Annotated in this window: 57 protein-coding genes and 2 pseudogenes (1 of these 59 only partly in view); 26 read left to right on the forward strand and 33 right to left on the reverse strand. The window is 59.1% G+C overall.

The features are described 5' to 3' along the window. Positions 1 to 89: pseudogene (locus PH552_RS04880) on the forward strand (nuclear transport factor 2-like protein); its annotated part reaches 294 nt to the left of the window's first position; the annotation flags it as partial. 21 nt (positions 90 to 110) lie between these two features. On the opposite strand, the gene PH552_RS04885 reads toward PH552_RS04880, so the two are convergent. Beyond that, entirely contained in the window at positions 111 to 1,049 is a 939-nt protein-coding gene (locus PH552_RS04885) for a LysR family transcriptional regulator (protein ID WP_285165610.1), read from the reverse strand. A gap of 97 nt (positions 1,050 to 1,146) precedes the next feature. On the opposite strand from PH552_RS04885, the gene PH552_RS04890 reads away from it, so the two are divergent. Next, the gene (locus tag PH552_RS04890) at positions 1,147 to 2,157 is read left to right on the forward strand and encodes a zinc-dependent alcohol dehydrogenase family protein (RefSeq protein WP_113249016.1); all 1,011 of its coding nucleotides are present in this window, start codon (positions 1,147 to 1,149) and stop codon (positions 2,155 to 2,157) included. 197 nt (positions 2,158 to 2,354) lie between these two features. Here the strand turns inward: PH552_RS04890 and PH552_RS04895 are convergent, their stop codons facing one another. The 7 genes from PH552_RS04895 to PH552_RS04925 all read right to left on the reverse strand — a co-directional run bounded on the left by PH552_RS04895 (position 2,355) and on the right by PH552_RS04925 (position 8,346). Continuing rightward, positions 2,355 to 3,881, reverse strand: a complete 1,527-nt coding sequence (locus PH552_RS04895) for a SulP family inorganic anion transporter (protein ID WP_285165611.1) — start codon at positions 3,879 to 3,881, stop codon at positions 2,355 to 2,357. A 4-nt stretch (positions 3,882 to 3,885) separates the two neighbouring features. Next, complete coding sequence (locus tag PH552_RS04900; RefSeq protein ID WP_112345532.1) at positions 3,886 to 4,575, reverse strand: carbonic anhydrase; 690 nt, start codon at positions 4,573 to 4,575, stop codon at positions 3,886 to 3,888. A gap of 406 nt (positions 4,576 to 4,981) precedes the next feature. After that, the gene (locus PH552_RS04905) at positions 4,982 to 5,533 is read right to left on the reverse strand and encodes a CGNR zinc finger domain-containing protein (protein WP_113249018.1); all 552 of its coding nucleotides are present in this window, start codon (positions 5,531 to 5,533) and stop codon (positions 4,982 to 4,984) included. An 80-nt stretch (positions 5,534 to 5,613) separates the two neighbouring features. Continuing rightward, positions 5,614 to 5,940 (reverse strand): antibiotic biosynthesis monooxygenase family protein, encoded by a 327-nt coding sequence (locus PH552_RS04910; protein WP_285165613.1) that lies wholly within the window; start codon positions 5,938 to 5,940, stop codon positions 5,614 to 5,616. Between the two features lie 51 nt (positions 5,941 to 5,991). Continuing rightward, positions 5,992 to 6,138, reverse strand: a complete 147-nt coding sequence (locus PH552_RS04915; RefSeq protein WP_483315467.1) for an alpha/beta fold hydrolase — start codon at positions 6,136 to 6,138, stop codon at positions 5,992 to 5,994. Between the two features lie 628 nt (positions 6,139 to 6,766). Beyond that, complete coding sequence (locus PH552_RS04920) at positions 6,767 to 7,267, reverse strand: GFA family protein (protein WP_113249020.1); 501 nt, start codon at positions 7,265 to 7,267, stop codon at positions 6,767 to 6,769. Between the two features lie 293 nt (positions 7,268 to 7,560). Beyond that, positions 7,561 to 8,346: a DUF899 domain-containing protein gene (locus PH552_RS04925; RefSeq protein WP_285165614.1), complete on the reverse strand. Its 786-nt coding sequence runs from the start codon at positions 8,344 to 8,346 to the stop codon at positions 7,561 to 7,563. Between the two features lie 274 nt (positions 8,347 to 8,620). On the opposite strand from PH552_RS04925, the gene PH552_RS04930 reads away from it, so the two are divergent. From PH552_RS04930 to PH552_RS04980, 11 genes are all read left to right on the forward strand, one after another. Beyond that, positions 8,621 to 9,001 carry a MarR family winged helix-turn-helix transcriptional regulator gene (locus PH552_RS04930; RefSeq protein ID WP_285165615.1) on the forward strand — a complete coding sequence of 127 codons (381 nt, stop codon included), beginning with the start codon at positions 8,621 to 8,623 and terminating at the stop codon, positions 8,999 to 9,001. Beyond that, a complete protein-coding gene (locus tag PH552_RS04935) occupies positions 8,982 to 10,313 on the forward strand; it encodes an alpha-amylase family glycosyl hydrolase (RefSeq protein WP_285165616.1) in 1,332 nt (443 codons plus the stop codon). The genes PH552_RS04930 and PH552_RS04935 overlap by 20 nt, the downstream gene beginning before the upstream one ends. A gap of 328 nt (positions 10,314 to 10,641) precedes the next feature. After that, positions 10,642 to 11,505, forward strand: a complete 864-nt coding sequence (locus PH552_RS04940; protein WP_285165617.1) for a DMT family transporter — start codon at positions 10,642 to 10,644, stop codon at positions 11,503 to 11,505. A gap of 349 nt (positions 11,506 to 11,854) precedes the next feature. Beyond that, complete coding sequence (locus PH552_RS04945) at positions 11,855 to 12,655, forward strand: class I SAM-dependent methyltransferase (RefSeq protein WP_285165618.1); 801 nt, start codon at positions 11,855 to 11,857, stop codon at positions 12,653 to 12,655. 94 nt (positions 12,656 to 12,749) lie between these two features. Next, a complete protein-coding gene (locus PH552_RS04950) occupies positions 12,750 to 13,781 on the forward strand; it encodes a prephenate dehydratase domain-containing protein (protein WP_285165619.1) in 1,032 nt (343 codons plus the stop codon). Next, positions 13,778 to 15,205, forward strand: a complete 1,428-nt coding sequence (locus PH552_RS04955) for an FAD-binding oxidoreductase (RefSeq protein ID WP_285165620.1) — start codon at positions 13,778 to 13,780, stop codon at positions 15,203 to 15,205. The genes PH552_RS04950 and PH552_RS04955 overlap by 4 nt, the downstream gene beginning before the upstream one ends. Before the next feature lie 35 nt (positions 15,206 to 15,240). Further along, positions 15,241 to 16,461 carry an alpha-hydroxy acid oxidase gene (locus PH552_RS04960; protein ID WP_113249027.1) on the forward strand — a complete coding sequence of 407 codons (1,221 nt, stop codon included), beginning with the start codon at positions 15,241 to 15,243 and terminating at the stop codon, positions 16,459 to 16,461. A 37-nt stretch (positions 16,462 to 16,498) separates the two neighbouring features. Next, on the forward strand, positions 16,499 to 17,479 hold the full coding sequence (locus PH552_RS04965; RefSeq protein ID WP_285165622.1) for an ABC transporter substrate-binding protein: 981 nt from the start codon (positions 16,499 to 16,501) through the stop codon (positions 17,477 to 17,479). After that, entirely contained in the window at positions 17,476 to 18,408 is a 933-nt protein-coding gene (locus PH552_RS04970) for an ABC transporter permease (protein WP_285165623.1), read from the forward strand. The genes PH552_RS04965 and PH552_RS04970 overlap by 4 nt, the downstream gene beginning before the upstream one ends. After that, a complete protein-coding gene (locus PH552_RS04975) occupies positions 18,408 to 19,205 on the forward strand; it encodes an ABC transporter ATP-binding protein (protein WP_285165733.1) in 798 nt (265 codons plus the stop codon). Before PH552_RS04970 ends, PH552_RS04975 begins: the two co-directional genes overlap by 1 nt. A 55-nt stretch (positions 19,206 to 19,260) precedes the next feature. Next, positions 19,261 to 19,812, forward strand: coding sequence for a MarR family winged helix-turn-helix transcriptional regulator (locus PH552_RS04980; RefSeq protein WP_112345518.1), 552 nt, complete (start codon positions 19,261 to 19,263; stop codon positions 19,810 to 19,812). Positions 19,813 to 20,286: 474 nt separating this feature from the next. Here PH552_RS04980 and PH552_RS04985 read toward each other — a convergent pair whose 3' ends face one another. Next, positions 20,287 to 20,640, reverse strand: coding sequence for an SDR family NAD(P)-dependent oxidoreductase (locus PH552_RS04985; RefSeq protein ID WP_285165625.1), 354 nt, complete (start codon positions 20,638 to 20,640; stop codon positions 20,287 to 20,289). Between the two features lie 43 nt (positions 20,641 to 20,683). Between PH552_RS04985 and PH552_RS04990 the strand changes: the two genes are divergently transcribed. Both PH552_RS04990 and PH552_RS04995 read left to right on the forward strand, forming a co-directional pair. Beyond that, entirely contained in the window at positions 20,684 to 21,097 is a 414-nt protein-coding gene (locus PH552_RS04990) for a hypothetical protein (protein WP_285165626.1), read from the forward strand. 77 nt (positions 21,098 to 21,174) lie between these two features. Then, positions 21,175 to 22,965 carry an ABC transporter ATP-binding protein gene (locus tag PH552_RS04995; RefSeq protein ID WP_285165627.1) on the forward strand — a complete coding sequence of 597 codons (1,791 nt, stop codon included), beginning with the start codon at positions 21,175 to 21,177 and terminating at the stop codon, positions 22,963 to 22,965. Positions 22,966 to 23,147: 182 nt separating this feature from the next. Here the strand turns inward: PH552_RS04995 and PH552_RS05000 are convergent, their stop codons facing one another. After that, positions 23,148 to 24,059, reverse strand: a complete 912-nt coding sequence (locus PH552_RS05000) for a helix-turn-helix domain-containing protein (RefSeq protein WP_285165628.1) — start codon at positions 24,057 to 24,059, stop codon at positions 23,148 to 23,150. Between the two features lie 743 nt (positions 24,060 to 24,802). On the opposite strand from PH552_RS05000, the gene PH552_RS05005 reads away from it, so the two are divergent. Further along, the gene (locus PH552_RS05005) at positions 24,803 to 25,420 is read left to right on the forward strand and encodes a response regulator transcription factor (RefSeq protein WP_285165629.1); all 618 of its coding nucleotides are present in this window, start codon (positions 24,803 to 24,805) and stop codon (positions 25,418 to 25,420) included. A gap of 78 nt (positions 25,421 to 25,498) precedes the next feature. Here PH552_RS05005 and PH552_RS05010 read toward each other — a convergent pair whose 3' ends face one another. From PH552_RS05010 to PH552_RS05030, 5 genes are all read right to left on the reverse strand, one after another. Then, on the reverse strand, positions 25,499 to 26,176 hold the full coding sequence (locus PH552_RS05010; protein WP_285165630.1) for a helix-turn-helix domain-containing protein: 678 nt from the start codon (positions 26,174 to 26,176) through the stop codon (positions 25,499 to 25,501). Positions 26,177 to 26,518: 342 nt separating this feature from the next. Next, a complete protein-coding gene (locus PH552_RS05015) occupies positions 26,519 to 27,586 on the reverse strand; it encodes an MBL fold metallo-hydrolase (protein ID WP_285165631.1) in 1,068 nt (355 codons plus the stop codon). Between the two features lie 172 nt (positions 27,587 to 27,758). Then, positions 27,759 to 27,998, reverse strand: a complete 240-nt coding sequence (locus PH552_RS05020) for a DUF2188 domain-containing protein (RefSeq protein WP_285165632.1) — start codon at positions 27,996 to 27,998, stop codon at positions 27,759 to 27,761. Positions 27,999 to 28,289: 291 nt separating this feature from the next. After that, complete coding sequence (locus PH552_RS05025; RefSeq protein ID WP_285165633.1) at positions 28,290 to 29,504, reverse strand: MFS transporter; 1,215 nt, start codon at positions 29,502 to 29,504, stop codon at positions 28,290 to 28,292. Continuing rightward, entirely contained in the window at positions 29,501 to 29,671 is a 171-nt protein-coding gene (locus PH552_RS05030) for a hypothetical protein (protein ID WP_285165634.1), read from the reverse strand. Before PH552_RS05030 ends, PH552_RS05025 begins: the two co-directional genes overlap by 4 nt. A gap of 213 nt (positions 29,672 to 29,884) precedes the next feature. Between PH552_RS05030 and PH552_RS05035 the strand changes: the two genes are divergently transcribed. Next, complete coding sequence (locus tag PH552_RS05035) at positions 29,885 to 31,348, forward strand: cyclic nucleotide-binding domain-containing protein (protein WP_285165635.1); 1,464 nt, start codon at positions 29,885 to 29,887, stop codon at positions 31,346 to 31,348. Positions 31,349 to 31,651: 303 nt separating this feature from the next. Here PH552_RS05035 and PH552_RS05040 read toward each other — a convergent pair whose 3' ends face one another. The 11 genes from PH552_RS05040 to PH552_RS05090 form a co-directional block, all read right to left on the reverse strand. After that, on the reverse strand, positions 31,652 to 32,332 hold the full coding sequence (locus PH552_RS05040) for a YoaK family protein (protein WP_145644757.1): 681 nt from the start codon (positions 32,330 to 32,332) through the stop codon (positions 31,652 to 31,654). 110 nt (positions 32,333 to 32,442) lie between these two features. Beyond that, the gene (locus PH552_RS05045; RefSeq protein ID WP_285165636.1) at positions 32,443 to 33,423 is read right to left on the reverse strand and encodes an alpha/beta fold hydrolase; all 981 of its coding nucleotides are present in this window, start codon (positions 33,421 to 33,423) and stop codon (positions 32,443 to 32,445) included. Between the two features lie 129 nt (positions 33,424 to 33,552). After that, positions 33,553 to 34,953 (reverse strand): alginate export family protein, encoded by a 1,401-nt coding sequence (locus PH552_RS05050; protein WP_285165637.1) that lies wholly within the window; start codon positions 34,951 to 34,953, stop codon positions 33,553 to 33,555. 55 nt (positions 34,954 to 35,008) lie between these two features. Next, complete coding sequence (locus PH552_RS05055; protein ID WP_285165638.1) at positions 35,009 to 35,908, reverse strand: glyoxalase; 900 nt, start codon at positions 35,906 to 35,908, stop codon at positions 35,009 to 35,011. A gap of 10 nt (positions 35,909 to 35,918) precedes the next feature. Next, entirely contained in the window at positions 35,919 to 36,374 is a 456-nt protein-coding gene (locus tag PH552_RS05060; protein WP_112345895.1) for a DoxX family protein, read from the reverse strand. Positions 36,375 to 36,535: 161 nt separating this feature from the next. Continuing rightward, positions 36,536 to 38,518: an amidohydrolase gene (locus PH552_RS05065; RefSeq protein WP_285165640.1), complete on the reverse strand. Its 1,983-nt coding sequence runs from the start codon at positions 38,516 to 38,518 to the stop codon at positions 36,536 to 36,538. Further along, positions 38,518 to 38,805 (reverse strand): XapX domain-containing protein, encoded by a 288-nt coding sequence (locus PH552_RS05070; RefSeq protein ID WP_113251568.1) that lies wholly within the window; start codon positions 38,803 to 38,805, stop codon positions 38,518 to 38,520. The genes PH552_RS05065 and PH552_RS05070 overlap by 1 nt, the downstream gene beginning before the upstream one ends. A 32-nt stretch (positions 38,806 to 38,837) precedes the next feature. Continuing rightward, positions 38,838 to 39,545, reverse strand: a complete 708-nt coding sequence (locus tag PH552_RS05075; RefSeq protein ID WP_245430518.1) for an alpha/beta fold hydrolase — start codon at positions 39,543 to 39,545, stop codon at positions 38,838 to 38,840. A gap of 124 nt (positions 39,546 to 39,669) precedes the next feature. Continuing rightward, positions 39,670 to 40,326, reverse strand: a complete 657-nt coding sequence (locus PH552_RS05080) for a hydrolase (RefSeq protein WP_113251567.1) — start codon at positions 40,324 to 40,326, stop codon at positions 39,670 to 39,672. A gap of 239 nt (positions 40,327 to 40,565) precedes the next feature. Then, the gene (locus PH552_RS05085; protein ID WP_113251566.1) at positions 40,566 to 41,465 is read right to left on the reverse strand and encodes a helix-turn-helix domain-containing protein; all 900 of its coding nucleotides are present in this window, start codon (positions 41,463 to 41,465) and stop codon (positions 40,566 to 40,568) included. A 93-nt stretch (positions 41,466 to 41,558) separates the two neighbouring features. Next, positions 41,559 to 42,284, reverse strand: a complete 726-nt coding sequence (locus PH552_RS05090) for an AraC family transcriptional regulator (RefSeq protein ID WP_162737071.1) — start codon at positions 42,282 to 42,284, stop codon at positions 41,559 to 41,561. 389 nt (positions 42,285 to 42,673) lie between these two features. Between PH552_RS05090 and PH552_RS05095 the strand changes: the two are divergent. Further along, positions 42,674 to 43,021: pseudogene (locus PH552_RS05095) on the forward strand (MBL fold metallo-hydrolase); the annotation flags it as partial. 368 nt (positions 43,022 to 43,389) lie between these two features. On the opposite strand, the gene PH552_RS05100 reads toward PH552_RS05095, so the two are convergent. The 3 genes from PH552_RS05100 to PH552_RS05110 are packed head-to-tail and all read right to left on the reverse strand — an operon-like array spanning position 43,390 to position 44,249. Further along, the gene (locus PH552_RS05100; protein WP_285165642.1) at positions 43,390 to 43,644 is read right to left on the reverse strand and encodes a toxin-antitoxin system HicB family antitoxin; all 255 of its coding nucleotides are present in this window, start codon (positions 43,642 to 43,644) and stop codon (positions 43,390 to 43,392) included. Continuing rightward, on the reverse strand, positions 43,641 to 44,021 hold the full coding sequence (locus tag PH552_RS05105; RefSeq protein ID WP_350223709.1) for a PIN domain-containing protein: 381 nt from the start codon (positions 44,019 to 44,021) through the stop codon (positions 43,641 to 43,643). The genes PH552_RS05100 and PH552_RS05105 overlap by 4 nt, the downstream gene beginning before the upstream one ends. Before the next feature lie 15 nt (positions 44,022 to 44,036). Further along, the gene (locus tag PH552_RS05110) at positions 44,037 to 44,249 is read right to left on the reverse strand and encodes a helix-turn-helix domain-containing protein (protein ID WP_113251561.1); all 213 of its coding nucleotides are present in this window, start codon (positions 44,247 to 44,249) and stop codon (positions 44,037 to 44,039) included. A gap of 233 nt (positions 44,250 to 44,482) precedes the next feature. Between PH552_RS05110 and PH552_RS05115 the strand changes: the two genes are divergently transcribed. The 7 genes from PH552_RS05115 to PH552_RS05145 all read left to right on the forward strand — a co-directional run bounded on the left by PH552_RS05115 (position 44,483) and on the right by PH552_RS05145 (position 51,133). After that, positions 44,483 to 44,929, forward strand: coding sequence for a hypothetical protein (locus PH552_RS05115; protein WP_285165643.1), 447 nt, complete (start codon positions 44,483 to 44,485; stop codon positions 44,927 to 44,929). Between the two features lie 64 nt (positions 44,930 to 44,993). After that, the gene (locus tag PH552_RS05120; protein WP_285165645.1) at positions 44,994 to 45,653 is read left to right on the forward strand and encodes a nucleotidyltransferase domain-containing protein; all 660 of its coding nucleotides are present in this window, start codon (positions 44,994 to 44,996) and stop codon (positions 45,651 to 45,653) included. A 35-nt stretch (positions 45,654 to 45,688) separates the two neighbouring features. Next, positions 45,689 to 45,931: a DUF4160 domain-containing protein gene (locus PH552_RS05125; RefSeq protein ID WP_285165647.1), complete on the forward strand. Its 243-nt coding sequence runs from the start codon at positions 45,689 to 45,691 to the stop codon at positions 45,929 to 45,931. Between the two features lie 15 nt (positions 45,932 to 45,946). Further along, the gene (locus PH552_RS05130; RefSeq protein WP_285165649.1) at positions 45,947 to 46,426 is read left to right on the forward strand and encodes a helix-turn-helix domain-containing protein; all 480 of its coding nucleotides are present in this window, start codon (positions 45,947 to 45,949) and stop codon (positions 46,424 to 46,426) included. Between the two features lie 348 nt (positions 46,427 to 46,774). Continuing rightward, the gene (locus PH552_RS05135; protein ID WP_285165650.1) at positions 46,775 to 49,630 is read left to right on the forward strand and encodes a xanthine dehydrogenase family protein molybdopterin-binding subunit; all 2,856 of its coding nucleotides are present in this window, start codon (positions 46,775 to 46,777) and stop codon (positions 49,628 to 49,630) included. Then, positions 49,627 to 50,151 (forward strand): (2Fe-2S)-binding protein, encoded by a 525-nt coding sequence (locus PH552_RS05140; protein WP_112343438.1) that lies wholly within the window; start codon positions 49,627 to 49,629, stop codon positions 50,149 to 50,151. The genes PH552_RS05135 and PH552_RS05140 overlap by 4 nt, the downstream gene beginning before the upstream one ends. Next, entirely contained in the window at positions 50,144 to 51,133 is a 990-nt protein-coding gene (locus tag PH552_RS05145) for a hypothetical protein (protein ID WP_112343439.1), read from the forward strand. The genes PH552_RS05140 and PH552_RS05145 overlap by 8 nt, the downstream gene beginning before the upstream one ends. A gap of 162 nt (positions 51,134 to 51,295) precedes the next feature. Here PH552_RS05145 and PH552_RS05150 read toward each other — a convergent pair whose 3' ends face one another. Continuing rightward, positions 51,296 to 51,694, reverse strand: a complete 399-nt coding sequence (locus PH552_RS05150) for a nuclear transport factor 2-like protein (protein WP_285165651.1) — start codon at positions 51,692 to 51,694, stop codon at positions 51,296 to 51,298. Between the two features lie 24 nt (positions 51,695 to 51,718). Then, positions 51,719 to 52,471: an SDR family NAD(P)-dependent oxidoreductase gene (locus PH552_RS05155; protein WP_112343440.1), complete on the reverse strand. Its 753-nt coding sequence runs from the start codon at positions 52,469 to 52,471 to the stop codon at positions 51,719 to 51,721. Positions 52,472 to 52,579: 108 nt separating this feature from the next. On the opposite strand from PH552_RS05155, the gene PH552_RS05160 reads away from it, so the two are divergent. Continuing rightward, on the forward strand, positions 52,580 to 53,479 hold the full coding sequence (locus PH552_RS05160) for a LysR substrate-binding domain-containing protein (RefSeq protein WP_210209432.1): 900 nt from the start codon (positions 52,580 to 52,582) through the stop codon (positions 53,477 to 53,479). 174 nt (positions 53,480 to 53,653) lie between these two features. Here the strand turns inward: PH552_RS05160 and PH552_RS05165 are convergent, their stop codons facing one another. Beyond that, positions 53,654 to 54,766: an FAD binding domain-containing protein gene (locus PH552_RS05165; RefSeq protein WP_285165652.1), complete on the reverse strand. Its 1,113-nt coding sequence runs from the start codon at positions 54,764 to 54,766 to the stop codon at positions 53,654 to 53,656. After that, a complete protein-coding gene (locus tag PH552_RS05170) occupies positions 54,763 to 55,983 on the reverse strand; it encodes an MFS transporter (protein ID WP_285165653.1) in 1,221 nt (406 codons plus the stop codon). Before PH552_RS05170 ends, PH552_RS05165 begins: the two co-directional genes overlap by 4 nt. Between the last annotated feature and the right edge of the window lie 186 nt (positions 55,984 to 56,169).

Genomic DNA, 56,169 nt, shown 5'->3' on the forward strand with positions numbered 1-56,169 from the left:
TATCGTTATGTCCGCTAGTCATCGATGAGACGGAATTGACCTTGGCACCGCCAGCGGACTACCAAGACGCGGAGCATCCTTCCGATTGAGGAAAGACATTCAGACTGGACTTATTCAGGTTGTGGGTTCGACCATGGCGCCCGACTGAGCCGCGTTGCGATCCAGTCTGCAAATGCACGCGTTTTCGTGGGCAGACCGGCTTTCGAAGGTGTCATGACATAGATTCCGCCCTCGTCGGGAAGCGACCATTCGGGCAGGATTCGAACGAGGCGCCCGTCGGCGAGTTCCCGCCCCACCAGCCAGTCAGTGGCGTAAACTATCCCGAGGCCTGCAATTCCAGCCTGGACAAGGGTTTCGGCATCATCCGAGGCCATTGGGCCGGAAACTGGCACAACACGCTCACCGCGCTCGGCATTGTCGAACTCCCAGACATGCGGGTTCGCTTTACCCGTGAAGCGTAGGCACGCGTGGTGTACGAGCTCGTCGGGGGTCCGGGGCTCTCCCCTTTCTCTGAGGTAGCCGGGAGCGGCGCATAGAAGACGACGACGGTCTGCGACCTTGCGTACGATCAGCCGCGAATCCGCAAGGCTTCCGAGACGAATAGCCAGATCATAGCCTTCGCCGATCAGGTCCACGTAGGAATTCGAAAAACTGGCCTCAATGGAGACAAGGGGATGCTCGCGCAGAAAAAGCGGTAATAGCGGCGCGATCCATTGGCGGCCGAATGCGGAGGGCAGAGCCAGCTTGATGGAACCGCGTGGCTCGCCTTCAGCAAGAGCGGCCGTCTCGAGCTCCGCTGTCTTGAGACTATCGAGAAGTGGCCTGATGCGCTCAAGATATGCCCGGCCTGCTTCGGTCAATACAACCTTGCGGGTGCTACGCTCTGCCAGGCGGACACCAAGCCGTACCTCGAGAGACTGAACACGCCTTGAGACAGCCGTCGGATTTCGCCGCAGTCTCTGGCCAGCCGCAATAAACGACCCGCATTCCGCGAGCGCTACGAAGGCGGATATGTCTCCAAGATCGGGATTGCTTATCCATTCCTGCATAATACGCAGTTCTAAACCGCCACATAAGGCAATTCAAGGCGGAGGAACGCAGTATTAGATTTCAGCTGGAGCAAGATTTCGGCTGAAGGGAGCCATCATGCATCAGATCGAACTCACCGGACCCGGACTCGATAACTTCCAGCATCGCCAGAGACAGGAGCCATCCTCGCCGTCCAGAGGGCAGGCGCTGGTCCGCATGCGGGCGGCAAGCCTGAATTTCATTGATCTTGCTGTTGCGCAGGGCAGCTATCCCGGCATCAATTATCCGCTGGTTCCCATCGCCGATGGCGCCGGGGAGATTATCGCGATCGGGCCGGAGGTGACCAACCTGTCCGTCGATGACCGAGTGGCGCTTCACCCCAAGATTCTCTGGCACGCTGGTCGTGCGAATGCCCTGCAGGCGCGCACCATGCGCGGAGTGGATCAGCCCGGCTCGCTGTCCGAGTTCGCGACGGTGGACGCGGCAACGCTTGTCCGGGCAGCCGATCACCTGACATGGGAAGCGATCGCGACCTTGCCCATCAGCGCTACCACATCCTGGAACGCGCTAGCGACAGCCGAGATCGGACCGGGCTCGACTATCGCACTGCTTGGCACCGGTGGCGTCTCCATCTTTGCGCTGCAGCTCGCCAAGGCGCGCGGCGGGCGGGTCATCATAACCTCGTCGTCGGATGAAAAGCTGGATCGCGCGCGCGCGCTCGGCGCCGACGAGACCGTGAACTATCGAAGCAATCCCGAATGGGACAAGGAAGTACTCGACCTCACCGGGGGCGTAGGAGCTGACCTTGTGCTCGACACGGTGGGCAGCTCGACCTTTGCGCGGTCCCTGGCCGCAGTTCGCCAGGGGGGCGTGGTCTACACAGTGGGTTTCGTGACGGGTTCGAAGCTCGAGCTCGATCTCATGCCGTTGATCGTCAAGGCAATCCGCGTCGTGGGAAACAACACCGGGTCCGTGGCCAATCTCTCGGATGCGGCAGCCGCAATCGCCGCCCATCGAATCGAACCGGTGATCGACCGGGTCTTCGGGATCGCGGAGCTCTCCGATGCCTACGCGGCCCTTGCCGCCGGCGGCCACGTGGGTAAGCTTGCAATCCGCTTGGATTGGTAGGCGGACCCAGAGGGTCCGGCGAACCTTGGATGTATCGTGATGGTTTTATTCCCTGTGACCGGGATTGCACACCAAGAACCTTTCCCGGAAAATGCGCGGTAGTTTTCCGTCCGGAATTGCGAGAAGACAAAGGGATAGAGCGGCTCAGAGGTTCCGTGAAAAATTGAGCCGCTCTAGCGGTTGGAGCGTGGCTGAGGTTAGGCTACCTCCTCCGAAAGCCGTTCAAAAATCGGCTTCAGCCGAGGATGGCGCCCGGCCGGTGGATGCTGGATTTCGATCAGGCGTCCCGATTTCTTCTGGCGTTTCACCCACTCGCGCAGGGTTTCGGCACTCGTATGGTCAAGATAATGCAGGCGAGTGCCCGCAATCCTGATCTTGCGTCCCTCGGGAAGCGCTTCCAGCATATTGAGCAATGTGGGAACGTCTCTGCAGGTCGCCACGCCGGCGAGATCGAGATGAATGGTTTCCTCATCCTCCAACCTGTCGATCGCAAGCTTGCGACGAAGATATGGAAAGATCTCCAGTATGGACAGAGCCAGGCCAAGCGCCACGCCGACGAGCAGGTCCTGGAGCACCACCATCGCCACCGTCGCGGTCCAGATCCCCACGGGAACCCAACCGTGGTGCTCGAAGAGATGGCGGACGTGATGAAGGCTGATCAACCGCCATCCCGTCACCAGCAGAACGGCGGCAAGCGCCGTCAGTGGCACCATTGCGAGCAGCTGCGGCAGAAACGCCACGAGCCCAAGAATCCAGACGCCGTGCAGAATGGCCGATGCCCGGGTGCGCGCGCCTGCCTGAATGTTGGCGGAGGATCTGACGATGACGCCCGTGATCGGCAACGCACCAAGCAGGCCGCAAAGTCCGTTGCCGATGCCTTGCGCGAACAGCTCCTTGTTGAAGCGGGTCCGTACACCATCATGCATGCGATCGACGGCCGCGGATGACAGCAGCGTTTCCGCACTGGCGATCACCGCGATGACCAGCGTCGCCACGATGATACCGGGCTCGATCATCCTGGCAAAACTCTCGAGCGTCGGCAGCGAAATGCTTTCGATGAGAGAGGACGGCACCTCCACCCGGGCGATCGGCAGCTGCATCCCGGCCGTCAATATCGTGCCAACCGCAACCCCCACCAGGGCGCCGGGTACCAGCGTCAATGGCTTCGGCCTGAACTTCTCCCATGCGATCATGGCCAGCAGAGAGATCAATCCCACGAGGAGAGCAACCGATTCCCGGGTCAATCCCGCACCCCATACGCGACCGAGGGTCTGCTCCATGGCGGTGACGTTCTCGATGCCTCCGGCAGCAGGTCTCGCCCCCATCAGCACATGGACTTGTCCGAGAATGATAAGGATGCCGATCCCGGCGAGCATGCCGTGGACCACCGCAGGCGAAATGGCGCGAAACCATGATCCAATCTTCAGGAATCCGGCAAGGACCTGCAGCAATCCCGCTACCATGAGAACCGGCCCTAGCATGGCAACGCCATATTGCTCGACGAAGCCGAAGACGATCACGGCCAGACCGGCCGCCGGCCCTGACACCTGAAGTGGAGATCCAGCCAAAAGGCCGACGACGATACCGCCGACAATACCTGAAATGAGGCCCATCGCCACCGGAACTCCTGACGCCACCGCAATCCCGAGGCAAAGTGGTATGGCGACCAGGAATACGACGAGCGACGACGCGAAGTCGCGCGAAAGAGCAGAGCTTGACATCATCGGCCTACTCCGCGGCTTGAGGGATCACATGCGGACGACCGCGCCCGGTGACAGCGACAGGCAAGGGCCTGTCCTCGAGGATTTCCGTGAAGCGAGCCGCCCCACCGTCATAAACAAGCACCTCTCCTGTCTCGATATCGAAGAACCAGCCATGCAAAGTAATGTCACTGGTCGCCAACTTGGCGGCGACGGAAGGATGGGTGCGCAGATGGTCCAGCTGGACGACGACATTTTCCATGGCGATGGCGCGAACCCTTTGGCGCTCGGGCAGATCGGCGGGATAGGCTTCGCAAACAATCGAATGGGCCGCATGACTGTGTTTCAGCCAGGCAGCGACATTCGGCATCGGCTTCAGAAGATCGGGATGGCAGAGCCCTTTCATCGCACCGCAATCGGAATGCCCGCAAACGATGATGTCACGAACGCCGAGCGCCACGACGGCATATTCGATCGCCGACGATACACCGCCATTCGCCGTGGAAAACGGCGGAACGATGTTTCCGGCATTGCGGCAGACGAAGAGTTCGCCAGGGCCTGATTGCGTGATCGTTTCGGGCATCACCCTGCTGTCGGCGCAGGAAATCATCAGCGCGTGCGGCTGCTGCCCTTCTTCCGCCAGCCGGCGATAAAGTGCCTGATGATCGGGAAAGACGGCACCGCGAAAGCTGGAGATTCCTTTGAGCAAATCACCCATTGTCGAGTCCTTGTGATGGGCCGGACGGCAGGCAGGGGGCGTACCCATGCCCGGCGGGTTGGAATGCGCGATCATTTCGCAAGTGCGAGATAGGTACGGGTGGCGGGAAGAAAATAGCGGGATCGGATTTAGTCAAATCTAATTTATAAAAATCTTGTGAGTGGATTGTGAGATGACTTTAGTTGCTCCGGCAATCTCTATGCGTTCGCCACCATCGATCCGAGCAATCCCGTCCCGGCAATTCCGGATTTGCGGCGTTCCACATCAGAAGCGGAGGGCATCTCATGACCGGAGCCCGGCGATCCCGAGCCGGATTGCGGCCGAGATATCTACCTTGAGAACATGCTATAGCGGTTGAGAAGAAGAAAGACCGTGCGGTGGCCAGCGTGCCGTCGTCAATTGAGCATCAGGCGCGATGTCGACGTGCGTGCTTCTTGGCTCGATTGCCGCGGGTAGCCATGTCGCACCAGCGACACGAGAGATTCTTCGTGCGGTCGATGAACAACCATTGGCAATCGTCTGGCGGACATTGCTTCAGCCGGGATAATTCGTCGCCGCGAAGCAGATCCAACGCGGCCCAGGCGATAGTGTCGACAATCTGATCAATGCCCTCAAATTCGAGGATTGCGGGAACTCCCGAGACAGCAGCGGACCGCAGGGCGCCCGCAGCTAGATCGCGGATGATGTCGAAGGCGGATGAGGGAGGTTCCCCACCCTGCGCAATCGCAGCGCCAGGCTCACCTATCGCTGATCGCAACGCACGGGTGCGGTTGATCAACATATCGCATTCGCTCGCATCTATGGCGTAACTGCCTGCAACCAAACCGCCTTCCTTTGCCCACGCCACTATGTCCCCGGCGCTTGCCAGATGATCGATCTCGCGATCCGTACCACGCCAGGACACGGTGTTGGCGAGATCCAGCGCAATGTCGCCAGCGATGCGATGCAGGAAGGACATGGGCTCAGCCCCCGGCCTTTTTTCCGATGCTTCCTCTTGTGCGACAGCGTGACGTCAGGCCCAGATCAGCGACATGCCGATCAACGCAGGTCCTGGTCGTCGATTAGGATGCGGTGGATTTCGATTTGCTCAGGCAATTCCATCAGCAGTTCGGCATAACGGTCGAGGTGATGCACCTTTGTGGGTTCGCCCTTGGTGAAGGCGGTCATCGCCTCGATGTCGTGCCAATAGGAGATGGTGGTGAACCAAGTCTCGTCCTCACGATCCTCGCGGAAGAGCTGAACGCCGAGTGCGACGTTCTGAAGTGGCGGAATGCCTTCAGCCCGTATGTAAGGCTCGTAGATATCAGCGATGTCTCGACGCGTGCGGCCGCGCCAGATGCGCGCAATGGTCGGCTTCGTAACCATGATTGGGCTTCTTTCGGTGACGTGCCGGTGGCTCCTCAATAGGTTGGGGTTTTAGTGAAGCGTTCGGGAGAGATCGCGGATGAGCGGCAGAGCGTCATCGAAGTGTGTTTCCAGCAGCCAGTGACCGGCATCCTCAATGAGATGCAGTTCCGCCTCCGGCACATCGCGAAGATAAGCGCGGGCCGATTCCGCCGGCATGTAGCCGTCCTGCGGCCCCCCAGACGAGCCGGCATGAGGCGACGGAATTGAAAGGACGAACATGGATAACCATGCGGCAGAAGCAGGGCTGGAGCATCTACCGGTCCGGCTTCGCGGATAAAGAGGTTTCGATTACCAATCCTGCCATGTCGATGTCGTGTCACCTTGCCATGCATGTGTCGCATCCCCATGAATGGAACCATCTAAATGCAGTTAGACGGTTCCGCGTTCCATCTTGGATGAGAATGCGCGGTTGTGAACCCGAGAAACAGATCGTGCGGAGGGGTTCCGCGGCGGGTCAACAGGGGCTATGCTGGACTTTTAGCAAAGCCGCCGCCGAAGAGGGGCCGTGGAAGACGCGCTTTACATCTTGCGCTACGAAATTTATCGGCGAATGGCTCCCTTCGAGCGTTTGCTGGTGTTCGAACGGGAGCCGGAAATGATTTCAGCGCGGAAATGGAAGTTTTCTGAGAGATAATCACCGATTCCGAGATAGAGGGCGAGCAGACCTTCATTCACTCTGCGTGCACCATCTCGACAGTAGGCTGTTGCAATCGTCCGTTTCGGGCATGATGACTTTCGAAATAGCCGCGACAGACAAGGCCGCACCGGCACCGCCGGAATAGGATCAGCCGTCGCGCGCCCTCACCGCCCATGAGGCGGTATCGTGGTCGGGGTGCTGGTTGTTGCTTCCCTTGATCGCCGCGGCCCAATCGACGCCGTTATTTTCAGTCGCGCCGGTATTTTCTAGGCCTGTAATCGTATCGAACCATGTCACCATGTTCTCGGTGCATGTATTGGCGTGCGGCGCGAAGGCGTTGGGATCGTCAAGCGAACCGATCATCAAATTGGTGCGACCGTTTTCCAGGTGGTGGAAGAACAGCGGCGTGCCGCAATTGGCACAAAAGCCGCGCTCGACAAGTTCCGAACTCTTCCAGACGCTCGGTTTGCCGCGTGTCCACGTGAGCGCATCATCCGGCGCCGCGACCAGCGCGGCAAAGATGTTGCCCGAGGCTTTCTGGCACATGCGGCAATGGCAGAGATGCGAATTGTCGAGCATAGCGGTTGCGTGGTAGCGCACGGCACCACACTGGCAGCCGCCACTCACCTCCATCTCGATGCGCTTCATGTTTCTCCTCCGTCATGACGCGGTTTGATCTCCTTTAGGTTTTCGTCGTTTGATCGTCCAGTGAAAGGACGGACCGACCACGTCTTTTCGACCTGCAGCCCACAACTTCCGCGTCAACCACCGCTCAAGCGGTGGCCGAAGTTCGCAGAGACTGTTGGGTTACGTCGACCCTGAGCGGACATGGACGCTGCGCAAAACTCAGCCGTAGAATGCGGATCCGCAGGCCGACAGGACGCACCGCGATGCGTCCATGCATGTTAGTGCCGGTTGCTTCGAACCGTGGATGGCCACCCTTATCGCTTCGGCTCGGCTTTCCCATTGCGGAATGCCGCCTCGCCTGCGTCCGATACTTCTGCCCATCGCGCACTGGGTGTTACCTCGGTCTCGTAGTTATCATTCCAGTTCCACCATTTATAAGGAGGCTCCTGCGGATAACCTGCCGGAGAATCCTCCCAGATTTCCTGTCGCCCAAGCGGGGTTAGATCGAGATAGCTCCAAACAGTGCCTAATGCCTCGTCGCCGCGATTATCGGTGAAATAGGTGCGGTAGATCTGGCCGCCGTCGTGAATGAAGACGTTGTGACCATGCCATTCGTCGACCCCAAAATCTCGATCGAAGTCGTCTGTGATCGTGTACCAGGGGATGTGCTCCCACCCCATGCGCGTCTTCAGTCGCCTGATATCCTCTTGTGATGCGCGAGACGCGTAGACGAGAGTGGTGTCACGTGCGTTTAGATGGACCAGATTGGAAACCTGATCCGCGCCAAGCGAGCAGCCGCGGCAGGCATGATCGGGCCAACCGAAGACCCCAGGCTCGAAGAAGGCGCGATAGACGATCAGCTGTCGGCGCCCGGCAAAAAGATCATGCAGGCTGGCTTTGCCGTCAGGTCCTTCAAACACATAATCCTTTTCGACGGCCATCCAAGGCATCCTCCGGCGCTCGGCGGCAAGCGCATCACGCGCCCTGACATGTGCCTTTTCCTTGATCAGCATCCCCTGCCGCGCCGCGCGCCATTCGCTGGCCGAAACGACGGGGGGATGATTCGGGAGGGTTTTGGTCAATTCATTGTCGGTGTTCATGAGCTTCTCCTTTCACGCTGAGTTGCCATTAGGAGCAGTGATCCAAACGGTCGCCATGAAAGAATTACCGCCGAATGGCGAGAGGCCGGGAGTAACAATTCTGCCGGGATTCGCTTGATGGACCACCGGCGTCGGCAGGAGAGGACTCGCCTTTCTCCAGTTGATACGCTATGCGTAGCATATGACGAAAAATCTTGATCGAGAGGCTCTCTTCCTGCTCCGTGCCGTCCTCGCGCTCGGGCGACGCTTGCGCTCGGAGCGCCCGGAAGGCGCGGTGACGCTGGCCGCGATCAGTCTTCTTGGAACGCTCGGTCGCCTTGGACCAACGCCGGCCGTGCAACTGGCCGCCGAGGAGCGCCTTCAACCTCAATCTCTGACGCGGATCATTGCCGGTCTCCAACGCGACGGGTTGATCGAACGCCGGAGAGACCCGACCGACCGGCGAGCGTTGATCATCGCTCTGACGGAGAAGGGCAAGACCGTGTTCGCGGACGATTTACGCGCGCGTCAGGCGTGGTTGCGCGATGCAATGCTGGGAGCGCTTTCAAAAGAGGAGCGCACGGCTTTGATCGCGGCCGCCGACATCATGCTCAAGCTGGCCTTCGACGGCCATGGCAAACGGGGTACGGGACTTCATGACTCGCTGGATCGATAATGCAATCTTTTGGCACCTTTATCCCCTCGGTTTCGTAGGGGCCGCGCAGCATGCGGAAACCGGCCTTCGTCATCGTCTCGCCCACATCGTGGATTGGCTCGATTATGCGGTCGCGCTGGGGGCATCAGGTCTCCTGCTGGGACCGGTCTTTGCCTCATCGACACACGGCTACGACACGATCGACCATTTTCGGATAGATCCTCGCCTGGGAGATGACGGGGATTTCGACCAGCTCATCACCGAGGCGCAACGACGCGGATTGCGGGTCGTCCTCGATGGCGTCTTCAACCATGTCGGAAGGGACTTTCCGCTTCTCCGGGCAGCTCTTGAGAACGGGCCAACTTCCGTTGAAGCGGGCTGGTTCCGCTGGCTCAGCGGCGCGGACAGTGCAGGCGAGCCCGATTATGCGACGTTCGAAGGACATCACGCACTGGTCGCACTCAATCATGAGTCACTGGATGTCATCGCCTATGTGACGCGCGTGATGAACCACTGGCTGGACCGGGGCGCCTCTGGATGGCGGCTCGATGCAGCCTATGCAGTCCCCCGACCGTTCTGGAAGACTGTGCTTTCGGATGTGCGCCGAAACCATCCCGACGCCTACATATTCAGCGAGGTCATTCACGGCGATTACAAGGGGATTGTGGCGGACACGGGCGTCGACGCCGTGACACAGTACGAATTGTGGAAAGCGATCTGGAGCGCGATCACCGACGGCAATCTGTTCGAGCTGCAATGGGCGCTCGATCGGCACAACGGTTTCCTCGAGCATTTCCAGCCGCTCACCTTCGTTGGAAACCATGACGTGACACGACTGGCGAGCCGGCTGACTGACGAACGGCACCTTGCCCACGCCTTGGCACTCCTGCTGACCATCGGCGGTACGCCAACCATCTACGCGGGTGATGAGCAGGCCTTTCGAGGTATCAAGGAAAACCGGGCGGGCGGCGATGATGCGGTCCGGCCTGCCTTTCCCTCGGCGCCGGAGGGTTTGGCACCGTTCGGCTGGTCGACTTACCGACTTCATCAGCAGCTCATAGGCCTTCGTCGTCGTCACCCCTGGCTTTTCAAAGCCAGAAGCCGCAAGATTCACCTCACAAAGCGGGAGGCCGTCTGGGCCATGGAAGCGGACGACAACAGCCTTCTCGTGGCGCTCAATCTCAGTGATGGCGACACCATTCTCCCTGCGCCGGGTGGCGGCGATGTGCTGGCCGGAGCTGCCGAGGTGAGAACGACCTTTCCCGGTCGCGCAACGTCGGTCCGACTGCCATCGCACGGATGGGCCGTGCTCGCGGCTTCGAGGCGCAACTGAAAACTATCTCCTGGCAGACCTGCCAGGGGGCTCCTCCTCGGCGCCCGTCCTGAACTCGCCGAGAGCTCCACCCGTCGGTCATAGCGGTGAGAACCGGCACCGGTGCGAGCAATATTACACCAAGGGAGAGCTCCGCAGGGACATCGACGTTGCTCAACTTCCGCGCCCGATGTCGCCGCGCTTCAGAGTCAGGTGTCACGATGGCGCCGAGAATATGAATTTATATTAGTTGCATTCTACAAGTAAATGATCGACATTATGCCTCATATCCGTGCGCATCACGCCAAAGCGAGGCACTTGCCTGGATTCCAGCCACAAAGGATGTGAGATGACCGCAGCCCTTTTTCTCGCGACCGTACTTTTCTGGGGTTCAGGCGCCATTGTGACGTCCCTCCAAGCAAGCGCTTCTGCTCCCGAATTGTCGGTCGCAATCCGCATGTTTCTCGTAGGGTCAGGCATGCTCGGATTTTCGATCGCCACCGGCAGACCAATCATGATAGCCCGCAGCGACCGTCCCTGGGTGGCGTTGCAAGGCCTATTGTTTTTCGGACTTGCCTTCATCGCCTTCTACAAGGCGACGAAGGGTATTCCCAGTGGGATTGCGGCTTTGGTGTTATCGAGTTCCTCGCTGTTCGCGGCCATCGTCAGCCGATTGCTGCTGAATCTACGGATAAGCCGCCGCGCGACGATTGGGATAATTTGCGGTCTCCTGGGTCTTGGCATCGTCGCCGCCCCACAGATCTTCGCGCTGCATCTCAACCCGCAAACCGTGGCGGGCTTCGTCTGGGCAGGCGTCGCGGCGGTGGCGACGGGTGCGGGGACAGCGATTGCCGCACGCAACCAGCGGCGCGGCCTGCCGATCCCGGTGCTCATGGGTTGGGGCGCATTGTGCGGATGCGGTTTCGGGGTCGCCTGGGCGGTCGTTGTCGGGACGTCTCTTACGATACCTGTCACAGCTGGCTATCTGGCGCAGCTCGCCTATCTCGCAATTGTCGCCTCCTGCGTTACGTTTCTCATGTATTTCACGCTCATCGAGAAGGTCGGCCCTGCACGGGCGGCCTATGCGCTGACCGTTGTTCCGATTGTGGCCATAACGATCTCGGTCATCTTCGAAGGCCTGCACATCGATACCCGTCTTGCCTTTGGTGGCGCGACAATCCTTCTTGGCAATATCCTGGTGCTCAACGCCTGAAACTGGGCAATCACAATGCCATCTGCGATCGGGCCTTACCCGTCACAGAGGCTGGCGTGTTGCGATAATGGTCCCACTGTAGTTTCGCAGCTCACCCCTGCAGTTGCGACGCGCTGCCGCCGTTGTGAAGAATATCCCTCAGAACCGGCTATTTCCTCGGCTAAAGTGCCTCCAATCGGAGCGATTGCCCAAAGTTTATGCATGTCTAAATTACTTGCAAATAGCAATTGATTTCCTAGCAAATCTATGTTGTAGTTTTAATCATAAGAGGTAAATCGCACCGTGATTACCCGTATAACTAGAATCTAGGGAGATGTCCGAACCGCAACAATTTTGGAAGGCATATGTCATGTATATGTCCTCGACACCGATCGAATCTGAGGTCGTCTTTTCCGGCCGCCGCTCGGCGACCTACCGTGATGCACTCCATCTCTTTCCCGATGCCTGGCTTGACGATATTGCCGCCATGCGCCGCTTCCTGCAGCCGATCGACGGGCGACGCGTCTTGGAAATCGGCGCCGGCAACGGTCATTTCAGCCGCGCGATCGCCGAAGATGTCGGCCCTGCCGGCTTATTGGTCGCGACCGATCCGTCCACCGAGCAGCTTGAGGATCTCGAACTCGAAAGTGGCGGCCGGATCAGGGTCTTCGGTCAGGCAGCGCACATGCTCGACCTGCCGCTCCGCGATTTTGACATGGCCTGGTCGCGCGGCGCCGTGCATCATATTTCCGACAAGACTGCCGCCTGGAAGGCGATCGCAGCCCATATGCGGCCCGGCGGCAAGCTGGTGGTTGCCGACATCTTCGCCGGAACGCGGCTTGCCGCCTATTTCGACGATTTCATCGCGCTGAGTTGCTGCACCGGCCACGAGGTCTCTTTCCTTTCGCGGGAATTTGCAACGAGCCTGTGCGCTCTGACCGGATGGGACAAGCCTCAATTTACCGATGTCACCACCCGCTGGCGCTTCGACACCAAGGCGGATCTTGGACATTTTCTACGATTGCTGTTCTCGGCGACCGAGATCTTCACCGATGACGACTGCCTTGTTGCAGCGGAACGCCATCTTGACATCGTTTCCGACGGCAACGGCATCGCCCTGCTTTGGCCGATGACGGTGATGGAAACAACAAGGCTGCCGACCGCAAATTAATCATGGATGAGCGATGACAGGCGCTCGACGCGGGACGGCACAATACCGCCCCCGACGTGACCTGGCGTGCACAAATTTCCTTCGGAGATCGCCTATGACATCGACCGCCGCAAACCCTGGGTCCAAGGCCCCTTCCCCCGCGATCCCTTTCGATCCGAATACAAGCGCATTGCATCCGGTTGGCACGAAACTCGGCTCGGACACAACAGTCCATAAGGTCGGCTATAACGGTCGGCCCGGCGCATTCGCGGACGTTGCCTGCCGGACAGCGTTCCCATCCGCGGACCGCATCGCCCTGCCGAGCTTGGAGACCACGATCGCCAGCACCGTCCGCGGTGAAGTCGACCGGATCCTCCTGCCATGCGAAAACAGCCTGGTCGGGCGCGTGCCGGATGTGCATAGGATCGTGCCCGACAGTGGTCTGCATATCGTCGGCGAGCATTTTCAGCGCGTCGAACATTGCCTGATGGCACCGGCGGGCGCATCGCTTGCAAGCATCAGGCGGGTGCGTTCGCATCCCGTGGCACTTGGTCAGGTCAGCCGCCTTATCGCAGCGCTCGATCTCGAGGCCATCGCCGCGCCGACGACATCCCACGCCGCCGAGCTGGTGGCCTCCTGCGAAGATCCGAGCGAAGCCGCGATTGCTTCGGATCTCGCAGCCGACCTTTACGGATTGGATATCCTCAAGCGCAATGTCGAAGACGATCCACATAATACGACGCGGTTCTATGTGCTGTCTGCCGAACCTCAAGCGGCCGAGCAGAAAACACAGCTTCTGACGACGATCGTCTTCCGCACACAGAACCGGCCGGGCTGCCTTTACCACGCCATTGCCGGGTTCGCCGAAAACGGCATCAACATGACCAAGATCGAAAGCTACCTTGTCGGCGGGCAATTCGTGCCGTCCCGCTTCCTCTGCGAGTTCGAGGGCGATCCGGCCACACCGGAGGTGGCCGATGCGCTCGATACTCTCGCCCGCCATGCTCGGGAGCTGGTCGTGCTCGGGACATTTCCGATGGCGAGCCGCCATCTGCGCAACCGCAGCGAGGAACATCTCTCGTCATGGGGGACCAAGCCTCCGGCCGCCTTTCGATGGTCCGATAGCCAGCAGGAGGCGGGACGATGACGACCGCGGTGAACCACTACGGACGCCATGGCGATCTTGTCGACGCGGCAATCACGAAGTTGAAGCTGCATTTTGGCGACCGGCTGACAACGGCGCCGGCCGTGCGTGACCAGCATGGCCATGACGTAAGCTGGCATCCGTCCTATCCGCCGGACGCGGTCGTTTTCCCTGATACGGCGGAGGAGGTATCGCGTATCGTGGCGACCTGCCACGCCTTTGACGTGCCGGTGATCCCGTTTGGGACCGGCACGTCCTGCGAAGGACATGTTGCAGCCCTCATGGGTGGAATATGCATCGATCTCTCACGGTTGGATCGGATTTTGACGATTCGACCGGACGACATGACAGCGACGGTCGAGGCAGGCGTAACCCGCAAGCGCCTGAACGCTGAACTGCGCGATACAGGGCTGTTCTTTCCCGTGGATCCCGGCGCGGATGCCTCACTTGGCGGGATGGCCTCCACGCGCGCCTCCGGCACGAATGCCATGCGTTATGGCACGATGAAAGACAACGTCGTTTCGCTCGGCGTCGTCCTGCCCAATGGTGATCGGATCCGCACCGCAAGCCATGCTCGGAAATCGGCTGCCGGCTACGATCTGACACGTCTCTGGGTGGGATCGGAAGGTACGCTCGGTATCGTAACCGACGTCAGCGTCAAATTGCATCCGATTCCGGACCACATCGTTGCGATTTCGGCGAGTTTCTCCACGCTGGAACAGGCGGTCGGCTTCGTGCTGGTCGCGACCAGGCTCACCGACACCTTGGCGCGCATCGAACTGCTCGATGAACTGCAGGTCGAGGCCGTCAATCGCTATTCAAAACTCTCCCTGCCGGTCGAGCCAACGCTATTTATCGAACTGCACGGCAGCCGCGGGGCGGTCGAGGCCGCCTTGCCGTTCATCGAGGAGGAGGCGCGTGCCGCAGGCGCCAGCCGGTTCGATACCGCCGTATCGGCGGAGGCCAGGGGCCGGCTCTGGCAGGCACGCCATGATATCTGGTGGGCCAATCTTGCGCTACGTCCGGGCGCAAGTGCCCTTCCCACGGATAGCTGCGTGCCGGTATCGCGGCTTGTCGAGGCCATACTCGCCGCCAAGGATGACGTGCGGGATCTTGGCCTCCTCGCACCGATCTGCGGCCATGTCGGTGACGGCAATTTCCATCTTTGCGTCCTCTTCGATCCCGCCGATGCCGATGAGCGCCAGCGGGTCGAGGCTCTGACCAAACGTCTCGCAGCCCGCGCCATCACGCTGCAGGGAACGTCGACCGGCGAGCATGGGATAGGCCACGGCAAAATAGCAGCGCTTGTCGCGGAGCACGGGCCTGCCATCCGGGTCATGGCCGCGATCAAACGCGCCATCGATCCTCACAACATCATGAATCCGGGCAAGATTTTCAATCTCGCCGAGGCGCCGCCTTTCAATTGAGCGAGATCCATAAACCAGGGAGGTAGTGAGAATTTATGTCCAATCCGCATGGTCCGGCATCGATCGCCGACTTCAGAACCGCTGCGCGGCGCGCATTGCCGAAAATGGTGTTTGACTTCTTCGATGGCGGCGCCGGCTCGGAGCTGACGCTGCGCGAAAACCGGGCGGCGCTAGATCGGATCCGTCTCGTCGGTTCCGCTCCGGTCGACGTCGGCCTTCGCTCTGCCGCCATCTCGCTCTTTGGCAAGCCGCTCACAATGCCAGTCATCATCGGACCGACCGGACTGGCAGGCGCGGCATGGCCCGCAGGCGACCAGGCGCTGGCCCGGGCCGCCGGACGGGCGGGAATCCCCTTTGTCATGAGTTCGGCGGCCAGCGCGACCATGGAAGCCGTGGCAGCCGCCGGCGAAGGCAGGAAGTGGTTTCAGCTCTACCTGTTCCGGGACCGCGAGGTAAGCCTCAGGCTACTGAAGCAGGCCGAAGCGCTGGGCTTCGAAGCGCTCGAGATTACCGTCGACAACGCCATTCCCGGCAGACGGTTGCGCGATACCCGCAATGGCTTTTCGCTGCCGTTCCGCTGGACGCCCAGAAAGCTCCTGAGCCTTGCGGCCCATCCCGGATGGGCCTTGCGAATGGCCATGACCGGCGCTCCACGCCTGAAAGTCATGGAAGCCGGGTTCGATCTCAAATCCGCGGGAACGATTGCCGAGGTGATGGAACAGCAGCTCGACCCGACCGTGTCCTGGGACGATATCGCCTTCATACGGGATCGCTGGAAGGGACCGCTGATCCTCAAGGGATTGCTCAATCCGAGGCAGGGCAGCCGGGCAGCCGAGCTTGGGCTTGACGGCATCGTGGTCAGCAATCACGGCGGCCGGCAACTCGATGGAGCCGTCGCGAGCATCGACATCCTGCCGGAATTCGTCAGCGCCGTCGGGGGCAAGCTCGCAATCCTGGTCGACAGCGGCTTTCGCAGCGGCACCGATGTTGCCAAGGCGCTGGCGCTTGGAGCAACGGCCGTGCAGCTCGGACGTGCGACACTCTACGCCTTGGCGAGTGGCGGCGAGAATGCCGTGTTCAGAGCCCTTGCCATCATCGCCGCCGAACTCGACGTCGCCCAGGCAATGATGGGTGCGCCCACCATTGCCGATCTTCGACCTTCCAAGCTTCGCCTTCCTCCAATGCTGTTGCGGCCCGAGCAGGTTTCCGCCCGCGAACCCATGTCACCTCGTCCGCAGTCACCATTTGCTGCCTGACCCGTCATTGCCAAAACCTTACAAGGAGATTGCTCCGGTGAAACGCAGAACCGCTTTCGTACCCGCACTGGCCCTCTCGGCCCTGCTCCTGTCTTTCTCCGCCACGGTCACCACTGCGGCGAACAAGACAGTGGCGCTGACCTATATCGTCGAGCATCCGGCCATCGATGCGGCCCGCAAAGGGATCGTCGATGCACTGGCCGATGCCGGCTTCGTCGACGGCAAGACCGTCACGCTCGACATCGCAAGCGCTCAAGGAAGCATGCCGACGCAGACGCAGATCGCCAAGACATTTGCCGGCAAATCGCCCGACGTGATCGTTGCCATCTCCACACCGTCTGCCCAAGCCTGCCAGGCCGCAGCCAAAGGAGCAATCCCGATCGTCTTCTCGGCCGTGACCGATCCCGTCGCCGCGAAATTGGTCAAAAGCTTCGCTCAACCAGACGGCACGCTGACCGGAACCAGCGACAAGCAGCCTCTGAATCTCACCTTCGAACTGATCCATAAACTGACGCCAACGGCAACGAAGATCGGCATCCTCTATAATGCAGGCGAGGCCAATTCCGTCGCACAAGTGGCTGAGATGAAAACCGAGGCGGCGAAGATCGGCATGAGTATCGTCGAGGCGACGGCGGCACAGTCCGCCGCCGTGCCGGACGCCGCCCGCAGCCTCGTCGGCAAGGCCGATGTGATCCTCCTGCCGACCGACAGCACCGTGGTTTCCGCTGTCGAAAGCGTGGTCAAGGTCGGCGTCGACGCGAAGATCCCGGTCTATGCCAGCGACACCAATTCGGTCGAGCGGGGTGCGATGGCTGCACTCGGATTCAATTATTACAAGCTGGGACGGTTGACGGGCGAGATTGCCGCCAAAGTTCTGAACGGCACAAAGCCGGGCGACATCCCGGTCGGAACGCTGGAGAGCGAGGATCTCTACCTCAATCTCGCCTCGGCCAAGAAGATGGGCGTCACTCTCTCCGAGGCGATGACACAGAGCGCAGCGAAGGTGATCGACCAATGAGCCTGATTGCCCTTTCCGGCGCCTGCGAAGCAGGCCTGCTGTTTGCCCTCGTTGCCCTTGGCGTCTATCTCTCGTTCCGGGTGCTCGATTTTCCGGATCTAACTGTCGACGGCAGTTTCCCGCTCGGCGCGTCGGTCGCGGCATCGACGATCATGGCGGGCGTGCCGCCCATCATCGCAACGCTCCTCGGATTCGCCGCGGGCGCGTCTGCAGGCTTCGTCACGGCGTTCCTGTCGGTCCGGTTGAAGATCATGAACCTTCTCGCAGGGATCCTGACCATGGTCGCATTGTTCTCGATCAATCTGCGCGTCATGGGTAAGCCGAATGTTTCACTTTATGGGACCGATACCATCTTTTCCTGGATCGACGGGATCGCAGCGCTCGGGTTCTGGGCCAATACGGTATTGCTCCTCTGCATCGTATTGGCCGCAAAGATGTTCGTAGACTGGTTCCTTGCCACGCAAATGGGTCTGGCCTTGCGTGCAACCGGCGCCAGCCCGAGGATGGCCGAGGCACAGGCCGTCGATAATAGCCGCATGGTCATGCTCGGCATGGCCCTCGCCAACGGTCTCGTCGGGCTTGCCGGGGCGCTTTATGCCGAAAGTCAGGGCGTTGCCGATGTCTCGATGGGTATCGGCACGATCGTCACCGGTCTTGCCGCCGTCATTATCGGCGAGACGCTCGTCGGTGCAGGATCGGTCGCGCGAGCCACGTTCGGCTGTATCCTCGGTGCATTGATCTACCGGCTGGTCATTGCCCTGGCGCTTGACGGCGGCGTGATCGGAATCCAAGCACAGGATCTCAATCTGGTAACCGCATTGGTGGTCGCCGTCGCCGTGATGATTTCGAAAACGCGGCTGAAGAAGCTGCCCTCCATAAGGCGTACCCGGCTGCCTGAGCCATCGAAAGCAGAAGGAACGGCCTCATGATGCTGAATCTCGATACGATATCGGTCACGTTCAACCCGGGGACAGCTCTCGAAGTGGCCGCACTGCGCAGCCTCTCCCTGGCGATCCCACAAGGGCAGTTCGTAACCGTCATCGGCAGCAATGGTGCCGGAAAGTCGACGCTGCTTTCGGTCATCGCCGGCGCTACTTCGCCCGATCGGGGCCGGATCGTCATCGACGGCGTCGACGTTACGCGGTTGTCGACCCAGGCACGGGCGCGATTCATCGGCCGCGTCTTCCAGGACCCTCGGGTCGGAACCTGCGAAGCTCTTACGGTTGAGGAAAATCTCGCGCTCGCCTCCGCGCGCGCCGGGCGGCGCGGACTGTCCCTCGCTCTCGGCCGCCGGAATGGACGCGCGCGGTTCGAAGAACAGCTTTCCAGTCTCGGTCTTGGACTTGAAAGGAAGCTCAAGGCGGGGATCGGCACGCTTTCCGGCGGCCAGCGACAGGCGGTAAGCCTGCTGATGGCGACACTGCTGCCGATGAAGCTGCTTCTTCTCGACGAGCATACGGCAGCGCTCGATCCCAAGGCAGCGTCGCGCATCCTGGCGCTTTCCGCCGAGATCAGCGAACGTCAGCATCTCACCACGCTGATGGTCACGCACAGCATGCGCCATGCCCTCGACTATGGCGAGCGCACCATCATGATGAGCGGTGGACGCATCGTGCTTGACGTCGCGGGGGATGAACGGGCCGGCTATGATGTGCCCGGCCTGATCGCCTTGTTCGGAGCGGCGAGTGGCGGCGAGATTGCCGAAGACAGGCTGCTGCTCGCTTGATCGCCGCCGCGATCGGCCGCTTGTTTTCGAAACTTCGCTGGAATATAGCTGCAATATGCAATTAAAAAATGATCAACCTGACAAGGGGCTGGCGGAGGAACGCGAGGATGGGACGGCGGTAAAGCCGGCCTTTCGGCTGGATCGCTGGGTACCCTATCGAATGTTTCTCGTGGCAAGCAGTACCGCCGAACTGCTCGCGTCCTACTACGGGCCAAGATATGGTCTGTCGCAAGCGTCGTGGCGAATTCTCGCTATCGCCGGCGGCCGACCCGGGCTTTCGAGCAAGGAAATCTGTCATGCCGGTGCGCTGGATCAATTCGCCGTCAGCCGCGGCATAGCGCAACTGGTCTCTCTAGGTTTTGCCCGGCGCAATGCCGGTGCCGGTGACCGGCGGTTTTCTGCGGTCGAACTGACAGCCGAAGGCTACAAGGTGCTCGAAGAGATCGTATCCATCGGCCAGGCCATGGAAGCGCGTATTCTCGAAAGTCTATCCGAGGGTGAACGCGAGGCACTGCATGCCATGCTTGATCGCATCGAAGATGCCTGTGCCGGAGCGGTTGCCCGCGGCTGGCAGGCTGTCGTGGCCGACGTCAAACCTGGAACCTGATCTCCCGGTTCGGATCAGCACTATGAATTAATGGCAGCCGTTTGCGCCGAACGGCACGGCAATGCCGTTCGGTGCAAACAGAGCGTCAGTGGTGACAACAGTCCAGAGCCGCCTCAGCTATCGGCGGAACGTAAGCGGCAAATTCCCGCTCGAGAGCCTTGATGACGCCGGTGCGCCAGCCATCTGCAATGCGTTCGGAATAGGGTCCGGAAAGATATCCTCCTCGCCTCTTTCGAAGCCGTTGAATATTCCGGCTGCCACCAGGCCGGGCGGCGACTTCGGCACCTCGAAGCCGCGTGTCATGTCGGTATCGACGGGCCCGGTGAAACAATTGTGTACCGTGACACCGTGCGCTGACAGGAGCGCTCAAAAGGCCTGCATCAAATTATGTGCCGCCGCCTTCGAAAGCGAATAGGCCGGCGTGGAGGCGACCGGCACGAGCGCCGATAGCGAGAGGTTGTTGATGATAGCGCCTTACGATCGCATCAATGCAGGAAGAAAGGCCTGAGTCACTTTCAGCGGCCCGAAGAAATTGACCGCCAGATGGCGATTGATGATGTCAGCGTCGCCGAGATCGTCAGGCATGAAGATGCCGGCATTGTTGATGAGGATATCGAGCTTCCTGATCGTCCCGACGGCCTCCCGGACGTCGCGCTCGTCGGTTATGTCGAGTTTGACGAAGGTGACGCGTTCATCGTCATGACGCTGCTCGCTACGCGATCCCGAATAGACACGCTTTGCACCGCGCCGCAACGCTTCGTCCATGAGAGCCCGGCCGATGCCGCGATTGGCGCCGGTGATCAGGACCGTTTTGTTTTCGATGTTCAAGACTTGCTCCTGTAACTGACCGCCCATCACGAGGGGTTTCCTGATGATCGTCGAGAAGCTTAGTCCCGCGCAGCCGATACATGGGAGTAACAAGGTTGGCGCGATTTCTGAGGTGTCTGCCGATGACTGCACCGCCGGATCGCTGCGCGACCGGCAGCCTACGCGGCACGCGCCGGCGACCATCGGTTCGATCAGGCGGATGCGCCGAAATGATGTGGCATTCGCGCATCATTCTCCGCAAAGTAGAAAATATTGGGTTGGCAAAAACGAAATAGTTCGGTACAGAATTCCTACCGCAGCAGATCAATCAAAGGAGGCGTTGCATGACATCAGCATTCATCGAAACCCTCCCGTCCGGAATGATCCGACACTAGGTCATTTCCATTCGCGGCCCGCCACAGGGCGCGACATGCGGTTTTTAATTTCCTTCACAGCTCGATCGATCTGCCGGGATTAGTTCGTCTCCCGTCCGACTGTGTCTATTAACTCTCGATTTTGGGGCCGACTGCCAAATACGGAGTCGGACTGATTAAAATGACTCGCAAGAAGCTCGACTTCCGCGCCGATGCTTATCGCAACGTGCTCGGCTTTGTTTTTCGTCAGTGGGCCTATCGCCCTGCGCTGGTGGGCATCGTCATCCTGCTGGTAATCGCCAGCACGCTGGCTGAAGTTCTGGTGCCCGTATTTTCCGGCCAGATTGTCGATGCGATTGCCAGCGGCGATGCGGCTGGCGATGCAATACGTGCCTTCGCTATCGTTGCGACCCTGGGACTGACGAGTGTCACCTTGCGCTGGTTCATCTTCGACGGGATCATACGGCTGACGTTGCGCATCATGGCGGATGTGGTCAATAATGGCTTCCACAAGGTCCAGCGGTTCTCGACCGATTGGCATGCCAATAGTTTCGCCGGCTCGACGGTACGCAAGATCACCCGCGGTATGTGGGCGCTCGATTCTCTCAACGACCTGCTGCTCGTAGCCCTGCTGCCTTCGATCGTCATGCTGGTGGGCGCGAGTATCGTGCTGGGCACGTATTGGCCGATCATGGGCCTGATCGTGGCTGCCGGATCGCTGATCTATATCGGCGTGACCGTGATGCTTTCGGTGGGCTTCGTGTCGCCGGCGGCGAAGCTTGCCAATGCCTGGGATACCAGGCTCGGTGGTGCTCTGGCTGATGCCATAAGCTGCAACTCGGTGGTGAAGGCTTTCGGTGCTGAAATCCGTGAGGAGGAACGCTTGCGCCACGTATTGGCCAAGTGGGACAAGCGAACGCGACGGACCTGGAAGCGCGGGACACTGAACGGCACGATCCAGGGCTTCATGATGGTCTTCATGCAGGCCGGCATTCTTGGTACCGGTCTTGTCATGTGGCAGCGGGGGCTGGCGACGCCCGGCGATATCACATTTGTCCTGGCGATGTTTTTCGTGCTGCAGGGATATCTGCGTTCGGTGGGGCAAGACATTCGAAACCTGCAGCGCGCTGTCAACGACATGGAGGAACTTGTCCTGCTCGACAAAACACCGTTGGGCATCGAGGATAAGCCGAACGCGAAGGCCATCACGATCGGTGAGGGCGAAATCGTGTTCGATCGCGTCACTTTCCAGTACGGCGCCCATCCTACCCCGCTCTACGACGATTTCTCGGTCACGATCAAACCGGGAGAGCGGGTCGGATTGGTGGGACATTCGGGCTCGGGCAAGACGACGTTTGTCAAGCTCATCCAGCGCCTCCATGACGTGAAGTCCGGTTCGATCCGAATCGACGGACAGGATATCGGCCAGGTCAAGCAATCGAGCCTGCGTGGCCAGATCGCTATCGTGCAGCAGGAGCCCATCCTGTTTCATCGCACTCTGGCCGAAAACATCGCCTATGGCCGGCCAAACGCGTCCCGGCGTGAGATCGAGAATGCAGCGAAACAGGCCAGTGCGCATCGGTTTATCATGGACCTGCCGAAGGGCTATGAGACGATGGTGGGCGAACGCGGGGTCAAGCTGTCGGGAGGCGAGCGTCAGCGTGTCGCCATCGCGCGGGCATTTCTGGCTGATGCACCCGTGCTGATCCTGGACGAGGCGACCTCCAGCCTGGACAGCGAAAGCGAAGTGCAGATCCAGCAGGCCATGGAGCGCCTGATGGAGGGTCGTACGACACTCGTGATCGCGCACCGCCTATCGACGGTGCGGGCGCTCGACCGGCTGCTGGTTTTCGACAAAGGAAAGATCGTCGAAGAAGGCGACCATCAAGCGCTCATCCGGCTTAACAACGGCATCTATCGCCGACTGTTCGAGCGGCAGGCGCTCGAACTGACCAAGGGACTGGTGGCATGAGCCGTAGCACTTGAGCTTCCGACCAAATTGCTGACGTAAAGATCCAAGGGCCCAGTTTCGGCGGCGGGCGCCAGCGGTAGCCATCGGTCCCGCCAGCTCGCCCTACGCCGTGTCCCCTTGGGAACTGGGAGGATATCCCTCTTGATCACGGCACGCCGTTTAAATAGGGCGGGCCATCGTTTTCACTGAGGCCTGACGCCAGCGGCACCTCGCCATGCTTCAGGTGTGACGGTCATCGATCTTATAAACGCGGCAACAAAATTGGGGACGTCCGGATATCCGCAGGCAGCGGCGACGTCCGCGACAGAGAACGCTCCATTCCGAAGCAACAGGCAAGCGCGTTCCAGACGTGCTTGCCGAAGCCATTCGTTGGGCGTCATCCCTGTCGTCTCACGGAAGGCGCGGATGAAAGTGAATCTCGGCAGACCGCAGAGCGAAGCGATCTCGCCGATCGAAATCTCAGCGGGAATCCGGCTCATCAGAAGCTCCTTTGCGAGATCCTCCTGCTTCTTCGAGAGAGTCAATCGACGATCTGTCGTCCGAAGCCGACCATTCCCGTAGCTATGGGCCAGGTGAACACCAATCGCCGCGGAGATCTGGTCCACAAAGAGGCGATTGCTCTGGTGCCTTGCTCCACACTCAAGTAGCGTGCGTAACAATCCGGCTAGCAGCGCATCCGGGCGCGCAGTCGTAATGGCGAGGGTGTCAACGTCTCCCAAGTCGGACGCTGCAGCGATTTCCTGAAGATCCGAGCCCGAAATTTCCGCCAGAATGAAATCAAACGAGCCGCTCAGATCGGCTTTGTAGGGCTCGCGCAGATCACGGACGTAGATATGATCCTCTCCAAAATCGTAAACGGTCGAGCGTCGCTCGTTAAAAATCCGTCTTCGATGCCCGCCCTGGACCGAGAGGCCAATTAGATAACCATCGGTGCCCGGGGACGTGGTGACCCTCCCCGGTGCCGTTTTCGATGCCTTTCTGAAAAAGGTCATGTTGCCGGCAAAAAGCTGCCAGTCCTCGTCGAGTCCCGCCACGGTACATCCGAAGGAATCCCTTTTATGCTGGGCTTCAGCGCCAAGACCTTCCCCTGTCATCGGCTTTGCCTTTCGGTTTCGACGGAACTCGGGTGGCGTTTAGCCCACCATTGTCTAGCGACCTATAACGCGACACCCACGCCAAATCTATATGCCCGCACTCGAGCCGCGCATCAAATTAGCCGTCAATTTTGAAGGAAAGGCTTGTTCTTTGGCGCATAGCTCCGTCTTGTAAATTCCACCTATGGTGCGGCCGAAATCGCTGTGATAGCGTCCGGATAGTTCAAAAAACTTCAGTTCTTCCAATGGAGTAAGACGGATGCCAATCTTGACCGTCCGCGACGACACGCGTCTTTACTACAAAGACTGGGGTAGCGGCCCACCTGGCGCCTTGATCTTTCGCCCACACGTCCGCTGGAAGGCGGACAAGGCATAGATCCTGCAGGTGATCGTCAATCTCGCCCTGAATGCCACCCAGGCAATGTCGGACGGACAGGCGTGGAACAGGACATTGTGTATTGTCACTCGGCAGCGCGCCACCCATGGCATAGTGGATGTCGGAGACAGCGGACCAGAACTGATCCCCATATTCGCGAGCGACTTTTCGAGAGCTTTTTCTCAACCAGAGAAACCGGCGTCGGCATAGGTCTTGCCCGTATCGAGCTCCAATCGACGCCCCCTTGGGGCACATTTCAGCTTTGGCCTTCCCGCGGAGCAGACGCACACAAACGGATAGCTGATCAACAATGCGCAGGATGACGGTGCTCCCGAAAGATCGGCTTTGGTCTCAACTCGGTTTGGATATGAATACGACACCAATTGTGCATGTCATCGATGATGACCGGGGCTTGCGTCTTTCGCTCGACAGCTTGCTTCGGTCGGTCGGCTTGAAAACAGTGCTGCATGAAACGGTTCCGAATTTCTCTGTTTTCACGGAATCGGTTGGCCCGTGCTGTGCGCTCGTGGACGTACGTCTTCCCGGCTTCAGCGGTCTCGATTTCCAGGACCAGCTTTTGAAGAGCGAGAAGTCCATTCCTTTGATCTTCATGACCGGTTTTGGAGATATCCCGATGACGGTCCGCGCCATGAGGGCCGGCGCCATAGACTTTCTTCCAAAGCCCTTTCGAGATCAGGATATGCTTGACGCTGTGTCACGAGCGCTGGAGGTCGACCGGCAGCGACGGTCGAAGGATTCCGAGGTCTCGTCACTGCGAGCACGCTACGAGGATCTGAGCTCGCGCGAAAAGGAAGTGATGGCGCTGGTAACGACCGGGCTGATGAACAAGCAGATCGCCGGGCGACTGTCGCTGAGCGAGGTTACGGTCAAGATTCATCGTGGTTCGGCGATGCGCAAGATGGATGCTCGCACGCTGGCCGACCTCATCAAAATGGCTGAAATACTCCGGCTGAACGAGCTCTGATCTGCCTCATTCGGCAATCACGTGATTTCCCTCAGGCTTGATGCGAACTCTTCGAAACCCAACGGCTGCAAATTTCTTTCACTTTTGAAGTAGCCCGGACGCAAATCGAACGTCCCCTAAATTGGCCATTCGTCCTCGCGCTGGACCTGTGTCAAAGCAGCGCCTTGACGACATCATTCCCTCATGCGGCGACTGCCCGACTTCCGGGCTCGCCATGTATCGACGCCAGGCGCTCGGCGTCGTTCCGGTCACACGCCGGAAAATGCGCGAAAGATGAGCCTGGTCGGCCAGCCCGCAGTCAAGCGCAATCTCACAGAGCGGGGCGTCACTGTTCAGCATGCGATGCTTTGCAAATTCCACCCTGCGTTCGATGACATAATTATGGGGAGACGTACCGAAGGTCACCTTAAACGCCGCGGAAAAGTAACTGGTGCTGAGCTTTACGACCTGCGCGAGCTCATCGAGCGCAATCGGGTGGGAAATGCGATCTTCAATGTAGTTCTTCACGCGATTGATCTGCCAGGGAGCAAGGCCGCCGGCCGAATTGCCCGAGCGCTCGGCAGGTTCGACCGGGATCGAGAACGGCTTCAGCAAACGGGAAGCCTGCTTTATGAGAGCGATGGCGATCGTCTTGTCTTTTTCGACACAGCGGATCGCACACAAAAGAAGGGAAGACACCTCCTCCGCGGTTTCCGTCGCGACATTCTTGAACGTGATGGGGGAAGCGTCCTGGGTGAAAACAGCGGCGGCGGACATCGTCAATCTCCAATGTGACCCTTCAAATTCCTGATGAGGTCATCTTGAAACGGACAGGCCGCCGGCGAAATCGTACACTGATCCGGTTTCCAGCATACATGCGTCCTACCGGATCATACCAAGGTATTATCGGCGCGAAATGGATGGAAGAAGGTTCGATCGATCACGCCTCGAACCCGTTGATCTACGGACGATCTGAGCGAGCCCTCGCCTGGCCTCATCCACAAGCATACCAACCAAACCTGCCCAACCGCAAAGGCAAGGCGCCGCAAGCCTACGACACCTCGCCTCATCCAAGAGCCCATCATACCGACGCTCTTCATCCGCGCCTTGAGGTTGCGTTCAATTTGCGCCTGCTGGAGCAGCGTCGTAATTGACGGGGATCCAGAAGAAGTGGCCGTCCTTCGCCTTCACATGACCGAGGCCCGGGAAGGAGATGTGGGCGGCTCCGATCCAATAGCCCTTCTGTGCGGCGTCGGCAAAGATCGCGAGCCGCTCGCCTTCGGCCATTTCGGCATCGCTGTCATAGGCGACGGTCACGGCAGGGTCAGGGAACTGCACGGCGCCGACATGAACGATATCGCCCCACAACAGCAATTTGGCCCCGTTGCTTTCGACCTCGAAGAAGCTATGGCCGGGCGTGTGTCCGGGGCTGGCGATCGGCTTGATGCCGGGGGAAAGTTCCTCGCCATAGGTGAACGGTTTGAAACGGCCAGCGTCGATATAGGGCTTCAGAGATGCCTTGGCGCCTTCGAACATCGATTTCAGGAGCTCTGGCGCCGCCGCTTCATTGGCGTCCTTCAGCCAATAGTCGGCATCGGTCTGGCTCACCCTGACGATGGCGTTCGGAAAGGCGATCTTGCCGTTCGGCGCCACGCCGCCGACGTGATCGGCATGCAGGTGGGTGAGATAGATCTCATCGACCTGATCGGGCGCGTAGCCGGCCGCCCGAAGGTTCTCGATGAGGTGGCCGCAGCATTCGCCGTAAAGGCTACCCGCACCGCTATCGACCAGGATGAGCTTCGATCCGGTATTGATCAGGAAGGCGTTGATCGATCCGGCGACCGGAACGGCGAGATCGCTTTCGGCAAGCAGCGCATCCGCCTCGCCTGGGGAGGATTGGTCTAGCGGCACCCTCTGCCCGCCGGTCGACAATGTCTTGGTGAGGACCTTGTGGACCGGGAATGCATGCGTGCCGTCGGATAGCGCGGTGATTTCAAAATTGCCGAAGGTCATGCGGTAAAAGCCGGGGGCTTGCGTGCCGACTTTCGAGGCTGCGGCCAGCGCATATCCATTCAACAAAGTGACGGCGAGGACCGAGCAGAGGGCGAACAGCGCAAGGCTCAAGCCCAGGTCCACAGCTCTCCGTTGCCGGCTGAAGGAGCCAGCTAGGAAATCTCGGTATCTCATGAATTTCTCCTGATTATTAATGGGACATACTGCTTCATCGCGCTGTGCATCGTTGCTCGGCGTCGCAATTAATTCGGAATGGAGGGATGGAGCCGTGAAAACCAGAGAAGCTGGGAAACCGGAGCGTCGGCTCACCGGGCCCCTGTGTGCTCCGGAACCCTATGCCGCATTGCTACTCGTTAGCGACATCGACTTCAGGACGATCGCCGGCTTCGACATGTTCCCGATCCCATGAACCGTCCTCGGATTGGAAAAGGATCTCCGCATCGTGGCCCCCAAGCTGCTGCCGGCGAGCGGCGCGATGGGCTGCGGCGCGTGCTGCCGCATGGCTCGGATAGGGCTCCGACCAGACGCCGTCCAGTCGATAAGCCCAGCCCCCGTCATGCTGGCCAATGTGATATGTCAGATGCATCGATACGCTTCCTTTTCATAGTGATCTCTCCGGAGGCTCAGTCTCCGGGCAGCGAAGCAGTGCGACAAGCTCTTGTCGAACGGCCTGCTGGCCTCCTGTGTTCTGAACCATTCATAGGGAAAGCTGATCCATCGGTATTGTCAGTTTCTCCGTTCCATGGACGTTTCACCTGCCGATGTCGGCAGCAGTGGCAGATTGATTATCGATGGCGGCATCTGTCTCGAAGCTCTCGGTTATCGCGAACGTCGCGGGCCGGTCTTACAATCGACCCCATGCTGCATCCCGGTCACATCAGCACGCGTCGGATTTGCGAGCATGGCGACCAGCGACCGCATTTCTGACCGCGTCAAGCAGAAGCGTTGCCAAGGCCAGCGTTGCGACCGTCGCGACGCCCAGATCCACCGCTGAAGAGAGACCTGCCCAGGTCGCGATCTTGCCCAGTAGCAGGGCCACGACCGCCTGGGCGAGATAAGCAACGAGGAACAGCGCCGAGAGCGTCGCGCCTCTATGAGTCACGGGAGCAGCGGCATTGATCAGCGAAAGTCCCCCGAGGAGGAGCAGGCTGTAAGCCATCCCACTGCCGATTTGGGCAACAGTATAGAAGACCAGCGAGTGCAGGACCGCGGCGATCGCCAACAGCCCGGAGGAAACGATGGCAATGGCACTACCCGAGAGCATGACCCTGCTCGGCTTTACACCCCGTGCCGGAATTGTGGCGATGGCGGAAGAGATCGCAAAAAGCGCGATGGTGCCGCCATTGACGAGGGCGTTTTGAGAGGCGATGACATCCCGCGCCACCTGTGCACCAAGGGAAAGCGTCATGGCGCCAAGCACATAAGAGGCTGTTACCGCCGCCGTCGCCGTCACGAAAGTCGCAAACAATCCGTTCGGGATTGCGGGGATCCTTGGGCGCCAACGGCCGACCGGTCGCGATGCCGTGCGGTTCGGGAGCCTCCAGGTCGCAACCATGAGCACGGCGAGGACGACGGCAAGAACCACGAAATTCAGCCGAGTCGGCAGCGGCGCATATTCGATCAGCGCACCGCCGACAAGGGCGGCGCCGATCATGCCGAATGCCTGGGCGGCCGCCGTCGTGCTACCGGCTTGCGAGGCCCGGGCCGGTGCGCTGAACTCGACCACGGCTGCAGCCGACGGCCCCGCGGACAGGCCCACGCCAACACCCATAAAAGCCCTGCCGATGAAGATCCAGTCAACGTCCGGCGCCAGCGCAAATATGACCGAACCGACGAGCGAAGCCGCAAGGCCGAACAGCATTGCTTCCCGTCGCCCGATATAATCCGAGACATTGCCGAAGACGACGAGCATGAGGACGACGAAGACGGGATAGACGGCGAAGATCGCCGTTGTGGTGAATGTCGTCAGGTGCCATTCCCGCGCGTAAAGCGGATAGGTCAGCGCCGGGGCCGCGCTGGTCCAGATCGTGTGGGCGACGACCGCCGCGGCCGTCAGAAAGCTCGCCTGCCTTCCAAAAACCTTGCGGCTCATGATCGTGCCTCCGTCACGGGGCTCGGCTGGAAATGCGTGCCCGCGCCGACATCGACAAGAATGCCGTCATTCGTGGTGATGTTGAGCGGAATGTTGGGACCCTCGGAGAGCACAGTGATATGGAACCGACCGTGCTTGAAGGCGTGGAATGCAACTGGCTTGTTCATTTGCCGAACTCCTGTTTCGATGAAGAAGATGTCGGCCAATTCGATTGAGATTGAAATTGTCTACGTGGACTATGCATTGTTCATTATTACTGAACGATAGAACGCCAAAATTCATTGAAATCGCCAAGACGCCGTTCGGAAATTGGGGTATTGATCGCGGGCTGCTTCCCGGGCCACACGATGCAATATTTTTTTGATCCCATTATACAATTCTTGCTTCTTGTCGTTGTCCTCGCTGCGGCGCATTGGCTGCTGCCGAGGCACAGGGCTGCCCGTTTTGCCACCGATGTCGCTTTTTTTGCCACGTTGACCGCCATTCTGCTGGCCAAAGGCGTAGCGCCCTATTCCGAAACACCGCCATCATCAGATCTCTGGCACCGCCTGTTTTACGGCCTCGCAAAAGCAATCTGGTGGCTCGGCGGCGCGATGATGCTCGTCAGCTGCGTCAGGCTGTTCCTGATCTTCGAGCGCCGCCCCCGGGAAGCACGATTCGTCCAGGACCTGATCGCCGGGATCATTTATGTCGGGGCCGTTCTTTCCGTAATAGCCTATGTCTTCAGCGTGCCGGTTGGCACGCTGATCGCCACATCCGGCGTGTTTGCGATCGTCCTCGGTCTTGCGATGCAAAGCACGCTTTCCGATGTCTTTTCCGGTATCGCGCTCAATCTGGGCCGTTCGTACAGCGTCGGAAACTGGATCATTCTCGAAAGCGGGGTTCAGGGTCGCGTCATCGAGACCAACTGGCGCGCGACACATCTATCCAACGCGACGAACGATCTTGTCGTCGTTCCCAACAGCGCACTCGCCAAGTCACAATTGGTCAACCTCAACAGTCCCGACGAGACCCACGGCATTACCATGTCGATCAAGCTCGCCCCGACCCGGACGCCGGCGACAATGGCGAGGTTGCTCGAGACGGTCACGCTGGGAAGCAATCATATGATGCGCATTCCGGATCCCTTGGTCTCGATCACCAGCCTCACGAAGGAGGTCATCGAATTCGAGCTTGCTTTCCGAATCCGCGACATATCCGAGACGACGGCAGCGAAAAACGAGATCTACGATCTGGTATACCGGCATGCGCTGGCGGCTGGAATTCCGCTCGCAAGTAGTATCGTATTCAGCGCAGCGCCCGCAGCAGAGTCGACGATCGGTTCGGAGGAAGGGTCTGAGAAGGCATTGCGGCTCATGGCGATGCTGCCGCTCTTTTCCGCCCTCACCGAAATAGAGCGGGAGACGCTTTCCAAATCTGCGACCCGCCGAACTTACGCCAGAGGGACAGAGATCATTCCGCAGGGAGAACACGCGCAGGCGTTGACGCTTGTCGAAAGCGGCGTCGTGAATGTCGTTCGCCACGAAAATGGTCGAGACTTAGAGCTCAATCGGCTATCGCCTGGTGATTTCTTCGGCGAGCGTGGTCTCTTGATCGGCGCGGAAGAACCCGGCCGCATCATCGCGTTGACGCCGGTCGTTGCCTGCGAGATCGGACGTGATCAGCTTTGCGAGATCTTGCGGCAACGCCCGGCTCTTGCTGAAGATATCGGCGCAACGCTCGCTGGCCGCATCGAGCAGGAAAGACGCCTGCATGGGGAAGGCAGCACGCCGTTGCTGCACGCGCAGACATTGACCAGCCGCATCCGTCATCTCTTCCAGTTGCCGCATTCGCCGGTGGCCTGACGGAACATGGCCAGATAAGACCGGCGCCTCCAATGCTGATCGCCGGATCAACCGGTCCCTCGAAGGTAGGATACGGTGTGCAGGAGCTCAAAGTTATGGTCGACCCTGCGCTCCAGCTTATCGACTTGGAGGCTCCGAGGCCACTCGGGCTGGATGTTTCCAGGTATGGGCAGTTTTCTTACGACCGCGTAAGCGACGAATATCCGCGATCGCAGGACACTGCTGAAAGCGTCCTAAGCGGGCCTTTGTTAGATCTATTGCACATGCTGGCTCGAGATGTTGCGTTTTCGCGGCGCATGCCGATCAATCGCCTTCGGGCGTTTCAACATGCGCAAAGAGTGCCAGGGCAGCCAGGACGGCAGGGACGGCAAAACTCCAGACGGGCGAGAAAATGAATGTCAGCGCCCCAATAGCACAGCCCAGTGCGAAGGCGATAACGGCGAGCACCATCCGCTTCAGACGCGAGTAGGCTGCGGCGGTGCTCTCCGAACGGCCGCCCATGGCGATATCGGCAAGATCGAGCATGATCTGGGTCGTCGTTCCGGTCATCAGGGTGGACGGAGGAGACTTTGCCAGATGAACGCGGTGAATGCCGTTCTGCACTGCCATGGCGGCAACAAGGATCATGCCGATTGCAAAGGCGGTCGGGCTGTTCGGATCGCCGAAGGGACCGTATGCCAAGGCGATCGCGGCAGCAACGATAAGCAGCACCAGCTTGACGACGAGAAGAGGACGCAGGACCGGTCGACCGCCTCGCTTCAGCGCCAGCCCGACGATACGGGAGGCAAAGACGACGGCGCAGAAAACCGGAAGTGCGAGGAGCTTGGACAGGGTGCCTCCCGTACCCAAGGCTAATGATGCGCCCAAGGTCACGAAGTTGCCGGTCACATGGGCGGTAAACAGCCCGCCCAACGCCAGGAAGCCGACAGTATCGACATATCCTCCGTTGAAGCTGAGGAGGAGAGGAAGCGGAACAGCTTTCATTGACGGAGCATCCTGAATATCTCGGTAAAGTGCTCCGGCACTCCGGGCACTGCTTTAATGGGCGGCCTGCCGCTGCACTCGAGCTCAGCGGCAGGTCCGGATCGTGTTCGTCAGGCCTTGATGAAGGCGAGCAGGTCCGGATTGATGACGTCGGCGTGCGTCGTCAGCATGCCATGGGGGTAGCCCTTGTAAACCTTCAGCGTGCCGTTCTTGAGAAGCTTGACGGAAAGTTCGGCGGAATCGGCGATCGGAACGACCTGATCATCGTCACCATGCATGACGAGGGTCGGAACGGTGATCTTCTTGAGATCCTCGGTCTGATCGGTTTCGGAGAAAGCCTTGATGCCGTCATAATGGGCTTTTGCGCCGCCCATCATGCCCTGGCGCCACCAATTCTGGATCACGCCCTGGTAAACGGTCGCGCCCTCGCGGTTGAAGCCGTAGAACGGCCCGGCGGGGAAGTCGAGGAAGAGCTGGGCACGGTTTTCGGCCACGGCCTTGCGGATGCCGTCGAAGACTTCCATGGGCAGGCCACCCGGATTGGTTTCGGTCTTCAGCATCAGCGGTGCAACGGCGCTGACCAGCACGGCTTTGGCGACACGGCCCTGTGGCTGACCGAACTTGGCGACATAACGGGCGACTTCGCCGCCGCCTGTCGAGTGGCCGATGTGGACGGCGTTCCTCAGATTCAGATGTTCGGCGACTGCGGATGCGTCAGCTGCGTAGTGATCCATGTCGTGACCGCCGCTGACCTGCGAGGAGCGGCCGTGACCGCGGCGGTCATGGGCGACGACGCGATAACCGTGCTGAACGAAGAACAGCATCTGGGTGTCCCAGTCGTCCGAAGACAGCGGCCAGCCGTGATGGAAAACGATCGGCTGGGCGTCCTTCGGACCCCAATCCTTGTAAAAGATTTGTACGCCGTCCTTGGTTTCGACGAAGCCGGTGGTCATTGGAGATATTCCTTCAATTCTTGTGGGGGTGGCAGCGGAAAAGGCAAGAGATGGCATGGCTATGGCAGCGGAAAGGGTTGCGCCGGCCAGCAATGTTTGCCTGCGGGAAAACATTATCTCGATCGGGTTGTCAGACATCTTGGTAACCTTTGGAGTGGACTTCGATTGCATAGCCTGTGAGCGCTGCTGCCTCTTGTCCGATACTTGTCCCATTTGGACAAAGCTCGGGTCACCGCAGGCCGGGGGATGGGATCGCTTGAAATTCGATCACCAGGCGAAAGTCAGTTGAACGCCCAGATAATTGCCATCGTGACCGCCGGCTTTGCGGATGGCATCGCCGATCTCGTAGTGCACCGCCTCGATGGCGCCTGTCAGATTTGCATTGAAGGCATAGTCGAGCCTGATCTGCCCATAAGCTCCGGTCCAGGCGCCGCCGCGGCCCGCCGTTCCTGCCAGAGGCTGGTTGGGCTGCACATAGATCGCATCTGCCGTGGTTTGCCGCCATTGAAGACCAACTGCCGCCATCAGCGTCATATTGTCCGTCGGTTTCACCGTTATCGAGGGCTTCAAGTGAATGAGGTTTGTATAGCCGGTGTAGCCTGCGAGCGCGAAATAATAGCCGTTCGGGAAAAGAGGATTGAAGGTGCCGACAGTGCCATCGCCGGGATGGCGATCCCCTGAGGCCATATCGAACTGCAGACCCAGCCGCGGCGTCCAGGATGCATCCTCGAAGGTGTACCCCCCACGCGCGCCGATCGCCCAGGCTCGAATATCCTTATCGCCAACAGAACCCACCTGCCCCATCCCCTCGAGATCCCAATCGAGACCGTTCGAACTGCCGGCGAACCGGGTGTCGAATATATGCCGGTCTTCGTCTCCGGGTCCATCCAGGTAATGTGCGTTGCGCTTCTGATAGAGCGAGTAGTAAGCGGAGAGCTCATTGGTTCCCAGGACCTGCCGTTCCACGCGCAACGTGCTGAAGCGGAAGTCGCCGTTCGATGTGTCGTCGAAGGCCTTGTCGTTTCGATATTGGACTGGCTGGCTGACGAAGCCGATGAAACGCCACGGCCCCGTCTCCCAATCCGCCCAGACAGCGTCGAAGGATTGCCGAACGTTCGGCCCGTCGCGCGAGGAAACGAAGCGCTGCAGGTCGAAAGCAAAATCCTGCCGGCCGACTCGGGCCTTGAAGGTCCCGGCATCGAAATCGTGTGAATAGGAGACGAATGCAAGCCGCAGATCCACTTTGTCGGCATCCGCCGGGCCGATCGAGCTTTTTCCGAATGCGCGATCATCTTCGAACTGCGTGAATACCTGCCAGTCCTCGAAGAGGTGCAGATCGATGTGGAATTGGGCTCGCTGGATCACATAGTTGTCACGCGCGACACCGCCGATTCCGAAACTTGGGGCGTTGTTTGTCTCGAACCGTTCTCGCAAATTCGCGCCGAACGATATGTAGGTTCCCGGATCACCAGGCGAAAACGGTAGATATTTCAGGCTGTCCAGCGGCTGCGTCCTGAGTGCAGGATCCGCCAGGACGGACCAATCCTCTTGCCAACGGTTGCTCTTGATCGCGGGCCGCTTGACGGCTTTTGCCTCATCAGCAGCAATTACCGCCGTCGCTGACAAGGCCAGCAAGGCGGCGGCCGAAAGTAAGTGGCGTTCAATCATCTTTATACTCCCTCAAAGGCAGGGCGGCCGCGTCTGCGCGGCCGCTGCGCTGTCATCAGGGCTTCGTGATGGCATGAATTTCCGCCACATAGCCGCCGGGGAATTCCACCATGGCGGCTTGGCGGCCACTCGACTGATAGGGGTCGACGAGAATCTTCGCGCCGCTGTCCTTGGCCTTCTGCAGGGTCGCACCAAGATCCGGGACTTCGTAACCCGTCATCTCATGGCCATAAGGAAAGGGCAGATGTCCGTCGGTGACGAGCACGGTCATCCTGCCGTACACGGATTCGATGCGGACGCGGCGGAACGTATCGTCGGGACGGCCGATCTCGACGCCGGGTGCTTTTTTATCGTCGGAGACAACCTTGCCCTTCGAGAAGGCGAGGAAACCCCTGACAAAGGCAGAGACGGCATCCGCCGACACATAGACGCGGTTGTCCGGCACGGTTTCGAAGGCCGCATAGTTCGGCTTGGTCGTGTGCCAGTAGATCTGCATGTTGACGCCGCCCGGCCACTGGATGACGGCGTCGCGGCCGATGGGATCGGGGAATGGCGACACGGTCACGCTGGCGCCGGCGGCACGGGCGGCGGCAACGGCCTTGTCCATGTCGGTAACGAGATAGCCGGTGCGCTCGGCGCCGAAGGGATAGGGAATCGGCGTCTTGAAGCCGAACAGCGACACGGTGCCGACGGGAGTCTGCAGGAGTTGCGACGTCGTGCTGCTCGGGGTCGGCGTCACCGTGGCGACGACCTGCTTCGTGCTTGCCCCACCGAAAGTCGCAAGGAAGCTCTGGGTGAAGGCGTCGACCTTGTCCGGCGCCACGTAAACATGCGTGGTGTCATATTGAGCGCCGACACCGACCTGCGGATAGGCATTGCGGGCCAGCGCGGGTGCGACCGGCAGCGCAGTAAGGGCAAGAAGAAAAGCTAGTATTGGGAGCGGTCGTGAGATCACGTCTTAAGCCTCAGCGTTCGAGATGGGATTGAGATGGATGGGAGAGATCTAGCCAGGCGACGAGCAAAAAGCCGCCGGCAAGACCGAGATGTTCGAAGAAGGCGTTGGTCGCCATCATGCGGTCGATGCCGGGCGCCATTTCCCAGAAGCGGAGCGCGATGAAGGTTGCAAGAAGCGTAAAGCCAGCGAGTGCCAGGGCACCTGCCCAACGCAGGAAGCCTGAGATCACCATGGACGAAGCGGCAAGTTCGAAGACGATGACGGCAACTGCGAAGAAGGTGGCAGGATGGAGACCGAAATGATCCATCTCGGCCAGGGCACCGTTGAAGTCGAAGATTTTGGTGAGCGGACCTTGGACGTAGGCTGCGCAAAGAGCCAACAGTGACACCGTCCGGATGACAGGAGAGCCGACGGCGCGTGCCAGACTGCTCCGGACTGGGTTGGACATATGAGATTGAAAGGTCATTTCAGCTCCTGCATGTTCGCCGCGAGGCCGCTTTTGATGGAGCGATATTGGCTGGTAACCGCCACGCCAACAATTGCAGCAATAGTTTCGATTTAATTGCGGATTTGGCAATGATGAGGTGACGCCCGGGCGGCGGTGTGGCCGCCCGGGCTGGAGGCTGGTCAGACTGCCCAGCACGAGCAGCCGAGCGCACCGAAGAAGCCCTTGAGATCGGCGACCGGAAGCTTCGAGGTCCAGGCACCAGCATGATCGTGGCCATGCACGCCGCAATCGGTGGCACATCCGCATGTGGAGATGGCGGTTCGGCGCAGTGAACGGGCACCCGCGCCTTCCGGTTCGCCCCAGGCCGCGTAGCCGCCGAACCTGCGGACAGGAGACCAGTCCGGCATGGCGGGCGGGATGTCGTTCTCGTCGAGCGTCTTGAAGTCGCCTGCCCCATAGACGATCTTGCCGCCGACCATGGTCAGTTCCGAGACGAGGAAGGAGATCTCGTCCTCGGCGCAGGCGAAGAAGTCCTTGTCCGGCACCACGAGGTCGGCGAACTGGCCCTTCTCGATGCGGCCCTTCTTGCCTTCCTCGTTGGAGAACCAGGTGACCTTCTCGGTCCACATGCGCAGCGCCGTCTCGCGGTCGAGGCAGTTGGCGCGCGGGTAGAGCTGCATGCCGCCGACCGTCTTGCCAGTCACCATCCACGACAGCGAGATCCACGGATTGTAGGAAGCAACGCGGGTGGCGTCTGTGCCGGCCGAGACGTTGACGCCCTTGTCGAGCATGCGGGCGATCGGCGGCGTAGCCTCGGCCACGCCGTGACCGTACCGCTCCACGAAGTATTCGCCCTGGTAGGCCATGCGGTGCTGCGTGGCGATGCCGCCGCCGAGGGCCGCGATGCGGTCGATCGAGCGGTCCGAGATGGTTTCGGCATGGTCGAAGAACCAGTTCAGTCCTTCGAGCGGGATATCCTTGTTGACCTTCTCGAACACGTCGAGCGCACGCGAGATCGTCTCGTCATAGGTGGCGTGCAAACGCCAAGGCCAGCGATTTTCTGCCAGAACGCGCACGACCTCTTCCAGCTCGCCCTCCATTTCCGGAGCCATATCGGGACGGGGCTGGCGGAAATCCTCGAAGTCCGCGGCGGAGAAGACCAGCATCTCGCCCGCACCGTTGTGGCGGAAGTAATCGTTGCCCTGCTTGTATTTGACCGAAGCGGTCCAGTTGAGGAAGTCCTGCTTCTCTTCCTTCGGCTTCTGGGTGAAGAGGTTGTAGGCGAGGCGCACCGTCATCTGGTTCTCGTCGGACAGCTTCTGGATGACGGCGTAATCGTCCGGATAGTTCTGGAAACCGCCGCCGGCATCGATGACGCCGGTGACGCCGAGGCGGTTCAATTCCCGCATGAAATGGCGGGTGGAGTTGACCTGGTAGTCGAAGGGCAGTTTCGGACCCTTGGCAAGTGTCGAATAGAGGATGCCGGCATTGGGCTTGGCCAGCAGCATGCCGGTCGGGTTGCCGTTGGCGTCGCGGGTGATCTCGCCGCCGGGCGGGTTCGGTGTGTCACGGGTGTAGCCGACGGCGCGGAGAGCGGCGCCGTTCAACAGGGCGCGGTCATAAAGATGCAGCAGGAAGACCGGCGTGTCGGGCGCGACAGCATTGATCTCCTCGATGGTCGGCAGGCGCTTTTCGGCGAACTGATGCTCGGTGAAGCCACCGACGACGCGCACCCACTGCGGCGCGGGCGTGATCGCCACCTGGCGCCTCAGCATATCCATCGCATCGGCGAGCGAGCGCACGCCATCCCAGCGCAGCTCCATGTTGTAGTTCAGACCACCGCGGACGACGTGGGTATGGTTGTCGATCAGGCCGGGCAGAACACGCTTGCCCTTGAGGTCGACGATCCTAGTGCCAGAACCAGCCAGCGCCATGATCTCGCTGTCGGATCCGACTTCCAGAAACAGCCCGTCCTTGATGGCGATCGCCGTCGCATTCGGATTGGTCCGGTCAAGGGTCGTCACGCGGCCATTGTGGAGGATCAGGTCGGGATGCATGGTGTCTACTCCGGTCGGGTTGGGATTGGCCGCGTTTGCCGAGGAGAAGAGGTTCGAGAACGCCAGGCTCGATGCGCCTCCAAGAAAGGATCGACGCGTCGTCATCAGCTTCGCTCCTCGGCATTGGCCTTCGCCTGATGGGCAGTCTCGAAACGATCGGTGCCTTTCGGCAGGTGGCCGAACATGTGCGGCTTGATCTGCTGCATCCAGGAGACGGCAGCCGGTTCCTTGTTGATCAGCGTTTTGGCGAAGGGGATGATCTGCTCGCCAACCAGGATACCGAGAAGACCGACAAGGGCGATGACGGGCGGCGCCGGTGATCGGACATTGAGCAGACTGTAGACGATGCCGACAAGCAAACCGGCTGCCAGGGAATAGAGGTAGATTTTCATGGACATTGTCCCTTTTTAATTCTTTTTGACAACTACGCGGCTGCTGCCGAGGCAACCGCCTCAAGGATGACGGCGGCAACAGCCTCTGGCTGCGAAAGCAATGACATGTGGCTGGCTTTGAGTTCGGTCGTGCGGGCATTCAGCTTCTTCGCCAATTCCCGCTGGAGCTCTACGCTGACCGCTCGGTCTTCGGTTGAGATCACGTACCAATTCTTGCGGTTCGCCCAGGCAGCCTTGCTCACCTTGTCGGAGAAAGTACTGGCACCGAGCGGCGGCTGGGTCGCAGCAAGGATCCGCGCATCCTCTTCCGGCAGATCCTGCGCGACAGCGTTGATCCAGCCGTTCACGCTCATCATGTAACTGCCGCTGCGGTCGGCGCTCACCTCTCCCAGACCAGGGGGCGCAGGGTGAGCCGCGACCTGATCTCCGGTTGATTGGCCGATATCCGGTGCGAAGGCTGCCACAAAGACCAAAGCCTTCACCTTCGGGTCGTCGCCCGCTTCCGTTATGACGGTTCCTCCCCAGCTATGGCCGGCGAGAACCACAGGCCCATCGATCTCATTCAGCGCATGGCGGGTTGCCTCGACATCCGCCAACAAGGATGAGGTCGGGTTCTGCACGGCGACAACGGAAACGCCCCGCTTCAGCAGGAGGGAAATAACGGATCTCCAGCTCGATGCGTCCCCCCATGCCCCATGTACGAGGACGACGGTCGCGCTATTCGATGGTGAAGCGATCATGATGAGCTCCGTGAACATGACAGGAAGGAAGCAGCAGGTACCGTGGCGCAAAGACGGATGCACCACGGGAAAGATCGAAGAGCTGGGCCACTGAATCGCATGAGCGGGGGTGGCCATTTGCTCCTCAGTGACCTTCGGACGCGCCGAACATGGTCTTTGCGTAGATGATGCCGAGGCCGTAGGAACCGCCAAACTTCTTGGCAATGCCGGTGGTCATGTCGTAGGTCTCGGTCCGAGCCCAATCACGCTGAAGCTCGAGCAGATACTGCAGAGACGTCATCGGCTGAGCGCCGGCCTGAACCATGCGATCCATCGCTCGGTTATGAGCTTCGTCGGTTACGTCGCCGCAGGCATCAGCCAGTACGAAGACCTCAAAACCTTGCTCGATGGCCGACAGTGCCGGGCCGACGATGCAGACGCCGGTCCACAGGCCGGAAAGCACGATGCGCTTCTTGCCGATTCGGTTGATCTCATCGATGACTGCAGCGTCTTCCCAGGTGTTCATCGACGTGCGATCGAACAGCTTCTGACCACGAAACGCATCGGTGATTTCAGAAAACATCGGACCGGAAAAGCTCTTTTCCGCAACCGTAGTCAGGATGGTGGAAACGCCAAAACCCTTGGCGCCATTCGCGACGAGAGCTGCATTGTTCCGAAGGTTGACAGCATCGATGCTCTTGGTCGCAAAAGACATCTGCGACTGAAAATCGATCATGATGAGGGTGTGATCCTTCGGCGTAAGAAGCTTCGAGCCAGGCGTCGGTGTCGCGTTTACAGTCATTATGTTCCTCAAAAGCGTTGAGCTGAGCTGCGTGGGCATTCAGCTGAATTGCGTTCACGGGGCGGATTATGCCCACTGCGGGAGCAATCTTCTTGTCGCTTAGAAGGACAGTTTGGATATTCGGACTGTTTCGGCGGCGGGAGATCGAACGACACCGAAAGGAGACGAGACCCCTGGTTCGAGACGGGATCAGGCGGCAAGATTTTCGCGAAAACGCAAGTTTCGGGCCGGCCGCGGCCTCATGAGGTCTTGCCGCCGAGTTTCAAACGGTTCTGCCGCCGCCAGTTACCTGGGGGCTCTCCCACAATATCCGAAAACACCCGCGTCAGATGGCTTTGATCGGCGAAACCGCATGCCGTGGCGCTCTCTTGAATGGAAAGACCCGACAGCAGGAGATCCTTGGCCTTTGAAACGCGATATTCCATGACCCAGCGGTACGGCGTCCGGCCGAATGTCTCCTTGAACGCCCTATTAAAGTAACTGCGGGAGAGGTTGCATAGTTCGGCAAGTTCGGTGATCGAGACCTGCGCAAAAGCATTGGCGGTCAGGAATTCCAGCACCCTTTTTTCTTGCCAAGGCGCCAGGACGCCATTCCTCCCCGTCGGAAAATACTGGCTGGCATAGGTATGGGTCAAATGCGTCAGCAGGACCAAACTGATTTGCTCGAAGAAGAGCTGGTTGGCCTCGTGCCGGCTGACAAGATAAGGCAATACGGCCTGGGCAAGGCCAAGAATGACGTCGTCCTTGGTGCCGGGCCTGCAATCGAACCCGTCGAATTGCGGGCGGCCGATATCCTCCAGGAAAGACCGCACAAAGTATAGGGGGATATTGAACCGCAAATTATCGAATGGCGAGAGATGATGGCATTGCCATTCATTCCTGAGATCGGTGATGGCGATCGCACCTTTCGGATGCCCACCTTCGAAAATGAGTTCCTTGTTCCTCCAGAGCCGATGCATCCTGAAATCGGTCAATTGGGTGATAACGGAGACCGCTTCGTCGCGTTTGTTCGCCGGCGCGATCGGAAGATCGTCCTTGTCGTAGCACAGGCGTGTGATCGTGATAGCCGACGCCTTCATCACCCATCGACTGGGAACAGGTGTTCCGGGCGCATCACTGCCCTCCGATTCTCTTTCCAATGCGCGCTCCGGTAAACCCACCCTTACCAACTAGGATATTCCATTGGTAAATTCCAACGATTTTTTACGAAAGACGCGAATCGCACGACGAAGTCAGTTAAGACATCCGGCGCGCCAGACCGCCGGCGTCATCCCCGTTTCGCGGGAGAAAACCTTTGTAAAATGACTTTGGTCCACGAACCCGCATGCTTCTGCGATCGCTTTCAGCGACAGCTCACTGCCGCGCAGCAGCTCCTGGGCAGCTTCCACGCGCGCATGCATCAACCATTGATGGGGCGTGGCGCCGGTCACTTTCTTAAACCCCTGCGAGAAATGATTGGCGGAGATGCCGGCCGCCGCGGCAATTTCCGCGACCGACAATTCACGCGCAAGGTTTTTCCTCATGAATTCTTTTGCCGCAGCCTCGCGGTTGTAGGGAAGGATCGCGTCGTCCGCGCCAGCCTCCGCTTCGCTCACGGGATCCTCAATCAGATGAGAGCAGATCGCGATAGCCAGGTGTTTGAGGAGTGCCTCCCTGGAACCGGTCTCGCGCTCGAAAAGGCAAAGGATGACATCGGTGAGATTGCTCAAAACCGGATCCCTTTCGCCTCTTCGACACCGCAGCTGGATTTTCGGGCTTGTGCTGGATAACTCCCCAACCTCCCGGATAAGCGTCTTTGGCAGAAAGAACGTAACCGAGTGAAGATTGGCGTATAAGACGATCGAGGCCTGTTCGGAAAGGTCGACGAGGCAGACCGATCCCCGCGCGAACTTGCGCGGCAGCGTCCTGGTTCCATCCGGCAGGATATCGCAATGATGGGCCTCCTTGGTGTAGACCATCAGGAAATAGGCATCGCAAATGGGAAGGGAGACGATCGGCCTCTCGCCATCGGAGACATCCTTGGCGATTCGCGTGACGCAAACCGGCGAAGACCTGACGGGCACCACATTCAGCGAGGCGGCCTTCGGAAGGTCGAAATACGGGCCGAGCGTTTTCAGTTCAAGATTGTCCAGGCTCAGTCCCTCTCCTCCAAGACGCCCCCGCGCCTATGGCATCCATGAGAACATTTCGGTTGCAGCAGACCTTATAATTCTGCCGCACACCGGCGCAATGCTTATTCTCGCGGAAAATCAAGGATTCAACCGCAGTGATTACAAGCGTTACGGCAACGACAACAACTATCTTGTACAATCTTACGGCAACAGTCGAAGAGATCGTGGTAAATGTCTACGACAGCCATATCCGCGCCTTCAAGGACCAGGCCGAAGCGGCGCCTGATGTTTCCGTAACCCCTACAGGCGGTCACACGCCCGGCCACAGCGTCGTCAGGGTAAGGTCCGGCAGAGATCGACTGATGTTTGCCGGCGACGCGATCCTCCCAGTGCCCTTCGATCACCCGGAATGGCATAACGGCTTCGAACATGACCCGGAAGAAGCCACGCACGTTCGTCTCCGCCTCATGCGCGCACTTGCAGATACGGCTCCTGGCTGATCTCGACGCATATGCCTTTCCCGTCCGTGGGCCGCGGCGGCGGGCGACCTCTTTCGCTGGGTACCGGCGTGGTGGGACTACTGAACGTTACGCGGTAAGATCGGCCAGTATTGGGAGATGGATGCCCCAGCGCATCGCTTGATGCGCCGTTTTGGCTGTGACTGCGGGCTAAAGCGGGCTGGCCGATCGGTTTCTTCGGCCTTGGCGAAGTCGAGGATGCCGAACAACTCGCCGCTTAGTTCGGCACGAACCTTGCCCCGGTTGGTTTCCGGTGTGAGGACGATTTGGCCGATGAGTGAACGCAGCGTTTCCGCCGCCTGCCGCCCGGTCAAGGCTGGCGCGGCATGCGCCAACGCGGAACGCGGCCTGGCCTTGAGGGGGCGGTTTCGTTCCAGCCCAATCCAGCAAGCAAAAAGGCTTTCATCGCATCCGTTCAGACCCGATGCATTGCATCAGATGGTGTCTTCCTTCAGCGGCGGCACATCCGGCGCTTTGTCAAACAAGCCTGACAGCGCGCCGCGCTTCGTCGTAGCTGCACGCGCTTTCAGGAATTCGCTGGCCGTCTCAACAGCCCCGATCTTCTGTGCGACCGCAGAGATGATCCACTGATTGAGCGACACGCCATCCTCTTGTGCCAGACGTGCCGCCGTCTCCTTGAGCGACTGCGGCAGTTGCAGCGGATATTTGTAACGTTGGGTCTGCGTCATGTGTTCAGTCTCCTGACAATCTCTCTCGGTGTTATCACGGTCACGCCCAATCCGAGCGCCGGACGGAAATTCCTGACGTTATGTGTCACGATGGCCTCGGCCTGCCCGTTCAAGGCAGCCTCAAGCACCATTTCATCGGCGACATCGGGCAGCATCGGCCGCGTCCGAAACGAGATAACGACACCCTCGGCAATGGCGGCAAGCGCGCTCATCACCGAAACGGCATCCTCAAGGCTGTGGCCGGTCGCCGGTCGCGTTTCCGGTCGGCTCAACACCGCCTCATATTCCAGAAACAGCGCCGTCGAACAAAGCGGCGTCACAATGCCCTGGTCCACGAAACGCAGAAGCGGATACCACGTTAGCAGCGCAGATCTAATCTCGCCTACGCTTCATTAACGCGTGGGTTTCTTTGCCAATCGCACGCCCGGACCGCCGCCGTTCTCCGGGAGGAACTCGATGCCCGCCGCTTCAAACGCCATTTGAATGGCCCCTAGTGTGGAAGCATGTGCCGGTTTGCCAGCTTCAATACGCGTAATGGTCGCCGCTGTCACATGAGCTTCGCGGGCCAAATCTCGGACACCCCATTTCAGTGCCGCTCGTGCCATTCGTATTTGCTCTTCTGTGATCAAAATTATTACGACATAATTTATAGAGCTCGCCAAATTATGTCAGTGACATAATTTTGTTTATGCAAGCGGCCGAGTAGAGTGCGGGAACACTCCGCCCAGCCTAACCACAACCCAAGCTGATAGGAGCTCGGATCATAGCTGATTCGGACGATACCACGACTTTGTCTTCCGTCACGCGCAGGATGGTCGCCGCCGTCGGATTTCCGCAGGTGGAAATCGCACTGCCCGGGAAAAAGGAGCCGGTTCGCGCTTTCAGCCTGGAAGACATAGACCGAATATGCGGCGATGCAGCCGGGCATGAGCCCGTAAAGGCGCAAGCAATAGCAGCCTTCCGGGAACGGCTGGAAGCCTGGGATCATCTGGATGACGTTTTGGGATATAGTCGGGCAGAGAAAGCCGAAATCCAATCTGACCGCATGGAGATGAGGTTGGCCGACGCCCTGATGGCCATGCCGGCCACGACGCTTGCTGGTGTGGCCGGCAAGCTTGATGTGATCTTGTGCGGAGGCGAACACTTCGACAAAGGCCCAGACTTCCCCTCGCTGCAAGTGCGCGCGGCGCTGGTCGATCTAGTGCGCATCGGGCAGGCGCTGCAGCCGGGTCAATTCATGCCCGGAAGCGACCGGCTCCTCGGAGCCAATGGCGGCGCAACATGAAAAGCCTGCTTGAGGGAAATAAGACGGCAAAGCCCTCCACGACACACCTGCACCGGAGGCTGCCGTGTCTATGACGCTTGCTGAACGCCTCGGCCATCTTCCCGAGAACAAGCGCCGTGAACTGGAACGGATCGCACGAATCCTGTTCGATGAATTCGAGGACGTACAAAAGAGCAAGCTGTCGGACACGAAGAAGGGTGGACGTATCCTCAAACTGGTTCTCTTTGGCTCTTATGCACGCGGTGACTGGGTAGAGGATCGCAAAAGCGATGGCCGTTCCGAATATAACCTGCTCGTCGTCGTTACGACTGAAACCTTTGCCGATCCACGTTTCTGGTACCGGGCTGCGGATCGCTTCCTGCGGGACCTGACGGTCACCAGACATCTGGCAACGCCGGTCAACTTCATCGTTCACTCTATCACGGACCTCAATAACCAGCTCGCGCACGGTCGGCCCTTCTTCGTGGACATCGCCCGCGACGGCATCCTGCTCTACGAGACGCCGGGTCTTCCCCTCGCCAAACCCAAGCCGCTGGATCCGGACGCCGCCAAGGCTGAAGTGAACAGGCATTTCGGCCACTGGTTCCCAAGCGCCATGCATCGCTTCGAACTGCCGAAGGAGGCAATGGGGCATGGCTACGGCCGCGAAGAACCTCCCGCGATCCATAACCTCTCCAGATATATTGGGGTAAAATTGCACCATATATCTTTACATGGTGCATAAACTGCCCTATGTTTTCCTTATGGAAATGAGGGCGCATGGGCAAACTGATTCAAATCGGAAACATCATCATTCGAGTTTATGCGAACGATCATTTGCCCCCGCACTTCCACATCATCACCCCGGATGGGGATGCATTGGTGGAAATCGCGACACTGGAAATCCTGCGTGGTAAGCTCGCACGCAAGGCGCAAGACACCGCCCTCGAATGGGCAGCAAAGAACAAGGCGGCCATCGCCGCCGAGTGGAACCGGACCAATCCCCGCTTTCCAATCGCTTGAGGAAGGAAAACAGAAATGGACATGCCGCGAATTGAAAGCGTTACGCCAACGTCAAACATGACGCTGACAATCGAGTGGAAGGGTGGCGCTGAGGCTTCCGCAAATCTCGTCGGCTGGATTGCAACCGGCGGCGAATTGCTCGCCCCCCTCAAGTCCCCTGATGTCTGGAAAACTGCCGCGGTCGCCGACTACGGTGCAACGGTCGAATGGGAAGGCGAAGATTTGGCGATCGATGCCTATCACCTTTTCCAGATCGCCGAAGACCAGCGCGATTTTAATGCCGAGGACCTGCGGAAATGGCAGGAAGAGATAGGGCTTTCGAATAACGAGGCTGCGGACTTTTTAGGCGTCAGTCTGCGCACATGGAAGAACTACCGTGCCGGCGCTCCTGTCAGCCATGCCGTCAAGATGCTGCTGCGCGCAAGTCAGCGCGACCCGCTCTTGATGCATGCGCATTACCGGCCACGTCAGAATGGCAGGCCGAAAGCTGCCTGAGGAGAAACCCAGCATAAGGGACAATTCCTGACACTGATCGGGACCGATAGATACAGATTGTGCGCGTGGCCGATGGCCTGCGCGATTTGCGTAACCTTCTTAAAAACTGAAGATCGCCGTGGTACTCGATGTCGTAATTCGTCTTGACTTACCTATAGGTGTAAATATTATGCGTAGAAGACATGACTGCACGCCTTGCGGGTGACGATTCCTACAATTTAAATGCTCTCACACAGGCATATGCGAGTGACTTCCGTCAGCATATGCCCTGTTCGACGCCTTGTCTTCGTGCATCACGATCGACTGATTTGCTCAAAGTCTCTTCACTTTATTGGCGAGGGGTGTGCAATGAACGATACGATCTTCCAGAGCAAGCTTGCGGATTTACCCATCAAGCGGCGCCGCTTCCTGCAAGGCGCTGCAGGCCTGATCGCAGTCACCGTCCTCGGGCCTCCAGGGAGGGCCATTGCGGACCAGTCATTGGGCAATTCAAAAGCCGTTCAGGCAGCCACCCCCGGCGTCGCCAGGGAACGGATCGATGGCCACGCGAAGGTGACCGGCCAGAAGGTGTTTGCCCGAGACTTCAATTCCATCGATATGGGTTGGGGGCGCGACCAATGGTATGCACTCTATCTGCCGGCTTTGACAACAGACCACAAGTTCCTGAATGTGGATTTGAGTTACTTGCCGGACGAGGCAAAGCCAAAGCGTGTAATCCTCGGTAATCAGCTCAAATCCGCGGTTAGGGCTGCTCCACTGGCCCGATATCGCGATCTGCAGATCGAAGCCGAGGCTCTTGACCAACACGAAAAGGGGGCGACGGAACTCTTCAAGAGCACGCTCCCGGCGTCGGCTACAGCTTTTGCTGCAAAAGGCTCTTCGTCGGTAGAGTTCGATATCATCGTTAAGCCCGGCAATGTCCCGAACTTTCTCGGCCAAGCAGTCGCTTTGCTCCTCTTCGACAAGCGTGAGACTTATCGGGCAGCAAAGCGCCTCATGCAATTCAACGATGCCAGCTTCCAGGTTTATGCATTGGATGATGCTTCCTCACAGAACATGGGAGCACCGTGGTCGCCTCAAACGACCTATGTAAAATATTTCGAACAAGGCGAAACCTTCAGTTACGCTACTGCCGATCCGGCGACGTATTCGCAGAAAGTCCCCTCCTATCGCGACAAGATCGATCAGTATCTGGCACAGAACCCCGACCTGATCCGTCAGTCATTCACCGTTGATACACAAGCCATGGATCCGATGTTCATGGAGCCGGAGAGCGGGCTTGCCTATTATGACAGCAAGGCTCAAAGCCTGGCTCTCGTGCTCGGGACGCAGTCGCCGGATGGCGATGTCTCAAGCGCCGCATCCATGTTCAGCGGGGGTGACTCGCCGATCGTCGTCAAGGAAGTGATACTTCACAGCTGTTATCCCGGTGGTGGTTTTGGGGGCCGCGACAGTTCGCCCTTCTCTCAATTACTGGCTTTGACCGCTGCATTTTCCGATGGAGCTCCCGTCAAGCTTGCCCATGATCGATTCGAGCAGTTTCGCTATGGACTGAAGCGCCCGGGAGCGGCGATCAAGGGTGAGCTGGTGGCCGGATCCGACATGAAATTGCGCCTGATCGAAGCGACAATGAATTTCAATGGTGGTGGGCTACGCAACCTGTCCCCCTATGTTGCCAATCTGGCGGCACTCTGCGTTGGCGGATCTTATGAATTGCCGATGGCGAATGTCTTTGCCCAATCAAAACACACGAAGGACATTACTGGTGGCTCTCAGCGCGGGTTCGGTGGCCCGGAAGCCTTTCTTGCCATCGAAACAGCGCTCGATGATATCGCGACATCCAAGGGGTGGGACCCTATCGCGCTGCGGCGCGCCAATATTGCTGACACCGGAGGTCGAACCATCGTCGGTGGTCCGATCGATCAGGAACTACGTCTTGGGGAGATACTTGATCGAGCGGAGGCCCATCCGCTGTGGGCTGATCGGGATAAGATAAAATCCGATTATGCTGCTCGCGGTTTGACCTACGGTACGGGCATAGCCTTGTCGATGCAGGCCTATGGAACTTCCGGTGACGGAATGGTTGCGGCGGTTTTGATTGATCCTGATGGCAGTTTGACGGTTCAATCCGACGCGGTCGACATGGGAAATGGTTCGGCGACGACACTGGGGGTGGTTATCGGGCCAATACTTGGCGCCAACGCGTCGGCCGTCGACATGGGTGGTTATCGTTTGTTCGGTCAAACCGGGCTGACTACTAAAGGCAATGGAAGCGATTGGAATAATCCGCACTGGACAGCCAAAGGTGTTGGTTCCTCTTCTGCCTGTCTGACCGGCCTCCATCAGGTCCACACCGTCCAGCAGACGGCACTTGCCCTGATGCAGGCAAGTGTCTTGCCTGCCGCCGCGTCGATCTGGGGAAGACAGGAACTTGGCCTTGACGATGTCAGATGGGCTGATGGACGGTTGACTTTGGTCAAAGGTGGTGCCGAACCCATTGCATGGGCGGATCTTGCAAAGCTCATTTACGCCAAAGGATTGCCAAAAGGGGCGCTCGGTCATGCGTTCATTCAGGGAAGCTGGGTCGAGGCAGATTTCGCAGGACCAAGCGGAACCATGCACCTGCAGCTCGACGGCCTGTCCTTCTACCTGCCGAATGTGAAGGATCCGACATTTGTTGGCCGAACGAATACGATGCCGCCACCCGCGATCGCCCAGCGTTATTCCCGTTATGTCTGGGCGCCCTGCGCAAACGTCATCGGGCTGACGGTCGACAAAAGCAGCGGTTCAGTAAAGATCGAGAACATCCTTTCCGTCCTTAATGCCGGCAGATTGTTCGTGCCACAGCTTGTTTCCGGACAAAGTCAGGGCGGGATTGCAATGGCAATCGGCTACGCGTTGATGGAAGACATGCCGAACGGCATGGCAGGGCCTGCCGACGGAACCTGGAACCTGAACCGCTATCATGTCCCCCGTTGGAGCGATGTGCCATTGAACACGGCTTACGAACCCGGCAAGCGCGCGCAGGAATTGGTGACGTTGCCGGAAAGCGCAGGGGACCGCGGAGCAGGCCGCGGTATTGCCGAGGCGGTGATGTGCTCTGTCGCGCCGGCGATTTCCAACGCCCTGCATGATGCATTGGGGCGGCGTTATACGTCGCTGCCTATAACGCCGGCGAAAATTTTGGAGGGACTGCAGGCATGACGATTTCCTTCAAAGTCAACGGCATCACCCATGAGGTGGAATCCGACCGCGCAGACGATCGATTGATCGACTTTCTGCACGATGATCTCGGTCTATCCGGCACCAAATTCTGTTGCGGGATTGGCGTCTGCCGGGCCTGTACGGTTGCTTCCGTTCGAGCTCCCAATGAAACGGCCACGCCGGTCATCAGCTGTTCAACGGCATTGGCGATGGTTGATGGTACGGAGATCACCACGATCGAAGGCGTTACGCCCAGCGATGGACTGCTGCCCATTCAGGAGGCATTTCTTCGAGAGTTCTCGTTTCAATGCGGCTACTGCGCTCCCGGCTTCGTCGTGGCATCACAGATATTTCTGGATGGCTTGCGGCAATTGGGAAGCCTGCCAAGCGACCTCGATGCGGCAATCGAACAGGCTGTCGGGTCCCATATCTGTCGCTGTACCGGCTATGTTCGCTACTACGATGCCATCCGCAAAACAGCCGAAGCGATGTTTGCGAAGGAAGGATCGCAGAATGGCTAGCTCTCTCTTCCTGCGCAAAGGTCTGTTCTTCTTGCTGCTGCTTTCAGGGGAACAATTATTTGCAGGCCAGTCACTGGCGGATCAAGTCGATATGGGTTCGACGAGAGAGCTATATGGCGCGGAATGCCGCAAGCAGGTGGGTGACATCCCCGAATTCGCCTGCAGTGACGGAGTTCCCGTGCCGATTACAGTCGATGGGAAGAGCGTGCCGGCGACGAAGAGTATGGTATGCGATCGGCCCGCCTTGCTTCCGAATGGCTCGGGTTCTGACGGGCAATGTGTGCCCAATTCCCGCATCCTGTCCTTATCGACGGAGACAATGCAGATCGCCGTCATGTGTCGGCAAAAGATCATTCGGCCGGCGGATAAAATGGAGTTCGATGAAATCGATATTGTCGCTCATAACCCCAAGACCGGTGCGACGTGCTGGTTTCAGGCGGAAGGAAAGCCCAGTCAACCCGTCAGCGGCGAGAAAGTACCGTCTCCGACATCCCAGCCTTCGAGCCCATTTTGGAATGCACCGGAGATCACATTCAAAGACGGCTGCGGAACCTGTCACGACAATGACCCCTTCATGTTCTCACCGTTTGTTGGGCAGGTCTGGAACCGCATGCCAGTCAACCCATTCGGGCCGTACTACCATGTGGATCTTCCTTCACCTCATCGAGTTGGCTTCAGCGGTTGGCCAACCCGGACCCTCAACCCGACCGATAATACGTGCCTCGGCTGTCACCGAATTGGCATTGCCGAAACGTGCCGGCAATTGACGGATGAGATGACTGGGCGATTTCCTGAAGGAGCCGACGATTGGGCACGTCGCTTTCCGGGCTCACATGCGATGCCACCTGATATTGGCATCACGCAGACCAGCTGGAATTCGATCTATAAATCCTCCGTGGATCAGATCAGATCGTGCTGCCAGAAACCTGACCAGCCGGCATGTCGCATAACTGCAATTCCGGCCTATCCGCCACCGAACTGATGATAGCGCTAGGCGGGCGTGATTGATAGCGCGCTCAAGAGCGCGCTATCGATATTCGTGATTCCACGTGACAAGAAGTGTAGGAAACCTTTTGTGGCAAAGTTATTCGACCGCTTTTCCCCGCGGCGCGAAGCGCACGTCCAGCGATCATTCTTTGTTCATTCAAAACTTTCGGATCATGATCGGTGGGCTGGTCGGATCCGGATCGCCATCGAAGAAAAGATAGATCGCCGCGATCTTACCGTCCTTGGCGATGATGAAATCCGTGGCTGCATATGCAGGTCGTTCGCCGGGCGCACCGGCCACCCATTTCACGCGGCCGGCCCGCTCATGCAGAACGTCCGCCGCGGCGATTGTGGTGTACGCAAATGTCGGATGCATGGCGCGAATGACTCCGGCGATGCGGACGATCTCGTCGCGACCACGATAGATCCCGTGCGGTTCCACGAATATGGCGTCTTCGTGAAGGATTTCCTCCGCCACGTTCCGGCGGAGGGCGTCGTCGCCCTCCCCAAAAATGCCCTGTAGATTCCGATCGAGCAGCGTTGCAATGTCTGCCATGATCATTCTCCCTGATATGACGGGTCAGATCTGGACGTGGCCACCGTCGACGAAGAGTTCGATACCATTGATGAAGCTGGCATCGTCGGAGGCAAGGAAGAGGACAGCCTTGGCAATCTCTTCCGGTTGCCCGATGCGGCCGGCAGGAATAAGGCTCGCAAGATAATTCTTCGTGTTCTCCGCATTCTCACCGCTGCCGAAGAGTTCGTTGAGGCCGGCGGTTTCAGTCACGCCAGGACTAATTGCATTGACGCGAATACGGCGATCCTTCAGATCGAGGATCCAGTTGCGGGCGAAGTTACGCACGGCAGCCTTGGTTGCCGAGTAGACGCTGAAGGCAGGCGTGCCTGAAGTGCTCGTCGTCGACGAGGTGAGGACGATCGAACCACCATCACGCAGGAGCGGGAGCGCCTTTTGAACGGTGAACAAGGTGCCCTTCACGTTGGTATCGAAGGTCTTCTGGTAGTGTTCTTCGGTAATCGCGCCGAGAGATAGCATCTCGCCGCCGCCGGCATTCGCGAAAACCACATCGATGTGCGAGTGCTTCTGTTGAACTGCGTCATATAGACGATCGATATCGACGAGCTTGCTCATGTCGGCCTGCACGCCCGTGATACGGCCTCCGATCTCCTGGATGGCGGCATCGAGCGCTTCCTTGCGGCGGCCTGTGATGAACACGGATGCACCTTCCATCGAGAAGGCCTTTGCCGTCGCAAGGCCAATACCGCTCGTGCCACCCGTTACGATGACGACTTTGTTTTCAAATTTCTTGCTCACTGTCATGCTCCTTTGTTGCGGCCCACACGCCGTTGAAAGGAACATGACAGCAGAACGATGCTGCAAACAGACGGCAAATTTGGTACTCATCGTTCCAAATGGAGAACGATGATGAGATCTGACTTGAATGATCTGGTCTATTTCGCCGAGGTTGTCGCTCATGGCGGGTTCGCAGCCGCGGGGCGTGCTTTGCGCGAGCCAAAATCGAAGCTTAGCCGGCGGGTGGCCGGACTTGAGGAACGTCTCGGCGTGCGCCTGATCGAACGGTCGAGCCGCCGCTTCCGGGTAACCGATGTAGGTCAATCCTTCTACGAACGTTGCAAGGCAATGCTGGCGGAAGCCGAGCGCGCCGAAGCGCTTGTCGCGGAAGCACAATCAGAGCCGCATGGTCTGATCCGGATGAGTTGTCCGACAGGGCTGGTCGAACCGATTTCCCCCCTCCTGACGCAATTCCTGACGCAGCACCCAAAGGTGCGGCTGCAGCTCGTCGCGATCGACCGCCCCGTCAATCTCATCGACGAGCGGATCGACGTCGCATTGCGCGTCCGAACGTCGTTGGATGGCGATGCCTCGCTAACGATGCGCTCGTTAGGCAACTCGATCCGCATCCTGGTCGCAAGTCCGCAAATTGCCGGACGCATCGGGGACATTGAAGCTTTGGCGAGCGAACCTACTCTCTCGACCACGGATGATCAGGGCGAGGTAAACTGGTTTCTCGAGACGGACGATGGCCGAACCCATACGCTCAGGCACGAGCCGCGAGTGGGCAGTGCAGACTTTACGGCCGTGAGGGCCGCCGCGCTAGCTGGTCTGGGCGTGGCTCTTCTCCCGGATCACACATGCAGACAGGCTCTGGAAGAGGGAAAGCTCGTACGGGTCCTTCCCGCCTGGCATGGCATGAAGGGTCTCGTTCACCTGGTATTCACCACCCGCCGCGGTCTTCCTCCAGCCGTTCGCAGGTTCATCGACTGCCTGGCCAATGGCTTTCCCAAGGATGCGCTTATCTGATGCTCTGAGCCAGTAACCATAGGGCTCTCGAAATTGTCGCCAGCGCCTCCAAAGATGAGGGCACGGCAACGTTTGCCATGCCAGGGGCGACGCGAAGGTCCATGCAACATTCCCTCGCATTCCAGCCAGATCTGGTGAGGGTGAAGCAATCCTCAAGACTCGGTGAGAGCATCGTTACAATGCCGACGCACCAAGTTGACGACCGTAAGCAACGGTGCTTCTGCCAATCACGATACGCTCCTTCTCATACTGCTTCAGAGCCTGCTGGAGATCCGAATGTCGTTGCAGCTGAAGGCGCAAGGCCAGGACATCCGCCGCGGCCTTTGCAACACCCATGGCCGTATGCGGACGAGCCACGAATGCCGCATCGCCTATCAGAGCCACGGCACTTCCGACCATGCGTTGGGATTCGTAGTCCCATATCGCTTGGATCGAGGGATTTGCCTCAGCCGCGACTGCGAGCGCGAACGGCTTCGGGAGCATATCATCGGCGTCAGCACGAAGGCGTGCCCTGTCCTCTCTTGATAATTCACCTTTCGGCAATGAGAAGAGATAGGTTCGGCCCGACATGCCCGTAAACAGTTTAGGCAGTTCCCTTTGGGCGACGAAACGATACCAAACCCAATTGTAGCGGCGATTTCCTTCGGAAATCTCTCCTCCTGCACCGGGTACCAAATAGCCGAGCACATGGTTTCCTGGAACGACGTAGAAGGCGAAGTTTCCGATGAGCGTTCTGGCGGCCTGGGGCAGGTCGTCTTCCGGGACGAGACCGCGCCAGGCGACATATCCGGCGTATTTGCTCACGGCGTCCGTGTTGATGGTTGTGCGAACGGCCGAGCTGACGCCATCCGCGCCAATGACGAGATCCGCGCTCTCGACAGACCCGTCATCAAACTCAAGGAGAGAGCCGCCGGCTTCTTCGCGGACAGCCGTGACCGGCTTTCCAAGAACGTAAATCCCGGGATCGAGCCGTTCGGCCAGTGTCTTGTAGAGCAGATCCCAGGAAATTTGGGTTTGCGGCATATGGGCTCGCCGCGCGATGGCCCCAGATCGATCAAACCAAATGCGGTCGCGAGAAACCACGCCGAACGTTGCCAGGTGTTCGACGCCGATCTCACGAAGAATATGAAATACCTCGCTCTGCGGCACCAACCCTGCTCCTCTACCGGCAAACCCGGAAGAAGATCGTTCGTAGATTTTCACGTTGTGCCCATCGCGGGCAAGAAGGATTCCGGCAAAAAGCCCCGCCAGGGAGCCTCCCACGATACGAATGCGCATCGGTCTCATTTCGCCCGCCCTCCATTGGCCGATTGGATCTTGGGCCGGCTGCGTCCCAAGCTGCGGATTGCGAGCGCGACCAGCCCAAGCGCCCCGCCCAGGATACTCACGCCAGCCCACCCTTGGTAGGACCAGGCAGCGGAAGCCAGCGCGGCACCGGCAGCGCCGCCGAGAAACATCGCAGTCATGAAGATGGTATTGATACGGCTGCGTGCGTCCGGATCGAGCGCGTAGACAATGTGCTGGTTCGAGACCAACGCGCTCTGGATGCCAAAATCCAAAACGACGACCCCGATTACCAATACAACGAGCGAGCTCCAGAAGCCGAACATCAACCAGGCTGCAATGGTGAGGAAGGTTCCGAGCCAGACGACGAAATGCGGCCCCTTGCGATCAGCAACTTTTCCCGCCAGCGGTGCAGCGAAAACTCCAACAGCTCCCACTATACCAAACAGGCCGGCAATATCCGCACCTAGGTTGAACTTTGGAGTTGCCAGGTAAAGTGCCAGCACCGTCCAGAAGGCAGTGAACGAACCAAAGAGCGCAGCTTGCACCAGTGCGGCCGTGCGAAGTTCGCCCTCACGCTTCCACAGATGCACAAGAGAGCGTAATGCATTGCGATATGCCATCCGAGAGGCGGGAGCATGAGCGGGAAGCGTAAGGTACATCAAGCCGGAGGCAAGGAAAGCCATCGGCACTCCAAGCCAGAACATCTCACGCCAGCCGAAATGCTGGCCCACAAAGCCTGATAATGTCCGGCTGAACAGGATACCAGATAGAACACCTGCCATCACCGTTCCGATGGTCGTTCCGCGCTTCGCCGGTGTGGCAAGTGAGGCTGCAAACGGTACGATCTGTTGTGCCACGGTTGAACTTGCTCCGACAACCAGTGATGCAAGTACCAATGCAAACGCAGTCGGGGAAAGTGCCGCAAGCACCAATGCCACAGCCAGTACGAGAAACTGCCCGATAATGAGTTTCCGGCGGTGGACAATATCGCCCAGTGGCAAAAGAAACAGCAGACCGAGAGCGTAGCCCAGCTGCGTTGCGGTGGGTATGAAACCGGTCATGGGATCATTGCCGAACTCGGTTTCGATGATCCCGATCATCGGCTGGTTGTAATAGATGTTCGCGACGGCAATACCGCTCGCGGCAGCCATAGCGAAAAGCGTAGCCTTTCCAAGCTCTGCTTTGGTTCTGAGGGTATGTTTGGCGTTGATATCCATGGCATTCACCTGCTTTAGGTTAGGTTTGCGAGATATCTAGCTTTCTTAAGTTGGATCGATTCAGCGGTCTTGGACGTTCTGCCTTCATACCGAAATTCGATAAGTGAACACCGATGATATCCTAGCCTTTACGATGGTGATTAGGTCGGGAAGACCGGCTATAGCCGGAAGACAATCAGGGTTTGG

The organism is Rhizobium aureum (genome assembly GCF_030182495.1).
Classification (GTDB): domain Bacteria; phylum Pseudomonadota; class Alphaproteobacteria; order Rhizobiales; family Rhizobiaceae; genus Rhizobium; species Rhizobium tropici_C.

What these genes read in the sequence shown, in the direction of transcription:
- PH552_RS04885 (WP_285165610.1), bottom strand. Translation starts at nt 1,049, where the DNA reads ATGCAGGAATGGATAAGCAATCCCGATCTTGGAGACATATCCGCCTTC.
- PH552_RS04890 (WP_113249016.1), top strand. Translation starts at nt 1,147, where the DNA reads ATGCATCAGATCGAACTCACCGGACCCGGACTCGATAACTTCCAGCAT.
- PH552_RS04895 (WP_285165611.1), bottom strand. Translation starts at nt 3,881, where the DNA reads ATGATGTCAAGCTCTGCTCTTTCGCGCGACTTCGCGTCGTCGCTCGTC.
- PH552_RS04900 (WP_112345532.1), bottom strand. Translation starts at nt 4,575, where the DNA reads ATGGGTGATTTGCTCAAAGGAATCTCCAGCTTTCGCGGTGCCGTCTTT.
- PH552_RS04905 (WP_113249018.1), bottom strand. Translation starts at nt 5,533, where the DNA reads ATGTCCTTCCTGCATCGCATCGCTGGCGACATTGCGCTGGATCTCGCC.
- PH552_RS04910 (WP_285165613.1), bottom strand. Translation starts at nt 5,940, where the DNA reads ATGGTTACGAAGCCGACCATTGCGCGCATCTGGCGCGGCCGCACGCGT.
- PH552_RS04915 (WP_483315467.1), bottom strand. Translation starts at nt 6,138, where the DNA reads ATGCCGGCGGAATCGGCCCGCGCTTATCTTCGCGATGTGCCGGAGGCG.
- PH552_RS04920 (WP_113249020.1), bottom strand. Translation starts at nt 7,267, where the DNA reads ATGAAGCGCATCGAGATGGAGGTGAGTGGCGGCTGCCAGTGTGGTGCC.
- PH552_RS04925 (WP_285165614.1), bottom strand. Translation starts at nt 8,346, where the DNA reads ATGAACACCGACAATGAATTGACCAAAACCCTCCCGAATCATCCCCCC.
- PH552_RS04935 (WP_285165616.1), top strand. Translation starts at nt 8,982, where the DNA reads ATGACTCGCTGGATCGATAATGCAATCTTTTGGCACCTTTATCCCCTC.
- PH552_RS04940 (WP_285165617.1), top strand. Translation starts at nt 10,642, where the DNA reads ATGACCGCAGCCCTTTTTCTCGCGACCGTACTTTTCTGGGGTTCAGGC.
- PH552_RS04945 (WP_285165618.1), top strand. Translation starts at nt 11,855, where the DNA reads ATGTATATGTCCTCGACACCGATCGAATCTGAGGTCGTCTTTTCCGGC.
- PH552_RS04950 (WP_285165619.1), top strand. Translation starts at nt 12,750, where the DNA reads ATGACATCGACCGCCGCAAACCCTGGGTCCAAGGCCCCTTCCCCCGCG.
- PH552_RS04955 (WP_285165620.1), top strand. Translation starts at nt 13,778, where the DNA reads ATGACGACCGCGGTGAACCACTACGGACGCCATGGCGATCTTGTCGAC.
- PH552_RS04960 (WP_113249027.1), top strand. Translation starts at nt 15,241, where the DNA reads ATGTCCAATCCGCATGGTCCGGCATCGATCGCCGACTTCAGAACCGCT.
- PH552_RS04970 (WP_285165623.1), top strand. Translation starts at nt 17,476, where the DNA reads ATGAGCCTGATTGCCCTTTCCGGCGCCTGCGAAGCAGGCCTGCTGTTT.
- PH552_RS04975 (WP_285165733.1), top strand. Translation starts at nt 18,408, where the DNA reads ATGCTGAATCTCGATACGATATCGGTCACGTTCAACCCGGGGACAGCT.
- PH552_RS04980 (WP_112345518.1), top strand. Translation starts at nt 19,261, where the DNA reads ATGCAATTAAAAAATGATCAACCTGACAAGGGGCTGGCGGAGGAACGC.
- PH552_RS04990 (WP_285165626.1), top strand. Translation starts at nt 20,684, where the DNA reads ATGATCGTCGAGAAGCTTAGTCCCGCGCAGCCGATACATGGGAGTAAC.
- PH552_RS04995 (WP_285165627.1), top strand. Translation starts at nt 21,175, where the DNA reads ATGACTCGCAAGAAGCTCGACTTCCGCGCCGATGCTTATCGCAACGTG.
- PH552_RS05000 (WP_285165628.1), bottom strand. Translation starts at nt 24,059, where the DNA reads ATGACAGGGGAAGGTCTTGGCGCTGAAGCCCAGCATAAAAGGGATTCC.
- PH552_RS05005 (WP_285165629.1), top strand. Translation starts at nt 24,803, where the DNA reads ATGAATACGACACCAATTGTGCATGTCATCGATGATGACCGGGGCTTG.
- PH552_RS05010 (WP_285165630.1), bottom strand. Translation starts at nt 26,176, where the DNA reads ATGTCCGCCGCCGCTGTTTTCACCCAGGACGCTTCCCCCATCACGTTC.
- PH552_RS05015 (WP_285165631.1), bottom strand. Translation starts at nt 27,586, where the DNA reads ATGAGATACCGAGATTTCCTAGCTGGCTCCTTCAGCCGGCAACGGAGA.
- PH552_RS05020 (WP_285165632.1), bottom strand. Translation starts at nt 27,998, where the DNA reads ATGCATCTGACATATCACATTGGCCAGCATGACGGGGGCTGGGCTTAT.
- PH552_RS05025 (WP_285165633.1), bottom strand. Translation starts at nt 29,504, where the DNA reads ATGAGCCGCAAGGTTTTTGGAAGGCAGGCGAGCTTTCTGACGGCCGCG.
- PH552_RS05030 (WP_285165634.1), bottom strand. Translation starts at nt 29,671, where the DNA reads ATGAACAAGCCAGTTGCATTCCACGCCTTCAAGCACGGTCGGTTCCAT.
- PH552_RS05040 (WP_145644757.1), bottom strand. Translation starts at nt 32,332, where the DNA reads ATGAAAGCTGTTCCGCTTCCTCTCCTCCTCAGCTTCAACGGAGGATAT.
- PH552_RS05045 (WP_285165636.1), bottom strand. Translation starts at nt 33,423, where the DNA reads ATGTCTGACAACCCGATCGAGATAATGTTTTCCCGCAGGCAAACATTG.
- PH552_RS05050 (WP_285165637.1), bottom strand. Translation starts at nt 34,953, where the DNA reads ATGATTGAACGCCACTTACTTTCGGCCGCCGCCTTGCTGGCCTTGTCA.
- PH552_RS05060 (WP_112345895.1), bottom strand. Translation starts at nt 36,374, where the DNA reads ATGACCTTTCAATCTCATATGTCCAACCCAGTCCGGAGCAGTCTGGCA.
- PH552_RS05065 (WP_285165640.1), bottom strand. Translation starts at nt 38,518, where the DNA reads ATGACGACGCGTCGATCCTTTCTTGGAGGCGCATCGAGCCTGGCGTTC.
- PH552_RS05070 (WP_113251568.1), bottom strand. Translation starts at nt 38,805, where the DNA reads ATGAAAATCTACCTCTATTCCCTGGCAGCCGGTTTGCTTGTCGGCATC.
- PH552_RS05075 (WP_245430518.1), bottom strand. Translation starts at nt 39,545, where the DNA reads ATGATCGCTTCACCATCGAATAGCGCGACCGTCGTCCTCGTACATGGG.
- PH552_RS05080 (WP_113251567.1), bottom strand. Translation starts at nt 40,326, where the DNA reads ATGACTGTAAACGCGACACCGACGCCTGGCTCGAAGCTTCTTACGCCG.
- PH552_RS05090 (WP_162737071.1), bottom strand. Translation starts at nt 42,284, where the DNA reads ATGGTCTACACCAAGGAGGCCCATCATTGCGATATCCTGCCGGATGGA.
- PH552_RS05100 (WP_285165642.1), bottom strand. Translation starts at nt 43,644, where the DNA reads ATGACGCAGACCCAACGTTACAAATATCCGCTGCAACTGCCGCAGTCG.
- PH552_RS05110 (WP_113251561.1), bottom strand. Translation starts at nt 44,249, where the DNA reads ATGGCACGAGCGGCACTGAAATGGGGTGTCCGAGATTTGGCCCGCGAA.
- PH552_RS05125 (WP_285165647.1), top strand. Translation starts at nt 45,689, where the DNA reads ATGGGCAAACTGATTCAAATCGGAAACATCATCATTCGAGTTTATGCG.
- PH552_RS05130 (WP_285165649.1), top strand. Translation starts at nt 45,947, where the DNA reads ATGGACATGCCGCGAATTGAAAGCGTTACGCCAACGTCAAACATGACG.
- PH552_RS05135 (WP_285165650.1), top strand. Translation starts at nt 46,775, where the DNA reads ATGAACGATACGATCTTCCAGAGCAAGCTTGCGGATTTACCCATCAAG.
- PH552_RS05140 (WP_112343438.1), top strand. Translation starts at nt 49,627, where the DNA reads ATGACGATTTCCTTCAAAGTCAACGGCATCACCCATGAGGTGGAATCC.
- PH552_RS05145 (WP_112343439.1), top strand. Translation starts at nt 50,144, where the DNA reads ATGGCTAGCTCTCTCTTCCTGCGCAAAGGTCTGTTCTTCTTGCTGCTG.
- PH552_RS05150 (WP_285165651.1), bottom strand. Translation starts at nt 51,694, where the DNA reads ATGGCAGACATTGCAACGCTGCTCGATCGGAATCTACAGGGCATTTTT.
- PH552_RS05160 (WP_210209432.1), top strand. Translation starts at nt 52,580, where the DNA reads ATGATGAGATCTGACTTGAATGATCTGGTCTATTTCGCCGAGGTTGTC.
- PH552_RS05165 (WP_285165652.1), bottom strand. Translation starts at nt 54,766, where the DNA reads ATGAGACCGATGCGCATTCGTATCGTGGGAGGCTCCCTGGCGGGGCTT.
- PH552_RS05170 (WP_285165653.1), bottom strand. Translation starts at nt 55,983, where the DNA reads ATGGATATCAACGCCAAACATACCCTCAGAACCAAAGCAGAGCTTGGA.